This window comes from Phocaeicola paurosaccharolyticus JCM 15092, from assembly GCF_000613805.1.
Classification (GTDB): domain Bacteria; phylum Bacteroidota; class Bacteroidia; order Bacteroidales; family Bacteroidaceae; genus Phocaeicola; species Phocaeicola paurosaccharolyticus.
On the sequence record NZ_BAJR01000002.1, the window covers coordinates 115,343 to 173,013 of the forward strand.

Below are 57,671 nucleotides of genomic sequence, written 5' to 3' on the forward strand. Positions count from 1 at the left end.
TGCTTTATTCCGAAATTGCCGAATACTATAGCTAACACCTCACTCAAAACATATAAGAATAGTGGGTTCACACCAAAAACAACAAAGAATTTGCTCCACTCTTTCTTACCCTTTATATCAATGATGTACATAAGTGTTGCCTGTAGCATAGAACATAGTCCGCATGTAGTAAGTGCAAAAGATGGTGACCATATCTTTTTGTTTATTGGTAAAGAGTATGTCAGAAGCAGACCGATGCTCATTATAATGAAACCGAATATCATGAGCTTAATAACTTTTTCATCAATGCTCTTTGACTTTACAATAATCTTACCACAATAGAATCCTATCATTGTATGAGCTATTGCAGATATTGTGCTTACGAAACCTTCCGGGTCTATCGGATTTTTCTGGTAAAGATGAGCCTGACCAAAGATGCTCCTATCTATTATGGCAAGGATGTTTGTCTCATCATGCACATATCCATTACTTGTAAGCAGTATTATTGAATAAAGAATAAGAAGAGCTGCAGCTATCCAAAGCATAAATCTGTGATTAATGAATAGAGCAATGAGAGAAACTATTCCATAACATAATCCAATTCTTGTAAGTACTCCTAATATTCTTAAGTGATCGAAAGGAAGAAAATCACCTTCACATATATGGTCGAACCAGCCTATGCACCATCCAATAACCAATATAAGGAGAGTACGTTTTACTATCTTATATATAGCACTTTTAGATGGTTTGAAATCAAATTTACTCAAAGAAAGATAAGTTGATATTCCCATTATGAAGAGAAAAAACGGGAATACAAGATCGCAAGGCGTTAATCCATTCCAGTCGGAATGTTTCAACGGAGCAAAGATGTCGTGCCCTCCACCATTGTTTACTAGAATCATACCAGCTACTGTTATGCCTCTAAGTACGTCAAGCGATAATAATCTTTTATTTGTTGTCTCCATTTTGAGTATATAAGTTTTTACTTACCAAATACTTCACTGAAAATCTCTTTTGCAGTATTAATAAGATCTCCCTCAGGTTTAGAGGAGTACTCATTCTTTGCAAGAGTCCATGGCTCCTCCATAGCATAGAAGTCAATTATCACCTCCGGCTTGCCATCAAACTGGTCTTGCAATGTTTTCCAATATGCTTCCCATCTCTTATAATAGAAATCTTTTAATATGCCGTTCCACTCCTTATGTGCATAGTCACGCAACTTTCCTGCATCGGCACACTCTCTGTTTCCCCATGTAGTGATCTGAACTCTGGCATTCCACTCATAAAGATCTTTTTCTTCAGCGGTATTTCCTAATCTACGCGCTTTTTCTATCCAACTGCCAAGTCTGAATTCTCTACGTGTACCAAGAAGTTTGTCTTGTAGTAAGATGAGATTCAAGAACTCTTTAGAATCCTTTTCAAAGCTACTCTTGTCAAAGCTATTGAAGTCGGCTATAGTATGATTGTAAACAACACGTCCTCTGTCAGATATTGCCTGACGTAGAATATCAATAAGATCATACTCATAGTTATTGTTTCCTCTGAATTTATCGGCAACGCTGATAAAAATTCTTGCTGCCTCTTCTGTTGATTTAGGATCGTAATAGTTCTTCATCTTTGACCAACTTGATACCTGGAAGTTGTTCAATGATGGACGTCCACAGAATATTGATTCGTGAGGGCCTTGTTGGTTATTTCCACGTGGACAATTATAGATAGTTTTACCCAATAGCTGCCATGCTTTGTTTATTGTCTCATCGTTTGCCCCATAGCGTGCAGAAGTATAATTATTAATCCACTCCTCCTTTTTCACCTCTTCATCACGCCAAGGAAGTTCACTCATAAGTTCATACATGATAGGATTGTTCTCAATACCTTCCATGGTAAGTCCAATACCTTTTACTTCTGACCCTATAGGATTTGTCTTTGCCTGATAGAAGTTGCTGAGTAGTTGGTCCATTCTGCCATGAAGTCCTACATTTGCTCCGAAGTTCTCGAGCATGCAGAAGAGCCAGTCATGTTTTCCATAACCTTTCTCTCTTTGCCACAGAGACTCGATTCCCCACATAGGGCGGCATTCACTGAATAGGTCTAGGATTAATAAATCACCTTTCTTAAGATTATTAATCATCTCATCACGTGGATTCTCACTCCATCCCTGAAGTACCCATACAGCATTTGGATTAACCTTTTTCATTGCCTTCATTATAGCTTTACCGGCAGCATCGAAATCAACTTTTCCTACTGTCTTGCTCTCATGGAATGGGTCCATAGAGTAATAATTAGCTTTTCCAAAGAGAGCCTCCTGCTCTTTATAATATAAATTGGCAATCTCCTCAAAGCGTGGATCTGTAGGAAGTAGTATTGCAGGGCGTGTAAATCCATTCCAAAGAGGTGTCTCTGCCAACTCCAAACCAAGTTTTTCAGAAGCGTCATGAGGGACCATACCGCTGTAACCAGGGAATACAGCTCAATGCCATATTCTCTCATCCTTTTTAAAATCTTTTTCTGTAAAGCCTCTTGTTGAGTATACCAAGAATCAGGATTAGGGCCTCCCCATCCTTCTAGATTATTCATCTCCCACCATGCAAGGAATGCAGGGCCGGCAATAAATTTATTAATCTCCTCTTTATTATATCCAAGCTTCTTTAGCATGTTGAACCAAACACACTCTTCACCGACCACGGATAGTGGAAGATTGATACCATGCAAAGCCATCCAGTCAATTTCTTGCTCCCAACGTTTCCAGTCCCAGAAAGCCATGGAGTAGGAGTATGTACAGTAGTTGAGGTCATATCTAAGATTCATGTTGGTCTCATGTCTCTCTCTCTTCGTTACTTTTGGTAGTTGTGCAGGTAACTTTGCTTTCATTCCATTCCAAGAGAGATGGACTCCTGCATAGTATTTCAGATACCAGTTAAGGCCGGTAGCTATAGAGACATAGTTATTTCCTTTTATGACCACCTTGTTATTACGCTGGTCAAGTTCAAAAAAATCTTTGTTGCTTTTTACTTGCTCAATAATGAATTTCTGTGATGCTCCTTTGTCTATTCTTTCTAAAAGACCTTTAATAGGATTAGCTACCAAAGCGAGTGGGAGTATGAGCAATGTGATAAGTAGGAATAATTGTTTTTTCATGAAGTTCGTAAACTTAGGTTTATTAAGTCAAATATATAACAATGAATAAACCTTAAGGGAGAAAATCGAACAAAAAAAGAGTAATAGAGTAAAGTGTGGTTATTTTTTACTCAATAAAGCGCTTGGTAACACTCCATACATCTCTTTGAAACATTTACTGAAATATTTTGGGTCATTGAATCCTACTCTGTAGGCTATTTCAGCAATGTTGATATCCTTGCACTGTTGGTGTGCAATAATATATTCGTGTGCATTGTTGAGACGATAATTTTTCATAAACTGGCCGATAGACTGGCCTATTAATGCTTGTAGTTTACTATTAACAAGTGTCTTGCTATATCCCATATCACTGACAAAGTTCTCGATATCATATTCTGCATTGCTATAGTTCTCTTTCATAAGAGAGACAGCCCTGTCGAAGAACTTCTTGTCCTTGGAATCTTCTGCTATTGCTATGTTTTCACTGTTCATGCTGACAGCAAACTTAGCTTTATACTTTTGCTGAATAGCAAAGATATTTCTGATCTTAAGAAGTAGTATCTCTTCGTCGAATGGCTTACACAGATATTCATCAACACCTATTTCAAAACTCTCTTTTTTCTGCTCCTCAGAGACAATAGCAGTAAGCATAATAAATGGGATGTGCGATATGGAGAGATTCTCTTTTACTCTCTTTGAAAGTTCTATACCATTCATTACAGGCATCATTATATCACTTAATATAAGATCTACCTTCTGATTGGATATCAATTCTAGTGCTTCCTCTCCATTTGATGCCTGGAGAATATTATATTTCTGTTGAAGCAGCGTCTTTACATAGATTCTCATATCTTCATTATCATCAACTATAAGAATAGTCTCCGAGTTTGAAGGTACTATATTTATTTCAATAGCTTTTTCTTCATTATTATCCATGCTACTCTCGGAAGTGCTTATATCACCATTGACAAGAGGCAAAATAGTTCGGATGGATGTACCTCCCTTTTTATTGTTTATAGCATAGATCTCACCACCATGCATCTCGATAATCTTCTTGCATAGATAGAGCCCTATTCCTGTACTGCTCTGACCTTGCACAGGATATTTAACGCTTGTCTTCGATTGGTAGAAACGTTCGAATATTTTAGTGAGGTCTTTCTTATCTATACCTGCTCCGTTATCTTCAACACAAATATAGAGTAAAGAGTTGTCCTTATAGTTCAGCGAAGTTATGTAGATGTTTATAGTACCATTGTTTGGAGTGAACTTAATTGCATTAGAAACAAGATTTACAATAACTCGCTTCATATAATCATAATCCAGAACAATATAATTATTGGATAAATGATATAATATATTAAGCGATATATTTCTATCGCCGGCAAAAGCTTGAAAGGTATTACGGCGTTTTCAAGGAATATTTCAAAGTCTTCACATTTTTTATCGAGCTGTACCTTTTGTGCGTCAATTTTTCGGAAGTCCATAAGCTCATTAACAAGAGCAAGCAGGTATTTGGAGCTTCTCTCTGCAAGCTTAAGTTGTTGGTTTACCTCAGGATCTTTATTGCTTTTTATGGCTTGTTCTATAGGCCCGTTTATAAGGGTTACTGGTGTTCTGAACTCATGAGTGATATTTGTGAAGAAAGTAATCTTCTCTTCTGTGGTTTCAGCAAGCTTTTTACTCATCTCAATGAGTTTCTCGTTCTGAATAGCAAGTTGTGATGTTCTCTGTTGCACAGTATCCTCCAGAATCTTCTTCTGGTGTTTGTATGCGTTTGTCTTCCAGACATAGAATCTTTCTGAGCAGACTGCAACAATGATGAAGCAGATGATATAGAACCACCATGATTTATAGAAGTAAGGAGAGACATGCACCTCTATTTCGGTAACTGTTCCGGACCAGTTGCCTTTGTCATCCGTTGCTTTTACTTCGAAGACATAGTCTCCTGGAGGTATAGATGTATATTTGGCAGAGTGTTCACCTCGTTTGGTCTCATTCCACTCGCTTTCGTATCCTTTTAGTCGATATGCATAAGATATCTGATTGTTGTATGCATAGTCTTTTGCAGAGAAATATATTTCAAGCCCGTGATCTCGTTCATGTATGTTTATCTCATTTGCTGATGAGATGTTTTCGGATATGTAGTCGCCTGATGCCGGATATATATTTTCCCCTTGTATTATAAGGTCTGTCAGTGAAACTACTACATTGTCACTCTTTTCCTTCAGATTACTGGGGTGTATGCCGACAAGTCCGTCGATATTACCAAAATATACTATGTTTTCACTCTTTGAATAGTAATACGCATTCCAATAGAATTGGTTGTTCAGTAGTCCGTCGTACTTAGTAAAGTTGCTGAATGTTTTTTTCTTAGTGTCGAATTTAGATATGCCATGGTTTGTAGATAACCAAAGGTTTCTGTTCATATCTTCAACAATTCCTATGATATTGTTATTAGGCAGACCATCTTTCATGGTGAAATTGTGAAACTTAAGGAGACCTTTCTCCTCTTTGAAATATTTATAAAGGCCTGCACCATCAGTTCCTAACCATATGTTGCCATCTTTATCCCCTATAATACTATTTATCTTGTCGGCAATACTTAGTGAAGGGTCTGATAGTTTCTTATAGTATTTATAGTCAAAATTTCTATGGCTTAGTGCAAAGGAGAAGAGGTCAATAATAAATAGACCATTTGTAGTACCAACCCACAACTTACTCTGTTTGTCGATATATAGTGCTCTTATGGCTTCGAAACGATTGTCCGGAATATTAAACTGTACCATCATAAACTCTCCTGTCTGCTTTTTGTAGAAGAGTAGTCCCTCGGGTGAGCCAAACCATATACCTCTGTTCACCAAATCTTCGCATGCACTTGATATGTAGTCTGACTTTATCTGTGGGGTGTTAATGCTGGAATATCTCTTGAAAATTTTATTACCTTTTTCATTAAGGTTAAGTTCATTAATTCCACCTCCCCATGTATATGCCCATAGATGGTTTTCATTATCTATAAGGAGACCACTCACTGAGTTGTGACTTATTGAGCTAGATAGATTCTCGATGTTTACGAAATGTTCGAATCTGTTTTCTCCCTTTCTCTTTATGTTTATACCTCCCTCTACAGTACCTACCCAAAGATTGCCCTCTCTGTCCATGTTTATAGCACTGACAGGGTTAGCCGAGAGTGAGTATGGGTCTTTCTTTCTGTTTTGCCATATTATAGTATTGAGTCTTGATGAGGTTAGAAGGTTTATTCCACCAATTTCAGTCCCAATCCATATTCTATTTCCTTCCGTGAATATGCAGTTTATGATGTTGCAGTTTAAAGAGTGTTCCTTGAACTCATTGTCCTGCTTTATATGTATAAAGTTATCACTGCTCTTTACATAATAGTTGATGCCGTTCATTGTAGCAACCAACATCTTGCCCTCGGGGGTAAACTTTATATCTGTTATATAGGAGTTACTTATTGAACTGTTATCATTGACGTCATAAGAATACCTTTTAATGTTTCTTCCATAATGGTCATATCTGTAAAGGCCCTTGTTGGTTCCAATCCATAATATCTCATTATCAAGCGCCATACAGCTTATAATCCAGTCATTTGTAGTTGCGGCTGTCATCTTCGATACAGGGTTGCATTTTAGCAGATGGTTGGCTGATATCTCAATTGTGCAGAGTGAATTATTTATATCTGCACATATTCCCCATTTCATATCTATAACAGAATTAACAACATGCTGTGAGGATGATTTCTCTAAATAATAATAGTCATTGATATTACCCTGTTTGTCTAATTTGATATGGTATAGGGTATTTAATGCTGATATCCATAAGTTCCCATCTTTGTCCTTATAAATATTTGAAACATGGGTGTTCATTATATTCCAAAGAGCGGAATACTTAGTAATATTAAAATTAACATTCTCGTATTTGTTCAAGTCAATGACGTCTATTCCACCTTCGGATACAACCCATAATCTTCTGAAATTATCCTCACAGACTTTATAAACTACATCACCTTTTAACCTTACTGGATTTGATGATGCATTAAATGTAGTGAAGTTGTATCCGTCATATCTGGCAAGCCCATTATGAGTTGTAGCCCATATATATCCGTCAGAATCTTTTGTAATGAATTTTACGTAGTTATTTGGAAGACCTATATCTTCGGTAAGGAATGTGTAATTGAATTGAGAGAAGTAAGTTGTACCACCCCATATGCTGTTAGAGTATAAAAAGATTATAACATATAGTAATATCGAGATGGCATTTTTCATTGTCATTTTATATATAATGTGACAAATGTATTAAAAACGGAGTAAAGGAGCAATAGTTATAAGATACAAAAAAGAGATCTACTTTTGTAAATCTCTTTTTTGCTCTTCCTCTTGGACTTGAACCAAGGACCCTCTGATTAACAGTCAGATGCTCTAACCGACTGAGCTAAGGAAGAATTTCGCAATCAATTTCAGAGCTCTTCCTCTTGGACTTGAACCAAGGACCCTCTGATTAACAGTCAGATGCTCTAACCGACTGAGCTAAGGAAGAGTGTTTTTTTCTTAATTGCGGTGCAAAGATAATAGGTATTTTGGAATTATGCAATATCTTTGCAAAAAAAATAGCTAAATGGACAAAATAATAGGTATGGGGAACGCCCTTGTTGACGTTCTTGTGACGCTATCTGATGACAGCTTGCTTGATGAAATGAATTTGCCCAAAGGAAGCATGCAGCTTATCGAAAAAGATAAGTTTTTGGATATCAGTAATAAGCTCTCTCAAATGAAAACTTATAGATCTACTGGAGGTTCTGCCGGTAATACAATTTTAGCGTTGGCTAATCTTGGAACAGAACCTGGATTTATAGGAAAGATTGGAGACGATGAATATGGTAATTTCTTTAAAAACTCCGGAATTAATTTCGGAATAGATATGAAGCTCCTTAAAGGTGACCTTCATACAGGTATAGCTTCTACTTTTATTACTCAGGATGGGGAACGTACTTTTGGTACATATTTAGGTGCTGCATCACAGATGGCTCCCGAGGAATTGAAATTGGAGATGTTTAAAGGATATTCTTATTTTTATTTAGAAGGATATCTTGTTCAGGACAAAAACCTGATTCTTCGTGCTGCTCAACTTGCCAAAGAGGCAGGGGCACAAGTGTGCCTTGATATGGCTAGCTATAATATAGTAGAGGAGAATCATGATTTTTTCCACTCTTTTATCGATAAATATGTAGATATAGTATTTGCAAACGAGGAGGAAGCTAAATCCTTTACAGGAAAAGATGCGTGGCAGTCTATAAATGATATCTCTTCATGCTGCAGTATTGTAGTGGTAAAACTTGGTGCACAAGGATCATGCATCAAAAAAGGTACTGAATGTATTAAGTTCGAGATCCCTCCTGTTGAGAAAGTTATTGATACAACAGGTGCAGGTGACTACTATGCAGCAGGTTTTTTATATGGCCTTACTAGCGGACTATCTCTCGAGAAATGTTGCTATATTGGCTCAATACTAGCTTCCCAAGTAATTCAGGTGTATGGCACCATTCTACCTAAAGAGAAATGGAACGAAATTAAGTTAAATATTTCTTCTCTATTATAGAGTTAAAGGAAATATTTCATTATTTTGAAGTTATAAAATAATATGGATTATGAGATTTAATTTTTGGAAGAGATATAAAGCAAAGCATACTATAGCTTTAGCTGTGGTTCTTTTATTTGGTTTTATCTTCGTCGCTTTCACTAACAGTGATGACAGAAATTTTAAGATTGCCAAGAATCTGGATATATTTAATGCCCTATATAAAGAGCTTGACATGCTTTATGTAGATACTATTGATCCGGAGAAAGTTATCAAATATGGTATTGATGCTATGCTTGCACAGACTGATCCATATACTGAATATTATGCTGAAGGTGATAATACCCTGAAAGAGCTTACTACTGGTAAGTTTGGAGGTATTGGAGCTGCAATCAGATATTATGATAAGAAAGACAGAATAGCAATCGTTGAGCCTACACAGGGAATGCCTGCTACTGAAGTAGGGCTGAAAGCCGGTGATATTATATTGTCTATTGATGGTAAGGATATGTCCAGAGGTAAGATGGAGATAATGGACTTCTCTGATAAGGTAAGAAATGCCTTGAGAGGAGAACCGGGAACAGTACTTATCCTGAAGATTGAACGTCCTACCTTGAATGGCAATAAAGAGATCAAAGAGTTTAAGATTACTCGTCGCACCATACAGACTCCTTCTGTACCATTCTATGGAATGTTGAAGAATAAAGTTGGTTACATTGTATTAAGCGATTTTACAGAGAAGTGCTCTAAAGATGTTAAGAAGGCACTAATTGACCTTAAGAATGATGGAGCAACTTCTATCATGCTTGATTTAAGAGGTAATGGAGGAGGACTTTTAAGCGAAGCTGTTGAAATAGTAAACCTATTTGTTCCTAAAGGTAAGGAGATTGTTACCACTAAGGGAAAAATTAAGCAGGTAGGAAGTGTTTATAAGACAACCCATGAACCTATAGATACAGAAATTCCTATAGTTGTACTTGTTGACGGTGGAACTGCGTCTGCATCAGAGATTGTATCAGGTTCTTTACAAGATTTGGATAGAGCGGTAATAGTAGGAAACAGAACCTTTGGAAAGGGACTTGTGCAGACTTTACGTGAATTACCATACAACAGTAGCATGAAGATTACAACTGCTAAGTATTATATTCCTAGCGGGAGATGTATCCAGGCTATTGACTACTCAAAACGTAATGAAGATGGTTCTATTGCTCGTACACCTGATAGTTTGACTAATGTGTTCAAGACATCAGTAGGACGTGAGGTTAGAGATGGTGGTGGGATCCGCCCGGATATAGAGGTGAAAGAGGAGAAGGTTCCAAATATTTTATTCTATCTTGTTAACAGCAATGTGATATTCGACTATGCAACTCAGTATGTATTAAAACATCCACGTATAGGAAAAGTTGCTGATTTCCACTATACTGATGCTGATTATACTGAATTCAAGAAGTTTGTAAAGACACAGGACTTCAAATATGATCAACAGACAGAGAAGGTTCTTAAAAACCTTAAGGAGGTTGCTAAGTTCGAAGGGTATCTTGAGGATGCATCATCAGAGTTTGATGCTCTTGAGAAAAAGCTCAATCATAATACAGAGCGTGATTTGAACACATTCTCAAAAATTGTACGTACTACCATACGTCAGGAGATTATTAAGAGATATTATTTTGTTTCCGGAGCTATTGAGGAGAGGTTGAAAGATGATCCTGATGTAGAAAAAGGAATAGATGTTTTAGGAAATATTGATGAGTATAAAAAACTTTTGATGCCTAAATCAAAAAGTGTTGTCTCTGTTATAAAGAATAAGGGCAGAAAAGGGAAAATGATAGATGATAAAGATGAGTTAGCTGCTCTTTACAGTCCAATAACTATTGCATAGCTATATAATTACAATAAAAAGGGATACCTAAGAGTATCCCTTTTTGTTATCTATTTCTCTGTATAGTCTCCATTCTTTTTTATAAGATCTATTAGCCTGTTAACAGCCTCTTCTTCAGGTATATTTTTCTCAATACACTCTTTCTTTTTGTATAGGCTGACTTTTCCGCGAGCAGCTCCTACATATCCATAGTCAGCATCAGCCATTTCACCTGGTCCATTTACTATACATCCCATTATACCAATCTTCAATCCTTTCAGATGTGATGTTGCATTTTTTATCTTCGCTATAGTGTCTTGAAGATCATATAATGTACGTCCGCATCCAGGGCATGATATGTATTCAGTCTTACTTGTACGTACTCTTCCTGCCTGAAGTATTCCAAAAGCAGTAGCATCTACCTCCTCAATTCCAATTTTCCCTTGATTGAGTAAGAATATACCATCACAAAGTCCGTCAAATATTAGGGCTCCCATATCGGCTGCAGCTTTCAATTGCATATCCTCTTTGTCATTTTCGTTCTGGAACATGAAAATAACAACGGGATTTGTTAATCCTTCAGTCATGATCTCTTGTATCATTCCTCGATATTCACCTACACGGTTGTCATGATTGCTTTGGGCAATGATTACCACTTCCGGGTGCATCCTCAGTGCTGCAATAACCTCTTCACCCATCGCCATATAAGGCAGGAAGAGGAATTTTATAGCTGCATTGTTATGATGAAGTTCAATCATCTGCTGATAGTTGAATGCCGGATAGACATTATTCATAGACTCATCCCATGTAGTATATCTACGACATATGTAGCAGATTCCACTCTGCAATCAGGGAGTTTGCTTCCTGAATAGATATAGTCTGGCTTGAACTGAGGATTAAATTCTGCACTGCCACCAAGTCTCTCTGATATAACTACAGGTACGTTGTCGCCACCTATATTATTAACAGCTATTGTCTTGCGGCGAGTAGGAGAAAGGTAGTTAAATCCTTCTGCCTCTTTTCCTGGGATAAATGGATGGTTAGCTCTGTTTGCTATATAGTCAACGAGCTTTTTTGCCACTGGAATCTCTGCTTCAGGAGCTTCGCTTAGAGATACTCTTATTGTGTCGCCTATACCATCCGCAAGCAGTGCTCCTATGCCCAGTGCGGATTTTATTCTTCCATCCTCACCATCGCCTGCTTCTGTTACACCAAGGTGTATAGGAAAGTCCATGCCCTCTTTCTCCATAGTGTCGACAAGCAGCCTTACTGTCTTTATCATTACAATGGTGTTTGAGGCTTTTATTGAGATGACAACATCTTCGAAATTTTCTTCAAGACATATACGTAGAAATTCCATACACGATTCTACCATACCTTCCGGAGTATCTCCATAGCGTGACATTATCCTATCGGATAGTGAACCATGGTTTACGCCTATTCTTATAGCAGTGTGATTCTCCTTGCATATGTTCAGGAATGGGACAAGTCGATTCTTGATCTTCTGAATCTCATTCTTGTATTCCTCGTCGCTATATTCTAGCTTCTTGAATGTTCTTGCAGCATCAACATAGTTGCCTGGGTTTATTCTCACCTTTTCGGCATATTGTGCTGCAACATCAGCCACTTTCGGGTTGAAGTGCACATCGGCTACAAGTGGGGCATTATACTCTTGTGAGCGTAATCCTATATTTATCTCTTTAAGATTTTCTGCCTCGCGTATTCCTTGGGTTGTAAGTCGAACATATTCTCCGCCTGCATCTATTATACGTTTTGCCTGTTCTACACAAGCTTCAGTATCCATAGTCGAGGTGTTGGTCATACTCTGTATACGTATAGGATTAGCGCCACCCATAGGAGTGGCGCCAACATTTATCTCTTTTGAATCGCGACGGCTATAGTTGAAAATATCCATCAGTTTGTCTTATATTCAAATTTCACCTCTTTCAATTCCTCATTAGCCTTAACGATTTTATTCTTAAGGCCCTCTTTGTAAGCAGCAAATTTATTAGCCAGTTCTTCATCACCAAGTGCAAGAATCTGAACAGCCAAAATAGCAGCATTCATCGCACCGTTTATTGCTACTGTAGCCACAGGAATTCCCGGAGGCATCTGTATAATACAGTAGAGTGCGTCAACTCCATCCAGGACAGAACCTTTTATAGGTACACCTATTACGGGTAATGTTGTATTTGCAGCAATAACACCCGGTAATGCTGCAGCCATACCTGCTGCTGCAATGATAACTTTTATACCTCTTCCTGCTGCGTTCTTAGAAAAATCTTCAACAGCTTCAGGAGTACGGTGCGCAGAGAGCGCATTCATCTCAAAAGGTACCTGCATCTCATCAAGTAACTTAGCAGCTTTCTCCATAACCGGTAGGTCGGATGTGCTGCCCATAATAATACTTACAATTGGTTTCATCATTAAAAATATCTCATAATAGTACAAACAGACAGATTTCTCTATACTGTTACTCGTTAATTAGTGCCTTGTATGCTTGGGCATCTAGCAAATCATTGACATCGGCTATTTCATTAGGTTTAATCTTGATAAGCCATCCCTTTCCATATGGATCTTTATTTACTAGTTCAGGGTTCTCAGCCAACTCCTCATTCTGCTCCAAAACTTCACCTGCAACAGGCATGAAAATGTCTGAGATAGTTTTAACCACCTCTATAGTTCCAAATACTTCACCTTTGTCTAGTGTCTCATCAACTGTAGGGATGTCTACAAAGACTATATCGCCTAACTGTGACTGAGCAAAGTCTGTTATACCTACATAAGCGTACTCACCATCGACTCGAATCCATTCATGTTCACTAGTATACATGAGTTCTTGTGGAAAATCCATATTCTTCAATTTTAAGGTTATTGTTTTTAATTTATTATTTCAAATAAACAAAATTCCTATGATACCACAAAAAAATCCAACGATAAAACCTACCATAACTTCTATTAAAGTATGTTGTCCGAGAATCATCCTACTTGTTCCCAAAAGTCCGGTAAGAATTATAAAGAAGCTTAGCCATGATATAGGATTGAAAGTAAAGATGAAACTATATGAAAGTAATCCTCCTACCATCATTCCGCTACTTGCTACATGTGTACTGATTTTCCATTTGAAATTGATAATAGTACAGATTATCATACAGATAAGTGTTGCAACAATTATACCTGAGAGATATCTTGGCAAGTGCATCTTGTTCATCGTTATCAGACAAGCCACATAACTCATTATAGTTAATGCATAGGGCACAAATCTGTTTTCACGAATAGATAGTCCTTTTATTCCCAAACCATTTATCTTCTGAAAAATAAATATTGAAAACATAGGCATAAGTACTGTGAAACAGTATACCATCCCCAACAATATAAGCTTATATTGCAAAGGCATTATTTTGAGGTAAGTAAAAAAGAACAGTAAGAAGAATGATACCACTGGCACCATGAAAGGTGTGAATATGGCTGATATTGTTCGTGACACTAATAGCAGTGTCTTTCTTCTTTTTCTGTGATAAGCTATTTGCTCCAGATTCTCCATTTTTATGATCTCCTTAATCGGGCTACAGGAATATTTAGTTGTTGACGATACTTGGCAACTGTTCTTCTGGCAATAGGATATCCTTTTTGTTTGAGCATCTCTGCCAGTTCGTCGTCAGTGTATGGTTTTTTGTTATCTTCACTATCTAAGCATTCCTTTAAAATCATTTTTATCTCTCTCACTGACAACTCTTCTCCATCCTGTGTGACATAGCCATCACTGAAAAAGTATTTTAAAGGATAAATGCCATAATTTGTCTGTACATATTTACTATTGCTCACACGAGATATAGTAGATATATCTAGTTTAGTCTTTTCGGCTACATCTTTCAGTATCATAGGCTTAAGCAGGGATTCATCTCCTTCAAGGAAAAATGGCTTCTGAAGATTTATAATTGTCTGCATAGTTATTAGCAATGTGTTTTGCCTCTGTTTTACTGCATTAATAAATCCTTGAGCAGAGTCTATCTTCTGTTTTAGGAATAGAAATGCATCTTTTGCCTCTTTACTCTGATTGCTTTTGTTCTTTGTGTACTCATCCAACATCTCTGTGAAGTTTCTGCTCAATCTCAGAGATTGTATGTTATGATTGTTAAGCGAAAGATTTATTACCCCATCTTCAAGGGTCTCAACGATGAAATCAGGTACAATCTGTTGATAATTCTTCCTATAGCTTCACCTAGCGAACTACCAGGACGGGGATTTAATTTTACAAGTTCTGAAAGAGCTTGATCGTACTCATCTTCACTTATCTCAAGCCTCTGAATAATCTTATCCCTGTTCTTTTTCTTGAAATCATCGAAACAATTTTCGATGATTTCTAGTTGTAACTCTTTCTCACGAGAATTACTCTTTCGTTTTATCTGCAATAATAAGCACTCTTGAAGAGAGCGTGCGCCAATACCTGCAGGATCGAAATCCTGAATTATATGTAGTATCTCTTCAAGTTCCTGTTCATCGGTGTTAATACCTCTGTAAATTGCAAGTTCATCACTGATGGTAGTAAAATCCTTTCTAAGTATGCCATCATCATCAAGTGAACCAATAATATATTCAGCTATCTCTCTCTCACTATCCGAAATGTCCTGCATAGCAAGTTGTTCTTTTAGAATCTCGTAGAAGGATACAATGTCCGAGAAAGGAATATCCTCCATTTTTTCATCTTTTGAACGGTTGCTCTCCTGAAGTTTATAGTCTGGAATATCATCTTCGGTCAGATAGTCTCCTAAAGAGATGTCTTCATCGCTATGGCTAATGTCTTCATTGTCTTCGTCTAATTGAGACGATTCGTTGTTATCAGATGACTCTTCTTTATCATTGTCGCCAATCTCTAAAGCAGGATTGTCAAGAATTTCGGCATGAACTCTCTCCTCCAACTCAACTGTTGGCAGTTCGAGCAGTTTCACTACCATTATCTGTTGTGGGGATAGTGTCTGTACTTGCTGCTGATTTTGTGTCTGTACTTGACTGAATCCTTCTGCCATATTTACTAAATCATCTTTATTAACAGTGCAAAATTAATGAATATTTTGATATCTGTTCATAATAAGAGTACACTTATATTTTATATAAAATTATTAATTTGCTTTCCCATTTTATATTGATATTATTGAGCAAAGATTATTTAAGTTTTTGGTGAATATCTATAAGGCTTATACGCTAAAAATCTTTCTATTGCATTTCGCCCTACATGGTTGATATAATAAAAAAAACCTTGTTGCTAATTAAAGCAACAAGGAATATGTATGATATAGAAATATATTAATATCTGAAACTACTTCCACCTAAGAACTCTCTTAACAGTGAGGTAGGAGGTAGCTCATTATCACGCACAGGAACGAAATATTCTAGAAATTTACGTAAGCGGTATGCTTCCGAATATTCCGGTCGGTTATTAGGAACCTGTCTAAGTATAGGTTCAACATAATCTCTTAATACAGCCAATTCGTAGATTAGTGCTGAATTGAACATTGCATCAGCATTCTCTTGATATGGGAATATCCATTTATCTTCTCCTTTTCTGACGCTTGGCCAACGAGCGATAGTCTCTTCGGCTGAATACCCTCTATACTTATAATCACGTAAAATCCTTCTTAACAGACGGTTGTCTGTTGTTGGTATATAGTTATGATTGTCTAGCAGTATAGTAGTAAGTGCAGACACATATATTTTAAAAGTATTTTCTTTAGGAATATTTGGAATTAGCTCTGGATTAAGTGCATGTATTCCTTCTAATATAAGTATCATGTTTTCACTAACCATCAACTTCTCACCTTTATATTCGCGCTTACCTAGCGAAAAGTTGAATGTAGGTAGCTCAACTTCTTCGCCATTAAGCAAAGCTTGGAGCTGTTCATTGAAGAACTTTAGGTCCAAGGAATAGAGCGATTCATAATCATAATCTCCATTCTCATCTCTAGGAGTCAGATCTCTATCTACGAAATAGTTGTCAAGGGATATTGGATATGGTTTCAGTCCACTAGCCATTAACTGTACACTAAGTCGTTTGCTGAATGTTGTCTTTCCTGATGAAGAGGGGCCTGATATAAGAATAAGTTTAACACGCTTATCACCGTCACCACGGTTTACAATCTGGTCGGCTATATGTGCAATCTTCTTCTCTTGTAGTGCTTCCGATACATTTATCAGATCTGTACCAAATCCTTTATTGCATGCAAAATTGAAATCACCAACAGTACCTACACCGATAATCTGGTTCCACTTTCTGTGTTCTTTGAATGCCTCAAACATCTTTTCCTGCTTTATTACCTCTTCTAGAATCTCAGGTTTATTTCTATTTGGAACCATAAGTAATAAACCATCATAGTATTTTACTATATCAAAGAGTTTTATATAACCGGTGCTTGGTAAAAGACTACCATAATAGTAATCTACGCTATCTTGAAGTGTGTAGTAGAAAGAGTATAGGTTTCCTGAAGTCTCAAGAAGCTTAACCTTATCCATCATCCCTTTTTCTTTGAACAGCTCAATCACCTCCGGGGTATGTCTTTCGAATCTGTGGAAAGATATGTTGTCTTTAATGATTTCATGCATTCTTTTCTTTATCCTTATAACATCGTCGAGCCCAACCTCTCTGCCAATCTTAAGATTACAATAATATCCCTTAGATACAGGATGTTCAAGGATAATCTCACCAGAAGGATATAGGTCCTCAACTGCTTTATAGAGTATAAAACATAAAGATCTTACGTAAGTACGCATTCCGGAAGAACTTGTTATATCCAGGAATTCCACGTCCTTATTGTTGTAGACTCTGAAATTCAACCCTTCGACTTTGTTATTTACTTTAGCACTGACAGGGCCGAAAGGAAGATTAAGGTTTAAGCCATTATAAATATCCAAGAGGGAGCTACCTATTGGGAAGCCTTTAAGGATATTATTATTCTTGCAACAAATTTGTAACATAATTAAAACGTGTTTACTAATATAGAAAAGTGCAGTTAATATACTAAATAAAGATATTAGTCGTAACAATCTATTGAAATTAATGAATATTGAATATTCATTTTATGATTTATTAAAGTTGATTGGTACGTTTGATTATATTGCTTTGTGGAATGGATGTAATTTCAATATATTATCATTAAATAATATAAAAGTCTGTTTGTAAGATCATACCTGCAATAGTCTTGATATAGAATTACTTTGAGGTATTGACTTTGCATAAAAAAGGAGCATCACAATAGTGACGCTCCTTTATAATATCTGTCGTTACCTATTATTTCTCAATGCTAATAAGTTCAACCTGGAATACAAGAGCTGAGAATGGCTTAATCTGACCAGCTTCGCGAGCTCCATAAGCAAGATCGTAAGGAATGTAAAGTTCGTAAATTGAACCAACAGGCATCAACTTAAGAGCTTCTGTCCAACCTTTGATAACTTGGTTAGCACGGAATGTAGTAGGCTCGTTACGTTTGTAAGAGCTATCGAATTCCGTACCATCAATCAAAGAACCTTTGTAGTTAACCTTTACTTTAGTAGTATCTGTTGGGATAGCACCTGTACCTTTTTTGATAACTTTGTACTGAAGACCGCTAGCAGTTGTTACAACACCAGCTTTCTTTGCGTTTTCAGCAAGGAATTTCTGACCAGCAGCTTTGTTTGCACCGAACTGCTTCGCTGTAGATTTCTCTTTGATAGCGTCAGCGTGCTGCTGAACATAAGCTTGAGCAGCTTCTATAGTAACAGGCAATTTTTCCGCTTTAACTGCAGCGATAAAACCTGCAAGGAAATTCTCTTTGCTAAGTTGTACAGTAGAGTCGTTTCCGAACAATTGCTGATTGATACCGTCAAACATACGTCCACTGATCTGTTGACCTATCTGAACACCTGCCATGTAAGCTTCATCTTTCTTAGTAGTCTTTTTAGCTCCAGCTTCAATACCCTTGATGAAGTCAGCCATATAAGTAGAATCTACTCCCATCTGGCCAACAACATAGTCTTTCAGACCCTGAGTATTTGTGACACCCATCATGTATGATAAAGAATCAACCTCATTTTTCATGTTTGCTTTTGGAGACTGAGCAGTACATGAAGCAAGGCTTGCAGCTGCAGCTACTGCTACGAAAAAACTAATTTTTTTCATTTGCTTTAATTTTTTGTTATTATTTTTATAAAACTTCTATTAATTCTACATCAAATATTAATGTGCTGTGAGGTGGAATCATCTCACCAGCCTGCTGAGCACCATATGCAAGTTCTGAAGGAATAAAGAGTCTCCATTTAGAACCTTCTGACATAAGTTGAAGTGCCTCAACCCATCCTTTGATAACTTGATTTACTCCAAACACAGCTGGCTCGCCACGTTTGACAGAGCTATCAAAAAGAGTACCATCGATTAGTGTGCCCTCATAATGGCATTTTACACTATCTGTAGATAATGGTTTCTTACCATTTCCCTCTGCTATTACCTCATATTGCAATCCGCTAGCTAATGTAACAACACCTGCACGTTTTGCATTCTCTATTAAGAAGTTCTTACCCTTCTCGATGTTCTGTGCATTAAGCTTAGCTTCTAATTCTTCAAAATATTTGTTTACGATCTCGCGTGCTTCATTGTGTGTGATTGCAGTCTCTTTATTCTCAAGAACAGCCTTTACTGCATTAGCGAAGTCTTCAACGTTGATGTTTTGAGCTCCCATGCTCAATAGATTTTGACCGATTCCTAAACCGATTGCATAACTGAATTTATCCATAATTATTTTGCTGTAAATATTTCATTTTAAAACATACAAAGGTAAATTTTTTATTTTAATGGCATTGTTTTTAACAATCTAAAAACCATTTTTTTTGTATGTTTACTAAAAAAAATGATATATTATGAAAAACTTGATTATTTTGACAGGTGCAGGTATGAGTGTTGAGAGTGGTCTAAGTACATTCAGAGGTTCAGGAGGCATGTGGGGGAAATATCCGGTTGAGCAGGTGGCAACTATTGAAGGCTATTATGATAACCCTGAACTGGTAATCAATTTTTATAATGATCTTCGTAAGCAGTTACTTACCGTGAATCCTAATCATGGGCATAAGGTAATTGCTGAACTAGAGAAATATTTTAATGTAACTGTCATAACTCAGAACGTTGATAATCTTCACGAAAGAGGTGGAAGTTCCAACGTTATTCATCTTCATGGTGAACTTACTAAGGTTACATCTAGCAAAGATCCAAATAACCCTAGGTATATTGAAACATTGGCAACTGATGATTACGATGTTAAAATGGGTGATAATTCTGCCGATGGAAGTCAGAAGAGACCTTTTATTGTGTGGTTTGGTGAGGCTGTACCAATGATTGACGAAGCAATAGAGTGGGTTAGGAAAGCTGATATTTTTGTTGTTATAGGAACATCACTGAATGTTTATCCCGCAGCTGGACTCTTGAACTATCTTCCGCCGAGGGTACCGATATATGTAATTGATCCTAATGAATTGCCTATAAAAGGCTCCGATTATCATTTCATACAGAATGGTGCTTCTAAAGGCATGGATGAATTAATGAAAATTTTATTAGATAAAAATTAAGGAGAAATCAAAAACTTTATTATGTTTGTTTTCGTAATATAACGTAATATAAATTAGAGATTATGAAAAAATATGTTTGTACAGTTTGCGGCTGGGTTTACGATCCAGAAGTAGGAGATCCAGAAGGTGGTATTTTACCAGGAACAGCATTTGAAGATATTCCTGATGATTGGGTATGCCCTCTATGCGGTGTAGGTAAAGAAGACTTTGAAGAACAAGAGTAATAGTAGTTCTAAGACAATAGAAAAGGCGGTTCATATGAGCCGCCTTTCTTATTTATTATATTCAGATATTATTCTGCTGTTTCACTTTTTTCTTCCTTATTTTCACTCTTTGGAGCTTTTTCGCTCTTAGGAGCTCTTTCTGGTTTTGGAAGAAGAACCTTGCGAGATAATTTGAATTTACCAGTCTTAGGATCGATATCAAGTAACTTAACCTGAATCTCATCACCCTCTTTAAGACCAGCCTCTTCTATTGTCTCAAGACGTTTCCAATCTATTTCAGAAATGTGGAGAAGACCATCTTTACCTGGAAGGAATTCTACGAATGCACCATAAGGCATAACTGAACGAATCTTACCAGTGTAGACTTCACCAACTTCTGGAACAGCAACGATACCTTTGATTATGCGGATAGCATCATCGATAGATTTCTTATTAGTTCCGGCAATCTGTATTTTTCCAACACCGTCAGCCTCTTCGATAGTGATAGTAGCACCAGTCTCTTCTTGCATACCTTGGATAATTTTACCACCAGGGCCGATTACAGCACCGATGAACTCTTTTGGTATAGTCAATGCTTCAATACGTGGAGCGTGTGGCTTAAGATCATCATGAGGAGCAGGAATACATTCTGTAATCTTACCAAGGATATGCATACGTCCCTCTTTTGCTTGGTTAAGAGCTTTTTCGAGGATGTCGAATGAAAGTCCGTCTACTTTTATATCCATTTGAGTAGCAGTGATACCATCTTTAGTACCTGTTACCTTGAAGTCCATATCACCTAAGTGGTCTTCGTCGCCAAGGATATCAGAAAGAACAGCAAATTTATCCTCTCCGGCATTCTTGATAAGTCCCATAGCTATACCTGAAACAGGTTTGTTGATAGGTACACCGGCGTCCATAAGAGCAAGTGTTCCAGCGCATACAGTAGCCATTGATGATGAACCGTTAGATTCAAGGATATCAGAAACTATACGTACGCAATATGGATATTCTGCTGGAATTTGTCCCTTAAGAGCTCTCCAAGCAAGATGTCCGTGACCGATTTCGCGGCGACCTACACCTCTTTGGGCTCTAGCCTCACCTGTTGAGAATGGAGGGAAATTATAGTGCAATAAGAATCTTTCTCTACGTTGATCAAGTACATCGTCAACGATCTTCTCGTCAAGTTTTGTACCAAGAGTTACAGTACTTAAAGATTGAGTTTCACCACGTGTGAAGATAGCCGATCCGTGAGGTCCAGGCAAGTAGCCAATCTCACACCAGATAGGACGGATCTCAGTTGTCTTACGACCGTCAAGACGTTTTCCTTCATCAAGTATGCATCTACGCATAGCTGCTTTTTCAACGTCGTGGTAGTATTTATCGATAAGGTCTCCCTTTTCTTCTAATTCTTCTTCTGTAAACTGTGCTTTGAATTCATCGCGGATAGCGTTGAATGCATCTTCACGTGCATGCTTGTCTCTGTTTCCAGCTTCTGCAATAGCATAAGCCTTACTGTAGCAAGCTTCATTAACAGCTTTACGTAAATCTTCATCATTTACCTCATGGCAGTATTCGCGTTTAACAGCTTTACCAACCTCTTCGGTAAGTTCCATTTGCGCTTTACATTGAACCTTGATAGCTTCGTGAGCAGCCTTCATAGCTTCAAGAAGATCAATTTCTGAAACTTCTTTCATCTCACCTTCAACCATCATGATGTTGTCGTATGTAGCAGCAACCATAAGGTCCATGTCTGCTTTTTCTAGTTCCTCGAAAGTAGGATTGATAGCAAATTTACCATCAATACGTGCTACTCTCACTTCAGAGATAGGACCTCCGAAAGGAATATCTGAAACTGCAAGAGCAGCAGAAGCTGCAAGTCCAGCCAATGCATCAGGCATGTCAACACCATCTGCTGAGAATAGGGTAATATTTACATATACCTCTGCGTGATAATTATCTGGGAAAAGAGGACGCAATGCGCGGTCAACCAAACGGCAAGTCAGAATTTCGTAATCTGATGCTTTACCTTCTCTTTTAGTAAAACCACCTGGATAACGTCCGAATGCTGAATATTTTTCTTTGTACTCCACTTGAAGTGGCATGAAATCTGTTCCGGGAACTGCGTCTTTTGCGGCACAAACAGTTGCAAGCAACATAGTATTACCCATGCGAAGCATTACAGCACCATCTGCCTGTTTTGCCAGCTTTCCCGTCTCGAGTGTGATGGTTCTTCCATCAGGAAGCTCGATCGTCTTAACAATTGGATTAATCATAAAATGTTTTTTATTATACTTTTCGTCTAAAAAATTGTGCGAATATAGTCAATTAATTTCTAAATAGGTGAAAATGAGATTAAAAACTTTGTTTCATTTTCCTTTTTTTTGATTAAGATATAAGAAGATTCTTAAAAAGTTTGTCAAACCATTAAAAGGAGTATCTTTGTAGCCATATTTATTACTAAAAAACATTCAATTTTACTTAAATGAAAATCAAATTATATTTCTTAGTTTCTCTTTTACTTATAGGATTCTCGTCTTGTAAAAAGAGTAATGGCTTCGAGATTAAAGGAGAAATTTCGGATGCAGCAGATAAGATGTTGTATCTTGATGAGATGGGCATAAATGGAACTATCGGACTAGATTCAGTTAAACTAGGTAGCTCAGGTACTTACGAATTTAATGGCAATAGACCTGAATCTCCGGAATTTTATAGATTAAGACTTGGTGATGAGATAATTAATTTTGCTATCGATTCAACAGAGACTATAACAATTAACTCTAACGTAAAGAACTTCTCTACAGATTATACAGTGGAGGGTTCAGAAAATAATACGAAGATAAAAGAGTTGGTAATGCTTCAGATAGCATTGCAGAACTCTGTTAATAAATTGGCTCAGAATAGTTCTATCCCTGCTGGAATTGTACAGGATAGTATTCTTAAAATGGTTGATAGCTATAAGACTAATGTAACACGCAATTACATTTTCGCTCAGCCAAATATGACATATGCTTATTTTGCACTGTTTCAGAAGTTAAACAACTATATGATATTCGATCCTTTGGCGAACAAAGACGATCTGAAATGCTTCGCAGCTGTTGCGACCAGCCTTAACAACGTTTATCCACATGCCGACAGATCTAGAAACCTCTATAATATGGTTATTAAAGGTATGAAAAATACTAGAGCTGTAAAAGAGGAACAATTGGAGGTGTCGCCAGACAAGATTAAGCAGGCTAATATCATCGATATAGATCTCATGGATGTCAAGGGACGCTCAAGAAAGTTGACAGATCTTAAGGGTAAAGTCGTTATACTTGATTTTACAATATATAACCACTCTATGTCTGCAGCACATAACCTTGCATTAAGAGAATTGTACAGTAAATACTCTGCTCAAGGACTTGAGATATATCAGGTATCACTTGATGAAGATGAACACTTCTGGAAGACTGCATCCGACAACCTTCCTTGGATCTGCGTAAGAGATGCTAACGGAACTTATTCAAACTATCTTGCTTTATATAATGTTACCAATATCCCTACTTTCTTCATTATTAACAAAGCTAATGAACTACGCGGTAGGAGTGAGAATATAGCAGAACTTGAAGGAGAAGTTAAGAAGTTGCTTTAAAGCATTTTACTGTTATAATATGTTATAAAGCATTTAGGTAAAATTTGTTTTATATAAATATAAATATAACTTTGTAAATTATATAATACACAAAGGGTTCCGACATATGACGTTTAAATGTCGGAATTCTTTTTGTTTTATATATAATTGTATTAATAATATAGAAAACTCAGGAGGAATAACTATGGCTTACATGTCAGAAGAAGGTTACCAGCAACTGGTAGCTGAGCTAAAACATTTAGAAGCGGTGGAACGACCAAAAATTGTTTCTGCTATAGCAGAGGCAAGAGACAAGGGTGATTTGTCTGAAAATGCTGAATATGACGCGGCAAAAGAAGCTCAAGGATTACTTGAAATGAAAATAGCCCAATTAAAAGCTACAATAAGTGATGCTAAAATCATTGATGTATCTAAGCTTAATGCAGATACTGTTCAGATCTTGACAAAGGTTGAACTTAAGAATGTGAAAACAGGAATGAAGATGGCATATACTATCGTCGCAGAGAGCGAGGCTAACCTTAAACTTGGTAAAATCTCGGTTAACACACCTATTGCTCAAGGTCTTCTTGGCAAAAAGATTGGTGATGTTGCAGAGATAACAATACCTCAGGGTAAGATAAGTTTAGAAATTACAAACATTTCGTTCTAAAAACATATAGGCAAACTTGTTATGTGCAGGTTTGCCTATTTAATTATAATAAGATGGCAACAATTTTTAGTAAGATCATATCTGGTGATATTCCAAGCTATAAGGTGGCTGAGGATAATGAATTCTATGCCTTTCTTGATATTAATCCATTGGTAAAGGCGCATACCCTTGTTGTTCCAAAAAGGGAAGTTGACTATATTTTTGATTTGGAAGATGAAGAGCTTGCAAAGATGCAGTTGTTTGCTAAGAGAGTCGCTTCTGCCATTAAAGAGGCTTTCCCATGTAAAAAGGTTGGTCAGGCAGTAATCGGACTTGAAGTTCCTCATGCACATATTCATCTTATTCCTATTCAGAAAGAGTCGGATATGATATTCTCAAATCCTAAACTGAAATTAAGTAGCGAAGAGTTTGTTGAAATTGCTACATCTATAAATAAAATCTGGGAAGATAAATACAAGTAATTCCTCTAATAAATACAGTAGTAAAACTACATCAATAATATAATTTATCCTCTGTCATTCATTATGGCAGGGGATAATTTTTTTATGAAGTTATCTATGCTAGGATGTTGATATTTGAATCCCATGGATAGTAGCTTCCTTGGAATAACTCTCTGTCCTCCTGTTATGACAGAACCCATCTCTCCGAATATTGTTCGCTTAATGTACGAAGGAATTGTTATAGATATTATAGCATGAAATGAGTGCTTCAGATAGCATATTATCTTGTTGTATGATATTATCTCCGGACTGACACAATTCACTATGCCATTTACGTTCTCATTATTTATAATAAAATAGATAGCATTAATTAAATCATTTAGGCTTATCCATGGGAAAGGGGAATTCCCGGATGAGAACTTAACAGCTATCTTGAACTTAAGCGAGAGAAGTATCTGCTTCAAGGCTCCGCCACTAGGTGACAGTACTACCCCAAATCTACAAATAACGTTTCTGCAAGCTTTTGATTTTCCTGCTTCAAGTTCCCACTCCCGGCATACAGAAGCTAAGAAGTTGCTACTCTCGGTAGGACTATCCTCGTCAGATTCTATATCTATGGGATAACATCCTACTGCAGATGTAGATATAAATAGTCTAGGTTTATCCGGAATTCTTGCAATAGCATTTACTATTTTCCTTGTAGCATTAATTCTACTGCTAAGAATCTTTTTCTTATAATCTTCTGTCCATCTTTTATTGATGGTAGCACCGGCAAGATTGATGATAACATCGCAATTTGATAGCTCATTATATAGAAAATCTGAGCCATCAATAAAGTATTTCCTACCCAAAGGAATAACCTTATGTCCTTTTATCTCCAAAAAAGAAGATAATGCAGAGCCAATAAAGCCACTTGCACCACTAATTGCAATATTCATATATCCATACTTTTATACAGAATAAACAAATAAGGTATATATGTTGTTTAAAGCATTCAGTATTAAATATATTTGTCTCCTAATTTGATCTTTACATCATTTACGAAACGTCTTATAGACTGCTCGTCATCTTTTTTACAAACTAGAATTACATCGTCTGAGCTAGCTACCAAATAGCCCTCAAGGTCTTGAACGATGGTTAGCTTATTGTCGGATACAGCGATAAGGTTGTCTTTGCAATTGTAGAGAAGTGAGTTGCCATTTACGCATACATTTTTCTCCTTATCTTTTGGGGAAATCTCATATAGAGAGTTCCAACTTCCAAGGTCGGCCCATCCGAATTTACATAGCTCAACATATACATTGTTGGCCTTCTCCATTATTCCGTAATCAATAGAGATATTAGGGCAAGATGCAAAATCTTCGTTCTTATCTTTTAACTTCATGCAGATTTCAGGCATTAGTTCTTCAAAAGACTTTATTATAGTCTTATTGTTCCAAATAAAGATACCTGAATTCCAATAGAACTCCTGTGACTCAACAAAAACCTTTGCAAATTCTATCTGTGGCTTCTCAACGAATGTTTTAACCTTGATGAATTTATCATCAGTGATATCGTTTATCTGAATATATCCGTAGCCTGTTTCAGGTCTGGTAGGTTTTATACCAAGTGTCAGTATAACATCTTTGTCAGAAACGAAGTCAATACCATCCTTAATACATTTGAAGAACTCATTCTCGTTCATGATAAGATGGTCAATAGGAGCTACTATTACATTTGCATCCGGATTAATTTTCTGAATATGATATGAGGCTTGTGCAATAGCTGGCGCAGTATCTCTTCTGGCAGTTTCTGTTATTATCTGTGATTCTTTTATATCTTTGAGCTGTTCCTGAACTATTTCTTTGTATTTTATATTTGTTGTAACTATTATATTTTCTGCTGGAATAATATTCTTATATCTTTCAAAAGTTAGTTGAAGAAGAGATTGTCCTGTTCCAAAGAAATCTAAGAACTGTTTTGGTAGTGATGATTTACTGAAAGGCCAAAACCTACTACCTATGCCACCAGCCATAATAACGCAATAATTATTATTATTGGACATGTTGATATCATTTTTAAATTACATGCTAATATAAATTTTATTTCTCAAAGCATATCCAATAAAGTATATAAATGAACTAATTATTTAGCAAATTCGAAAAAATGCAGTTCTCAATTTGGTAAATAAAAAAATTGTAATACCTTTGCACCGCAATCAAATAACGATGCCCAGATGGCGGAATCGGTAGACGCGCTGGTCTCAAACACCAGTGGATTCACTTCCATCCCGGTTCGACCCCGGGTCTGGGTACGAGTAAATCGGCTAAGTAATTGAATATCAATGCTTAGCCGATTTTATTTTGCGCCTATTGTTCCTGTTTTGTTCCCACACGGACTTATTCGCCAGTTCTTTAAATGGGATTGAATACGCTTAAACATTATTCTCCTTGTAATATATTGAATAGATGAAAAGCAATAAGTGTTGTCGAGAATTGTTGAATATCTACAAAAATCAGCGTTATAAGTAGTTTATGACCAATAGAGGTGCAAATAGATAAAATAATCATCAAATCATTGATTTTATCCAAATTAAGATTGTGTATCATATAAATTCGCTATCTTTGTATTTGGTTAGAGACTACTCTTGCCAAGACATATTGAAAATAAGAGGCGTTATGTCTTCTTCTTGTATGTACGAAGCCTGAGAACCTTCAAACAATGGAAACAAGAGATGATATAATGGTCTCCACGCATATGCGTGGGGCTGTTATTCCCACATCTGTTTCCAATGGTTTTCTCAGGGCTTGTACATTAAGAAGTGTGGCATACGGCACCACGCTTCTGCGTTTAATAACAGACTCGTTTGGGTGCTATCGGGCATAGAACGAAACTACACGTATGACAATTCTAATTATTATTCTCATTGTTGTAGCAGTAATCTTCATCATCAACCATAATGGTAATAAACATAATGAAGAAATGAGAAAACTTGCTGAGCAAAAGAAAGCGGCACAAAGTTCACTTAGCCAACATAATATCAACAACAAAATCATGGATGCAGTCCATGCTATGGGTGATGGTCAAAATGCTCAATACTGGGAAGGTTTTAAGCGCAGAAAACCAAACGAAGCAAAAGCCATCGTTGCTGCTTCTAGATTGAACATGGACTTATTGAGTGATAAGGATGCCTTTGAGGTCGTGAGCACATTCCTTCGCTGGTCTGAGAATGCTGGCAAACCAATTTCTAAACTTAAAGACGACACTATTGCACAACTCTCTGAGTTTCTCAATGAAGTTTCTTTTGAAATGTTGGAATCCAAGCTTAAAAACGAGATACCCAAGGAAGCTAAGACATTCAACATTTCTCCAAACCATACAGTCGGCTACTTTATGCTAATATACTTGAAGGAAGCACAAAACCGCCAATCTAAGACAAATCTTCCAACTGGTGACATCCGCTCTTTGGTAGAGCAGTTGTTAGACACCGTCTTTACACATGAGATGAAAGCAAAGATGAACGAGGATATGGCATATGTATTCGGTGGTTTGGTCGTTGATATGGTTAAGAGTGGCGACGTTGATCCACAACTTCAAATGATGTTGTCATCAATGACCATTCAAAACATCAAGATGATGAATAAATTGTATGAGTCGGGTAAGGTGGATAAAAATGAGTTCGACCAAATACTTGAAGAAACTCTTGATAAGTTTGCACATCAATTCTAAAGCTGTATAATAATGTGGTGGATAATAATTGCTATTATTGCTTTTGTGGCATTTAAGTTCATTTTGGACTCTAAAGCTCAATCAAATGCTGTTGCCAAACAAGGTGGCATGAGAAAGAAATATTCGATATTGGTTGATTATTTTCTCACAGGAAATGAGAATTGTCGAATTATTCAGGAAAATAGTACATTCATTCGTGTCGGTGCTGCCAATCCTGCTGCGAGTACATATTTTGACATCGCCCAAACCTACGGAACAGTTACAATACAATGGATTTCTAAAAGCATACCTCTTGGAAACCATAAGTTAGAATGGCAGTTCAATGAGTTTGCAGACCAACACGAAATGATACGTCAAATTGGGCATGACGTAGAAACCTATATGGGTAATGTACTATCTAAATTTCAGTAATATGGGACTGTTCTCTAAAATATTTGGTGGGGCGAAAGAACTCACAAAAATCTCCAATGGCGTTGCAAATGTCACCAACATGCTTGATGAATACGAAAGCGACCCCGATTTAACATATCTGTATGTGTCGGCATGGATTACACGTGTTGCAGTTATTGATGTAGTGGAAGCAAACGAATTTCCTTCACACTACACTCTTTATGCCCCGATTCATGGTAATCAGACAAAAATGACCATCATGGAAGCATACGGATTAACTATTACAAGAGTTGTGTCCAAAGCACTTGAGCGTTCCTCACGCATTCATGATTATGTGCAAAACATCTTAGACAAAAAGGAAGCTTTCTACGAGATAGACAGGCAACTGCCCGAAGAACAAAAAAGAATATTCAGATAGCATAAACATACCTACAGTTTAAGCAGGTTGGACGATTAGGATTTAATGTTGCAATAACTCCCGATGCTGTAGACAAAAAGATGAAATTAGTTTCAGCCTATGAAACTCAAATAAAAAAGAAGAGGATGCACATATCGGTGGTAAGAGCAGAAAAGGTATAATTCTCCCCAATTTAGATATATTATACGAAAACGTTAATTAATATTCACATGAAAGATTTGGTTAAGCATAAAATAGCAAAAGAAATATATGCGGATGGCAAAGCATTTTTATGGGGATGCTTGGTTTCTCTTCTTACTTTGTGTATTGTCATGCTTTGTGATTGGTTAGAATGTTTGAATGATGACTATAAAGTACTTTGGTGCGTATTCTTTTATGGCTCACCCTTTTTTGCAATTATGATACGATATATGATTATTGCTTATAAGTGGGTGATTAAATGGAAATAAGTAAATTCTATTATTAGTTTATGCAGACATTATAGAAAGTGGAATTATATGTTATCATTATTAGTCATATCGTACTTCTACCATCTCGATGCCAATGCACATACACATCCCTTATTGAAATCTCATGGTTAAGATAAGCCCGACTAATTTCTGTCGGAAGTGTATAAGCCGGATAATAGGCAACCTTGAAATGCCAGTAGATGCCCCGGTTGTCGGGATAAATCCGGCAGTTGTGCCGTTCGCAGAAAAGGCGTTCACCTTCGGCGGTATAAAGGTAATAGTTGGTCGCTGCTTTCTGTAATTCCGTGTTCTTCTCTTGAAGCTCACGTACTTTTGCGGCAAGTTGCTCTCGCTGTTTCTGCTCGAATTCATAGGCAGATAAATCCATTTCATGCCATGAACCAGTCTTGAAATATTTGTTGGTACGGCAGATGTATTCGCGGATAGCGTCTGTTACAAAAGGTAAGCCGTGGATGTTGGCCAGCCGTGCAATCTGATTGAGGTTGACTTGCATCTTGTAGCTAATATTGGCCGTGCGTTTCATCCGCTCGCTTTCTTCTATGGTAAGTGCGGCTGAGAGTTCTTTGCCTAATGCTGCTTCACGGATGAAAGCTGCCACAGACAGCCGTGCGGCATTGGCTTTCTTCTCAATTATGGCATATTCTGATTCACTGAACTGTATTTCCTTGCGCTTGGTGCGTTTGTTCCCATTTTCTATTTTCATCTTCTGCGTCCTCCTTTTCGTTGTTTGTTTTTGTTCTTATCATGGTCAAGCGTGTTGTCACTGCTGCCGCTGCCTGTACCTATCCGAGCAACTGTTGGTTGAATGATAAGTTCGGCTATTCCTTCCATCAGATTGCCACTGATAGACGACATTGCAGTTTCTCTATCATTGTTTGCTGTAAAACCAGAATTGGTGTCTTCATTGGATGCAGGGTTGCTGTTCCATTCTGCATAATTCTGGTGTCTGTGGTTATGTATTCCTGCTGTCCGATTTTCATTTTTATTGATGTCCTTATTCTTGTCCGCTTGCATCCGCTTCCGATGATTGGCTGGTGTCAGTCCCCATTGTTCTGTTATGGAAATGGATGCTTCTTTTGCCGCCTTTCCGATATTAGCAAGATTGGCGCGTGTTCCGTCATCCAACACCACGTTTGCCAGAAAGTGGAAGTGCGGATTCTTGTTATCCTTGTCGTGATGGCGACCGACAAGGAATTGGTCAAAGCGATAGCCATGCCGCTCCATATGCCTTATCCAATCTCCAATTATTTCTTCCGCATGAGCTTCAAGCATGGCCGTATCGTTCATGTGGAAGGACATAGGAATGTGCATGGCCTTTACTTTGAGTGACGGGCGCAGTGCGCACTGGCGATTGAAATCTTCGGTGAGTATGCCAATATCGGTAAGGCTGCTCACTCCACGGGCAATGACTACGTGCGCCCCTTTCTTGGGATTGAGTATGTAGTCGATGGTCTTGCCCGGATTCTTGCTGTATCTTACTTTGGTTATCATTTTGCGTTTCTGTTTTGATGGGGAGGGTGGCAGCGGACTTCGCACCACAGATGCGTATGATACGTATCTTGGTACCGCTTGCCACCCCTCCATACATTATTGCTACTTCTGTCACACCGTCCGGTATTATGGTCGTGATGTCTGAAACAGATTCCACCGTTGATTTTGTTGAATCCGTTGAGCGGAATACAAAAAGAGGGAAGAAAAAAGAGAATGCTTTACATCCGACAGCGTGTCAGCAACCGATTTTCTCTTTTGGCAGGCAAGGTTTTCCGTTGAAATCTGTTGAGGGTGTTGTTGAACTATATAGGCCATATACATACGTTCTTTCTTATGTTTCATCAGACTCAACAAATTCAACGGTAGTCTTTCAACTTTTCACGGGTAACGGTATAAAAGCGTCCCACTTTCTTAGATGATGCGGAATACTTCTGCCCCGGCAACACGGATATTTGGTAAGTGGAATAAGACAGCGCATTGGGAGCAGGCTCCAGTTTCCAACACTGTTGCAAGACATTCCTCACCTGATGGCGTTCCACTCTTACCATCGAATAGTTGAACAATGCCAAAAGGTCGTTGATGCAGAAGTCCACCACATCCACCTGCATTGTGTCCATGATGTCAAGCAACAGTTCTGCCAAATCAAGCTCAATGCGGCTCCGGTTGCAGCGGATGATTTTCTCCAATGCTTCCGTGCGTATGAGTGACGGCGCAAACCACATGCGGCTTTCTTTTTTGGTGGTCAAATTCCGATGTTGCAGGTGGTACAGAAAGGCTGGAATCTCATCTTTTAGTTTCTGCAAAAATGATGTGTCATCTTTTTCCAATCGGCTGACCTTCCTCACCCAATAACGTGTTTCCTCCGGCTCGATGTAAACGGGGTAATTCTCGTTATTGGAACACAGCACAAACTTGGCGAAGAACTGCACTTCATAACGGTCTTTGCCTTTGGCTTCCATCTTGTAGGAATGTGCCGTACTTAGGTTCTTCAACCGTTCACTATCCTCACGGCGGTTGAGCAACACTTCGTCCACAACAATCATCAGTTTGCCCGCCCAATCGGCATTGAACTGACTACGGAAGTCCTCATTCGTATTGAACGTAACATTTTCCTGAAACATTGCTTTCAGAAAGTTCAGAAATGTACTCTTTCCTGTATTACGTTCTTCTGATACCAACAGAAGTATCGGCAATTTCTGTGTCGGTTTCAGATATAACAGTTGAAGGTAATCCATCCCCAGCTCATACTGCTCACCAAAGATATGTTCCACCAAAGAACAGATATGTTGGAAATCCCCTTCTGCCGGTATATGGGTTATCGGATCATAGAGATTATAAAAATTGTTTACGTTGTGGCGGTAGTCCGTATGGCTGGGCATGGTGCAGAATCCATCGTACTTGGGTATCTGAGCCGCTTCATCCTTGCTATGGTCTTGCCGGAACACACTCATCTTCCACTCCACACGCATTTTGCGAAACGAACCATTCATCATCGGTTGGTTCAATATCCGAAATAACGTAGTACCGATGCGCACATATCCGTCTTCTACTTTCCCGTTTTGTAGAACAGTATTCTCATTTACTTCCATCACTAACCGTTTTATTCGTTCCACCTAATATTCGTTTTACATCCGACAATCGGTATCTTACCTTACTGCCGACTTTGACGGCTTTCAGATAGTTTCGTTTGTTCCAATGCCATAAGGTCGCATCGCATACTCCGCACATATCCTTTACTTCTTCCCGGCTTAGTAGCCGTTCTTCATCCGCTGCACGGAAAGCCAATGCCACTTCGTTTATCGCGCGATTGATGAGCTCGTCCGAGAATACGCGCAAGTCCTCGCCTGTAATCTCCAGTTTGATATTGGCTGCGCCGTTGGAGATAATTTGCATCAAGTCTGTCATAATCAAAATCAATACTGCCGGATTATCCGGTGCAACCGCTTCGGCAGCATAATAAACGATTGCACCACCGCTCCCGTATCGGAACGATGGTGCAAAAGTATAATTGGATTTCGCTAAAATTCAATGGTTTGCGTTTCGCTTATTTCGACGAAACCGTAAACGAAAGAAACGAAATGGATATTGAATTAATCTCGTTTATCGCTATGCTTGAAATCTCATTTTGGCAAGACATTACCGCAACACTAATACCGGATTATTCAGAAGTTGGTCTATCACGGGGTGATAAATGCATCCATCGGTAACGGCTGTAATGGTCGTAACTTTATTCCCTCCGTCTTTGGATGAAGCACCGCAATGATAAATCTGCTCATCGGCTGTTTGGTAATCAATGACAATATATCTGTCATGGAATATACCGCCGGATATTCGCAGCGAAACAGAAACATCGGGATATTCCCGACAGAAGTCATTAAACTCTGCCTGATGTAGTCGATTGCCGATATTGTCTGAGAATACAGTAATCTTCACATTGGCAGAAACCTCTTTCAAGAGTACCAATGTCTTTAATCCGATATAATTATCCACTACGAATATTGTTTTCTTGGCTGTGGCATAAATCTGTTGGTAAGCCAAATCGGATTCTACAGGTTGGCCGTTGAGTATCAGCCAGCCCCTTCTGACGGTAGGATTACTAAAGTCAAGCATGACATTTGCCAGTTCCGACTTCGTTACAACATTGCCCAATGTGTCTATTATACTGGCAACCTTGTCATCAACAGCTGATAAGGATTTACGCAAATCAAGCAAGTCTTGTGTGTTCTGGGTTGTTTGCAAAGACAGTTGGAGATATTCCCTCTGCCCCAATAACGGCTGGTTGTCAACAATGTAGTCCTTCATCTGCTTGAAGATGCGAATCAAGGCTTTACTTTGCTTGGTTGCCAACTCACCTTTCAAGACAGTCATAAGCATATATATTCCTTGCTCCGTAAAGGCGTATGGATTATATCTGCGACCTCCCCAACTTGAGGTGGAATTTTTGCACCTCAAGATTTCGCACTCCTCATCGGTCAACTGAAACATGAAGTCTTGCTCAAACTTCTCAATGTTGTTCTTTACCTGGCGGTTAAAATCCTTGGTACTATATCCGTAGATTTTGGCCAAATCCATATCAAGCATTACTCGAACACCCCGGACATAGTATATAAATCCTTTCAGATATTCGGCATTGACTTCTTCTGCGATAATGTCTTTATCCATATTCGTAAGCTATTATGTTCGTATTTTCTTTAGTCTGCTTTGGTAAGATAACTCCGCCATTCATTGATGTACGTCCGTTCAATACCGCAATCTTTTATTTTCCCTTTATTCGTGCTGTCGTTCAATTTCTTAATGGCTATCTGCAAGTTACGCACGCTTTTCAGGTCGCAGTTCGGCATTTCATTGGCAAGCAATCGATGGAATGTCGTCACATCGCAATGGCTTAAAAGCTGTTCTTCCTGCAATGCAAAATACAGCCTTGCCAAATCGGTGCCAGTGTGCTGTGTAGAGACTCTTAGCTTGATTTTTTTCAAAAGCGTTTCTTTATCGCCGAGCAGATAATCCTGTAAGCAAAGTGGCTGTTCCGTATTTGTTGGCATTTCCGTTATCACTTCATTCACAGGTTCTAATTCCTCAATACATGATTCCATTACATTCCCTTCTTCAATGGCTTTCTTCTCACGCCTGAAATTTTCCCAATCCTCTTTCGTTCGCATCTTATTGCGGATACTACTCTTAATGACAACCCGAATCATGATTGCAGCGATTTTCTGTTCTATGAAATTGTTTCTCGGATTGTTCGCTTCCGCTTCCAGCTGGTTGACCATCGTTTCATAGCATTTGCCATAATACAGCCATGCCAGCATAGCCGGAACGATTGACCCTTTATCTATGCTGTGAAATTCATCTACCAATAATTTAGCGGTATCTGCGTCTGCTGCATAATCTTGAATCTTCCGTTCATTGGCAAGGTCACCGTGACATTCCGCCCGATACCTGCGCATCAGTTTGGGCGCAAGTCTCATGCCCACATTAAAAACCTTGTATAGTCCGATAGCCGATTTGTCATTGACTTCCGCAACAAAGCGATCGTATTCTTCCGGGTGACCGTCAAGCCATTCCTTGATTTCCTGCTTGAATCTTTCAAAATCCTGTCGAGCCATAGTCCGCTGTCGTTTAGTCCAACAAATTTACGAGTTCTTGCTTCATTTCATCGTCTATCTCTCTATAACGGCGAAAAGCCTTGCTGCCTTCCTTATGTCCAGATACCGATGAAACCAAATCAGGGTCTTTCACCTTTTTATACATATTGCCGATAAAAGTCTTTCGAGCCGTATGTGTGGTGGCAACCTCATACAGATATTTCTGCTCAGGCTTACGGGTCAAAGGATTAAGCACCGTAACGATTCTGTTCAGTTCGGCAAGTTTGAAAGCTTCCTTAATGGCCTGATTGTATTTCTGCTCCGATATGAATGGAAGCAAAGTTTCTCCATCATAGTCTTTGTAGCGTTCAAGAATGGTTTTGGCGATGTCGTTCAATGGCACTCTCACCGTTCTTGGATTATGATTGCGTGTCTTTCCTTGAATGTACTCTAATGCACCATTCACGAGGTTTTTCTTCGTGAGCTTATAAAAATCGCCTACACGACAACCCACCACACTTTGGAATACAAAAATGTCACGTTGCACGGCCAGTTGCGGACGCATGGATAAGTCCGCTTCGAAAAGCTGGTTACGTTCCTGCAAAGTCATATAAACAGGAGTTCCGTAAAGACATTCTTCAATCGGGAATTTGTCAAATGGGCGGTTTATGGTCTTACCTTGATTATAGCACCATATAAAAAAGGTACGTATACGCGAGAAGCAATCAATGAGCGTATTCTTTCCTCTGGGTTGTGGAGTACGCTTTTCGGGAATAGTAGCGTAAATCTCAGGATATTCTTCGGCGTAAGCGTGTTCATTCTCCATAAAATCCCAAATGTCTGCAAGCGTATCTTTGGTAACTGTATTTATGTCCAGTGAAAAGTCTTTCATGCCCCTTCTTGTTTCTCTGATGAACAGCTCATAGCGCATGAGTGCTCTTTTTACCACACGGAAATTCTTTTTCCTCACTTCCGACAGACTATGCTTTTCCAAAAACTCGTCAAACAGTTCGGCAAAAGTTGGTGGATTTTCAGCGGCCAGTTCTTCTTCCGTCTTGTATTTGTCCGGGTGATGGAATTTGTCTATCACTTCTCCTAACCATCCGCTGTCGGCATCATCCTATATTCCCTTTCAATCATTCGGGTCAATGCCTGTACCTTATGGTTCAAGTCTATCTTTTCATCTTCCGGCACCAAAGCCACACGGTCTTTATATCCCTGCTTTTCTGGGCTCCAATGGTTGGGGCTAATGGAAAGCTCACTTGCCGCCTTGATGTCTTTCTTTCCGTCACGCAGGCGGAAATAGATGGTGGCTTTGGTCTCCAAATCATTCTTCTTTGCCGTTTTTCGTATGAATGCAGTCACTTTCATAAGCTTCGATTCTATTTCTGGATTGAACACTGCAAAGATAGTGAATTGTTCCCAAATTGTTCCCGTTTATCCCAAATTTGTTTCAATCCAATTAAATTGAATCATTTTTATATCCCGATATAAGTATTTAATAATCAGTTTGGTTTAGTTTAAACTTCATCGTTTTACTATTTAAACTGATTGTTCCAGTTTTAATATTTCAAATGCGGGTCTGGGTACTTTTCACAAAGAAACAAGCCTGTAAATCAAGTATTTACAGGCTTTTCTTCTTAAATTTGCACCACAATTGCACCACTTGATAAAAACGTTATTTCACCTCACATTTTAATGTTCAGCCATAATTCTATTATTGTCTCTTCCTCTTAAATCTCATGAATATCGGCATAACGAATATTATTGCAACGAGGGAGAGTGTCAGTCCACCAGTCACACCAGTTGCAAATGAGAACCAGAAAGGTTCTTCCTTGCCACCGAAGAAGAACGGAATGAGGCCCATTATCGTGGAAGCCACAGTAAGAAAAACTGGAATAATCTTGTGGTTGTAGGCTTTCACATACAGTCGTATAAAGTCGGTATTTGCAGTGGAACGACGGATGATATTGTATTGATTGAGAATATAGATTCCCGAATTCACCGTGATACCGCAAAGAAGTACAAGCGAAGCGAATCCTCCAGCTCCGAATTCTGCTCCCGTGAAATAGAAGGTGAGGAACGTTCCGATCAGTGTCACAGGAATAATAGAAATAATCACGACTGTAGCCCTTAATGACTCAAACAGAATGGCGCAGAGAAAGAAGATGATGACAACAATCAGCGCAATAAGCCCGTATTTTGTTGCTTCTTCTTCGCTCATGGAGAAAGAAGGAGTTGAACATTTATATCCCACCGGTAGTGTCTTTCTGAAATGTTCCATCACCTCGTCGATGTATTTGAACGAGTAGTTGTAACTACCCAACACGTTACACGCGATGTTTAGTACGTATTCCTGATTCTCACGATGAATACTGTTTTTGGCAGTCCTACGTTCAATCTTCATAAGGTCAGGCAACATCAAGCTTGCGTCTCTGACCTGTATTGCCGCATTATTCAGATTCCATAGATCGAAGGAGTCGTAGGTCAATGGCTTCAGTACTATTTCTGATGACACATATCTATCATGATATACACCTGCCCTGTTTCCATTCAGCATACCTGACAGAGTTCCATGCACGCTACCTGCAGAAGTTCCATACAGACTGAAGCGATCCTGTGAATATCTCATGTGGAACTCGTCTTCTAATCTTTGCTGTCCAGGCGTTTCAATCAACAAGTCCTGAACGCGATTGTTGGCTCTCATATAGTCAGCGATGTCCTCTGCCAGTCGGTTTAAACGAGCATAATTGAATCCTGATATAGTAATGTTGTTATTTCTGTATTGTAGGTTAAGGGAATTGCTGAATCCACGCTGACTCACGCCATATGTGCTCCAGTCCGCTCCACCTATGCTGATAACCTTACCAATCACTTTATTTTCCAGCTGATAAGGAAATCCCGTCTGTGCATATTCCTTCTTAAAAACAACCTCCACAGACCCCCTTCCGCCATTGATACGTGTGGTGAAGGTCTTTATTTCCTTGAAGGTCTTAAGAAATTCTTCCAGGATTTTCATTTTCTCATTAAGTTGGGTGGATGTTCCTCCCAATGGCATCTGTGCTCGGATGTTAAGAACCATGTCTTTCTCTTCCTCGCGGGAATTACCCTCATTCAGCGACTGGGCAAACAATCGCATTGTTCCACCAAACACCTTCGACAAAGGTTCCTTCAGCGTACTTTGGAAGAAATCACTACCCAATGTCTTATTGTAGAGAGTTTCATACCATTTCTGTTCGCTTCTGCTTCCTTTATCATAGTAGAAATCATTCTCTCCCAACCCTTTCGGCAATGCATGAAACGGTATACCAAAAGCTACTATCACCAAGATTATATAAATCCACCTATGGCGACTGGTGAAATTAAGATAACCACTATAAAAACGGTTCCATTTCACCACTCCTCTGATATGTCTGAGAGATTCATTATGACTGTTATAATGCATGGTCTCTACAAGCGAAGGAACAAAGAAATAGGCCACAAGCAGGGATATGGTCAGGTTTATGATGACAATCCATGAAAAGTCATAGAGATTGTCCTGCAGATTTTTCGGAAGGAAGAAAATTACAATCAGCGCACCGATGGTTGTAAGCAGGGCTGCCAAAATAGCTAAAAATGCCTTACGATTTCGGTAATAGCTGTAGTGGTCGGCCATTACTATGGTCGAATCGATAATTAGTCCCAACGAAACAGTGATACCAGCCAAGGAATAAATGTGCAGTTGAATGCCAAACATCCAATAAGCAATGGCTGAAATAAGCAAATTGGCAGCTAATGCTACAGAAATGATAAACAGATATTTCAAGTTACGGTTGCTGAGCCATACGAACAACAGCAACAAAATCAGCGACAGCAGTGTTCTGCTCACCAGTTTAAACAGCTCTTCTCGTTGTGTCTTCGCTTCGTCATGATAAAGTTCCACATACACACCTTTTCCCATATTCGCTTTGATAGACTCCATCTCTTCCTGCACTTTGTCCGATAGAGATATCATGTCAGCATCCGCCGGAACATGAATACTTAGGTATATGGTGTTCATTCCGTTCACGCGATAGTAAGACCATGGTTCGTAGTCCTTGTAATGATATGTTGCCAAGTCATTCAGATAGAAAATCTTACCTTCGGCGTTGGCTATTGGCATATTTTCCAATGATTTAGAGAATTCAGCCGTTGCCAGACGCAGTGCCATACTTTCCATCGTTCCGGATGGCTTTTGCTGCCAGATTTTTCCGATAATCTCGTCACGGCCAATGAAGTTTTGAATAGCTTCCGCGATGTTATAGCCTGTCAAACCGCATGCAGCTAGTTTGGTAGGATCATAACACATCTCGATGTAACGGCCGGTGGTGCCGTTGACTTCCACCTTCGATACGCCGGAAACCCGTTCCAAAGGTCGGGCTATCTGTTGATCAACATAATTTTTTATCTGGTCTGGCTGTAAATCCGCATGGATCATATACAAGAGCAGCTGTTTGTTCTCATTATGCGAAGAAGATCCCGTTATCACCTCACCTCCCGACAGTGAAGGATAACCGACACCTTGTGGCAAACGACTGTATGTCTGCCTGAGCAGGATGATATTTCAAATCTAATCGATGAGACATCAGATTCAGGCTTCAATTGTACACGAATCTCGCTCCTTCCGAAATATGAGTCTGACGAGACACTTTCAATACCCTTCACTGATGTAACGATTCCTTCGATTGGTGATGTCACGTTCTGCTCCACCACTTTGGCTGACACCCCGGGCCAGTCAAAATTAATGGATAGAGTTTTTCCTTGCCGTTCCATAGGTTCCGTACCCACTTTCAGCATAGGCATCACAGCGGCTCCGATAACCATCAGAACCACCATCGTCATTATGATTGTAAAATTGGAGTACTTCATTTTCTGTTACGGTAAATAATATAGTAAACCATAGGCACAAAGAACATACTCACAGCAGTTCCTATGGTCATACCGATGATGATGGTCAGTGACAAAGGGTACTGCATGTCATCACCTATACTGCCTTTCGAAAGGAATGGCAGCGAGGCAAAAATAGTGGTCAGTGATGTCATAACTATAGGCAACAATCGTTCATGTCCTGCAGTCAAGATTGCTTTGATTAGTGGCATACCTGCTTTTCTACGACTATTAATCGTATCAATCTTCAGAATGGAGTCATTGATTACAATACCTCCCATAACAATCAAGCCTATCATCGACATTATGTTGAGCGTCTCCCCCATCGCCCATAGACAGAGAATTACAAAGAGCACGTCAATTATCATTTCGGACAAAATGATAGTTGGCTGCACCAGACTTTCAAACTGAGCTGCCAGAATAAAGAAGAGCAACAGGAGTGAAATGACCAAGATGCCTACAAGTTGACCTACAAGTTTTTGTCCTGAGAAATACGCACCATCCATGCTTACATTAACCTTTTCGTGTTTGCGGTCATAATCCGTCACAAAGTCTAAAATCCGCTCCACATCACTTGATGAAGCATAGATATTCACAGGATAGAATTGACCGGCGTCATTGCCATACAGATGCTTGTAGTCATCAACCATTCTCTCTGTGATGATATAGCTCAATGGTATCTCGTTTCCTTCGTCCGATATCACACTACTCTGCATGAGCACACTGCGATTGTCATTGTTGGCACCCAACAAAACGGGAACATTGCTCACGCCTCGGTTTATACTCAGCACATCATTTCTGCCCACCAGTTCCTTCAATCGTCTGGAAAGTGCACCATAGCTGACATGATAAAAACTCATTTTCTCAACATCTGCCACCATCTGTAGGTTTTCCTCCGTCACAACGGCAGGTATTATCACCTGTGGAAAGTGTCGTTTCAAAGTGTCTGTAAAAGCTTGGCCACTTCCACCTTTGGTCTGCGTCCGTCGCCATCCCTAAGCATAATCATCAAATCCGGTTCATCCGATGAGAACACCATATTAAGCAAATTGCTCGATGGTTCCGATTTCACTGTTGCCTCAGGATAGCGTCGTCCTATTTCACCGGAAATGTTATCAATAGCTTTTCTAAGTTCAGATGGTGATTCACACTTCATATATATCAATGCCTCCGATGGTGTAATATCCGGAGTATGCGACAACAGATAATCCTGTGTTCCCACCAATGATGTGTAGGTTTCCACGTTCTTTTGTTGAGTCAGGATATCATTGATTCTGCTGTCATTCTCCTGTGCTGATATTCCACTGTTCCAATCTACCTTCATCATACCGTCTGAATAATCAATATCAGGTAGCGTCTGTTTATCTATCAAAAAAAATATTAGAACTGTTACAGGTATAATGAGAATGAAGATGACTATACACGTTTTTGAATGCTTCATCACCCAATGGAACACTCGTTCATAGCCTCTTAAAAGTCTAGTATTCTCATTCTTTGCCTTGTCTTCAGGAGCTACGGTCGCATGTCTATAGTTCAGTTTGAAATAAACGGGCAATACCAGCATAGCTACTGCCAGTGATGAGAACAAAGAGATAGTGATACCCATCGACTGGTCATAAAACAACGAGCCGGCTATACCGCTCATGAATATCAGCGGAATGAATACAATACAGGTGGTGAGTACCGAACTTAGCATTGCCGTAAACACCTCGCCCGTTCCCTTGTCAATAGCATCAGTCAAAGGCATGCCTCCTCTCCATTTCTGCAGGATGTTGTCTATCACGATGATTGAGTTGTCCACAATCATACCCACACCTAGTATCAGTCCCGACAATGAGATTATGTTGAGTGAGATACCTATGACATAGAAGCAAATGAAAGTGGTAATTAGCGACAGCGGAATGGACAGAGCCACAAGAATTGCCAGTTTCCATCTGCGCATGAACAGCAGTAGTATAAGAAATGTAAAGAAAGCTGCAGCCAAGAGGTTCCATTCAAGGTTGTTGATTGAATACGAAAGCAACTCAGTTTGATCACGGGTGATACTGAATTCCATCTCCGGATAAGCCTGTTCAAAATCATTGATTACACCGCTCACCGCATCTTTCAGGTCATCCATTCTGGCGTCACTCTGTTTGATGACAGCCATAGACACACAGTTGCGTCCGTCATGGCGTACTATTCCATTTCTGACAGCAGGGCGTTCTTCAATCTTACATAAGTCCTTTAACTGAAACAGTCGTCCCTCATGACGAATATATATGTTCCTTATGTCGTCAATGGTGAGAATCTGACTGTCAAAGTGGATATTATATCGATAAATACCGTCAGCAATAGTCAATGCAGACAATTGAATGTTGTTGTCACTGATGGCGCGTTGAATATCATCCTCCGAGATGCCCATTGCAGCCATAACACCAACATTGGGAATACAAGTTATCTCCGATGTGGTTGTACCGCTGATATCGACCATAGCCGTAGGAGGTAACTGTTCAATGCGTTTTATCACCACGTTGCGGGCAAATTCACTCAGACCTGCAAATCGGTTATCAGCATCACCTCCCTTTTTCTCATCCTTGAAGGCTATGTCCAGATAAAAGGCCGGGATGTCCGTCGCACTGGCTTTCACCACTTTCGGACGGTTCATCTCCTTTGGCATTCTCGGCATGGACATATCTATCTTTTCGTTGACATCAATAAAAAGAAGATCGACATCACTACCAGGTGAAAACCTAAGAAGAATACTTCCACCGTCGGCTCTGGCATCACTAGTCAGACTCTTCAGTCCTGTCACCTGCGACAGTTGGTTGCGAAGCGGTTCGATGGCCTGCTGCTCAACCTCCTGCACGGAAGAACCGGGCATCTCCACCTTAACCGTGATTTGAGGGATGTCCACGTCTGGCATCAACGACACAGGCAGTCCAGTGATGGAAACAACACCTATGACGACAACGGCCACAATGATCATCGTCACCGCTATCGGTCTATGTATGATATATTTTATCATTCTTCACTATTTGCTATGATTTTCACTTTAGTTCCGTCTGCCAGATTCTGGTTACCCGATGTAATGATGACATCTCCCTTATGTAATTCAGTTTCCTTTACGGCACATCCCCTGATGGAATGACTGTTCAGATTACTGTGGGCAATATCCACGTAAGTCCATACAGCTTCACCGTTTTTATAGATAAATGCCACATGATAACCATCTCGTTCCACTACAGCATCCTTCGGAACCACAAACGAGTCATACACTTCATTTTCTATGATGACCTTCACGTTCATACCGTCTATCAGTTTGTCTGAGTCATTCTTGATTCTGGCCTTCACGAGAATCAGTCCCTTTTCGCTGACTGTAGGATTGATGTTCACCACCTCACCGCTCGCTGGGATGGCATCATTAGCAAACGGACTCACCATCACGTGCTGTCCCTTCTGTATATTCTTCAGTTCAGCTTCCATCACACTGAATTCAACATCAAAATAGCTGTCGTTAATCAGTGTACAGACCTTGTCCATACGCTGAAAACGGTTACCTGTCAAGTCAGCTATTCGTCCACTGAACGGAGCTTTGAGACTACACTCCTGCAGACGCTTCTGAGCCAACTCCAACGCATATTGTGAAGAGAAATATCCTGATGTCACCTTTGCTCGGTGCATCACATCGGCAGGTACATTATCATCCATACCATCATATCCCAGTCCGATGAGTTTGTCAGAGAGTTCCACTCTTGCACGTTCCAAGTCACGTTGAGCACGTTCCTCTTCAAGCACCAAGCTCTGACGGTCTGTCTCGCTATCACCTCTCCTTTCTGCACCATGTCACCATTGTGTACATGTACAGCCACTACCGTTCCGCCATTTGAAAATGATAGTTCGCTCTTTGCTATTGCCTTTAACCGTCCGTTGCAAATCAACTGCTGGTGAAACGTCTGCGGGTTCAGGATAATAGTATCCACATAGATTTCTGTCGGAGCCGCTTCAGCTTTTCCCATGTCCGTCTTCTCTTCCGCGTTCTTATTGTTCTTGCACGATGTCAGCATGCTGAGAATTATCAGCGATGTATATAGGATTGATGTTTTCATATTTTAGAATTTTCTTTTTACAATTTTATCAAAGTCTGCCGTGAGGTTTCTTCTATCCACCCAGTCATATAGAGTTGCTTTGCGAAGTGTATAATAGTAAGACCAGTACAATTGCAACTGACCAATATACTGTAGTTTGGCCGTCTCCTGTTCCTGCATGGCTGTATTCAGTTCCGTTACGCTCACGGTTCCGGTTTCAAATCGTTTCTTAGTTATTTCATAGCGTTCCTTAGAAATATCCTGAGCTCGCATTGAGGTGCGGCACTGTTCAGCCTGGAAACTGAACTGCAATGCCTGCTGACGTATGTTTTGCACATATTCTTCCTCGGCACGTTCTATCTGCGTCTTGGCCAGTTCTAGTTTGGACTGCGCCACCTTTACACGGCCTTTCTTAACACCCCAATCAAAGATCGGCATGGCCAGTGTAAGCCCCACTATCTCATTGTCACGAAGATGACTGTAGGCTGACGAGAAATTGTCGGCTGTTTGGTTAAAACCAATTTCACCGTTCAACTGCAACTGTATGCCTTTAGCCGATTTAGCCGAGGCCAAATTCTGCTTAGCAGCCAGAAGGGTCAGATCCTGACTGATTTGATGAGATGAGTTCTCCAATGCCTTCGAGAGAATGTCATTCTCAGTCACCGTAATGTCCGTCACATTAGATGGAGGAATCAGTCTCACTTGCTGATAATCCCTGACTCCCATGTAGGAAAATAGGCTGAACAGAGAATTATCCATCTGTATACGTGAATTCGTCACGGCGACCTTTGCGTTGAGTTTTGACAACTCAAGCTGTAGGATATCAGATTTTGTGATTGTACCCAGTTCGAATCTCTTCAACGAAATATCATAAAGTCGCGTCAGGTCTTCCAGTTTAGCCACATCCTGATTGTAGTTTGATTGAGCTGTAATCGCACTAAAGAAAAGATTGGTGGTCTGGATGGCCACTGATTCCATACCTTCAAGATATACCTTCTTTGCACGTTCATATTCCTTTGGTGCAATCTTCTTTTGCCATTTCAGTGCATTATATGACCGAAGTGGTTGGGTGTAAGACAACCGAAGTGGCTGTGAGTTATAAGTTTTCAAATCATAGTTGAACTGATCCAACCTATTGAGATATGACTGGAGAGACAACGTACCTCCCAATGATGGCAACTGCTGATCGACCGAGAGCATCAGGTTGTTGGTCATAGAGTTGTTGTCCACATAGTTTATCTTACCTGTCTCAGCATCTCGTGCCTCCACTCTTGAATGGTTGAAGTTCATCAGTCCTCCACTCAGATTGACAGCCGGCAACAATTCCGCTCGGAAGGAGCGATAAGTCCAGTAGTCGGCAGTGAACTGAAACTGTGCCAGTTTGGCGTCAAAGGAGTTTTCCTGTGATATTCTTATGGCATTCGTAAGAGTAAGCTGCTGAGCATGGACCTTTCCATAGGTCATTACCATAAGACAATAAATATACAAGAGTTTTCTCATGTTTCTTATCTAAAAATTTTGTTATTTATATACTTGTCAGGACATTGAATAATGTCGCCATTATAATATATGCTATCAGCTATCTGTCTCATCTGCTGAGTAGCCTTCGATTCTATCTTTACATAAGACTTTCGGATAACTTTTGCCATGTCATAAGCTTTTGCCTGTTCTCCGATATCTGCATACATCATCATAATCTGATACAGAGGATAGAGGCGGTTCGGCATAATGGCATATGCCTTGTTGTAAGACTCTTCCGCCAACTCATAGAATTGTTCATCGCGATAGTTGTTTCCCATAATGATGTAGAATATCGGATCTGCACTCACAAGGGTAGCCTTACGCAATATAGCATTACTGTCCCTGTAGCGTTTTTCACTACTAAGTGTTTTTGCAAAGTCAAACAAATACTGAGGGTTATCTGTCTCATATGGGAGTAATTTATAATAGTCGGTCAGGAAAGCAGCATTCTGCATACTTGCAAAAAGATTTGCATTTTTATCTTGTTCTATTCGGTCAGATACTTCCTCCTTCAGGCAACAGCTAAAGGCTATCGTAATCAGACATAAAAAGAGACACATTATTTTACTAATATTCAAACTTAATGACGCATTATTTACAGATTCACTCCATGCAATAACTATTATGGCAATGATTGTGTACGGAAGAAGCTCAAATGGATATGAAAACATGGAAAAGATTATCAATGAGACCATGCCTAAGAACAGAACTTTGGACTGCTTGTAAAGTCTTACCAAAGCAAACACAACCGTAGTTATACATAGTATGACACCAATTAGGCCTTGTTCCACAAGCACTTTCAACAAGTCATTGTAAGAATAATCAGTAACACCGGCAGAACCATATATTCCTGATTGAGGATTTGCATTCCACATCTCAGCAATTCCTTCAGTACATGCATTTCGGAATCCTCCTACGCCGACTCCGAGCCATATATCATGCATCCATGATGTCAATGAGGCAATCCATATCAATGTCCTTCCATCTGCAGAACCACGTTTGATGAAATAGAAGGCAACAGCAAGTGCAGCAAGACCTCCCCATACAAAGTATCTGTACTTCCAATACCAGTTCCTGTATATCCACAGAGCACACAAGCCAAATCCCACAAATGCAGCTCGACTCCATGTTGCAGGAAGAACAAGTAATGGCAGTAACACAAGGGAAGAGAAAAAATAAAACGTACTTAGAACAATCCTACTCAAAATCTTATGGAGATTTGCCACGGAGTAAATAGCCGAATAGGCTTTATCCTTGCTTTTCGTGTTCTTTAATTTGCTAATTAACTTATATAAATAGCAAAACACATATTTCGACTTTATCTTAATCTCATATAGAATATCCAGTTTGTAAAAAATGATGGCGTACAATCCCATTATTGCAGCTATCATAAGGTAAGCAGAATAAGGTCCGGGATTCTGGAATGTACCTGTGAGAATAAACAGATGGTGACGACTTGTACCTGTAAGCATCTGATAGATTCCTATTGCAGCCTCATAGGTTCCACAACCAATAATACCAACAACCAACCACCATACAGATAAGCAGGTGTTATTCAGCACACATCTTAAGGTGAAGTACAACAGAATTATCCCCATTACCTTCAGGCAGTCTGTACCACAAGGATATTCTGCTCCAATCCATACTCTACCTACATAATACAAAGTCCAAATCATGACAAGACCATCCACAATTGTAACTTTCATCTTTACATTGTTGAGGAGAATGCATATAATACCCATAATTCCTATGACAGGAGTGCCCATGCAAAGCATTTCATTGGCATCTGCCCATCGCACCTCCACAGGTAGTAATGTTAACCAAAGCAGAAAACCTATAGCCAACATTTGTAAAAACAAAAATATACAAGGTTTGGCCTTGCTTATGTCTATTCTTAATTTTTCATTCATCATTTATCTTTCTTAATCACTTTCTGAACCACACCTACAATGTATTCCTCTGGCACGACGCCCCAGTGTCGGGAGTCTAATGAGTTCATCACGTTGTCACCAGCCATGAAATAATAGTTGTGTTCCCACTTATGATGTGTTATTCGCTTGCCATCAGCATAAGCTTCGTTCTTTTGCCAGTCCCATGTAATCTTTTTTCTTAGTTCCCATTCAAGCATAACATTATAAACGGCTGCTTCAAGAGCAAAAATCTTTATAATGTCATCCTTCCTTGGAATATACATCGGGCCAAAGTTCTTTATGTTCCATCCATTACAGTATGGTGGTATCCAGAAGCCCTCGATTATCAACGAGTCAGGTGTATTCTCCAAATTTGTTTGTTCCTCTTCAAGGCAAAGTACATCAGTATAGTTGTTGTTCTCATAATGACCGTTTTTTGCACTTACACTATCGCCAGGAAGACCTATGCAACGTTTGCAAAACACATTGTTTATGATGAAGTTTAGCTTTCCCCAATGATTAGCAAAGTTAAACACAACAATGTCATTATGTTTGACACCGCAATAACCTTTCAGACGGAACGCTTTCAGTTCCTGCCCACTAGGATTAAAGTTTAAATCTGTATATATTCTTGCTCCATGCTTTAACTTATTCACAATTATCTTATCGCCTGGTTTTAATGTAGGGTACATAGACACAGTAGGGATTGTGAAATAATCGAAGATTAACATCCTTGCCAGAAGCCATGCTCCGTAGAGCAATGGCACTGACAGGAATGCAGCAAATAGGTATTTTACCAATTTAAACAGCATTTTCTGTTTCATGTGTATTTTTTTGTTTTTAGGCTATATCTTAATGTCATTATTACATAAAACGAGATAATAATACACAATACCGTAAAGCCAGAAATGTAGGTCGTGTGATCCAATTCCTCAAAGAACCAAAGTGAGTACAATGGTAACACCATAATAACAGCAATACCGACATACAAATATTTATCTCTTATCAGTTTGGTAATATTCCAAGTCTCATGTTCCCTATAGCTGTTAATCACAAGCACAAGAGACATTATCCATAACACTACACTTTTGATAAAGCTTGCAGTAGGTGTGAGATGTATCAACTCCCCAAAGCATCCACAGGATTCTATACTTCCCATGATAGTAGGGAAGAATAAATTTAACCCTGTGAGATACACAAAGAATGAGAGCATAATACAGAAACCCAATACTGCAACTCTTCCATACTCTTTCTTCATAGCCAAGAGAGCTATCAGCATCTCGATTGCACATACAGTTATAGCTCCAATCATTGCCAAAGGATGTAACCCATCTGCCATATATGCATCAATATACAACTGTGTTTCAAGCACAAATGAGTGAATGTTTACAGACTTGAGGATGGAAGACATTAGGAATACTAATGACAATACATTTTTCCCAAGATTAATTATGAATCTTTTTGTAGTATAATAAACAACCATATGGCAATGTATTTTACAATAATTTATCTTAACTATTTATTCTTCAGTTTATCATTTAGTGTTTCCAAAAGAGAGTCCTCAATTTTTGTATTGTAAAGAGGGCTTCCTACAAGTGCTACTCTATTTTTTTCATCAAGTAAAAATATTTGGTACATTGGATCCTGAAAAGGTATATGGGGATTGTTCTTTGATAATAAACTCAATGAATCTATATAAATTGGATGGTTTAACTCAGTTAAATGAAAATCAGAAGCCATTTTCTTGGAGTTTATTGTTGGAGTTGTTTGAAATACGAAAATAATATAGAAATCATTTTTGTATTTATGCTCAAGTTCTACAAAATCGTTCCAAATGTACATCCGTTCTAATGTACATTTTGAACAAGATGATGAATCTGTATAAACTAGAAGTTTCATTTTAGCTTTTTCCCAAGGGCGATTGTTTTGGATTGTATCATTAATCCAACATGACATACTCGAAAAAGGTATAGAAACAGGATTTGATTTCATCTGATTTATTGTCTCTTCAACTTTTCCTTCTCGAGATTTACATCCTATACAGAAAAATGTAAAATATAATGCGGAAATATATACTAAAAAATTTCTCATGGTTACCTTATACTAATATAAATAATTGCAGGTGTTAGTATTTTCCCTTCGAATACATCTTTGATTTGTGGACTAGTTTCACTTAATTGTTTCTTAGTTATTTCACTTCCTGCATTTGCCCTAATTGCTTTGACAAATTCCTCATCGATAAATGCAACTATTTGATTGCCCCTTAAATAATAATATGTAAAAGGACAAATACCATCTATGATACTCCTGGCATTTATTATTTCCCCGTTTTTTTTGTTCTTGAGCCAAAACATAAAACTTCTATCATAAGTGTATTCTAACATTGAAAGAGAGTCTGTTTCTTGATATTTTATTAATCCCCACACTAATCCTTTGACATCCCATTTTTGACCAGACGTTACATTAGCAGTAGCTAACTCTGGCTTTACTTTTGTCAAAAACTTTCCTTTGAAATCAAAATGAATAACTTTCTCTATTGAATCATTTTTGAAAACTAATACGGAATCTGACATTATAGGTATGTGTGAAAGTCTGTCTCCATTCTTAAAAAACATCCTTTCTGAAGGGATATAAGTATATGTATTTCTCAAATACAATATATTCTTTGTGTTTTCTCCGGTAATATCTGAAATGAGTAACGCAGGAGTATTATTTTTTTTATCAGGATTTGGACACTGAACACAGTATGCATAATTATTATGATCAATTAATCCAAAAGTATATGGAAAAGACGAACTTGTACCAATAACTCTAGTTGGATTCCCATCTTTTTTGAATACTATAATTTTTTGTCCACCTCTATCAAATACATGTACATCATTATGCTTATCGACAAAAAAGTCCACTGGTCTACCAATATATTCACTTAATGCCCTTCCTCTTTCCCCAAGTTTATATAAATAACGTCCAGTAGTGTCAAACACAAAAATTGTTCGTGCTATTTCTGAATCTAGAATATATATTCTGTTATCTTTGACAATTAACTTGGATATTTGAAATATTTTATTAGCTGGCATAGAAAGAGAGCGAACAGAATCAATGGAATACTGACTATTATTTAATGGATTCGTCTGACGTTCTGGATCTATTTTTATAAAAACATCCTCATGACTATCTAACGCATCTTCTTCTACAGCACTTGAACATGCTTCACAAAAAATAATCAATAAAAATACACTACATATTGTAAAATGCCTTGCTAACTTGTTCAGCAAAATCTGATTTAATTTCATACTTAATTTTATTTAAAAACGAGCACAAAGTTTACATATGTAATTACTCATAGTAAACAATGTTGCTCGTTGTAATTAAAAAGATTCAATAAATTATATCGCTTTGCATATACCTCTATAATCTGACCTACACTCATTTTCACCACTGCCCTGCTGTTGAACAGCAACATCTCTTTTACCTGGGATAGGTTTATTATCTTTATCATAACCCGCTATACAATCCTCTTTTTCTACATGATAGTGTACGTATATTGCATTATCAATAACATTACCAAGAGCATCAACGCAAACAAAAAGAGCTCCAGCCCATTTACAAACCCTGCCCCAAGGAATTCCAGGTGCATCTGAATAACTCATAACATTTTCTGCAAGTAACATGTTATCTTCTCCCATTTGATTTGAGACAGAATACGACTGATAGGTCTTTACAGAACCTATGCAAACAGCAACAATAGCAGCTACAGCAAGAGTAGCCTTAAATTTTTTTTTCATGTTGTTTATTTGTTAATCTTCCTCACAACAAAAAAAAGTAAGTTGCGAGAAAGGGTTAAAATTAAAATAATTATTCTCTCAGGCTTCATCTGCAGATTCTTGATCGGAGAGTATTGCAGAATCAACCTTTTCGCAAGGATGATCGGTCCTCACTATATATCATATTCCAAAACGAAGTTGTGTGCATTAAGTCAACTTCACACTAAAGCACAGATTTGAAACAGTCAATAATTCTCAATTAATTTTTTACTACCACCAGACTTGTTTTCCATCTTCATACGTAAAGATTCGTTCCTCATGCCCTTTGGCCAGGTTCTTGAGCACATATAGTCCGTTACGTGGCATATTCTTTAGTTTAAGAATGTTTTCTTTGGCAGTAATCGTCGTCAAGACTTTCCATTCTCCATTATTCCAGTATACAAGTTCGTATTTGTTACCCACCTCGATACTGTTTCCATCATTACGAGGAATGAAACGAAATTTCGTCACTTGTTTTTGAGTTTTGAGTTTGAGTCCTACCCAGTGCCCATCGGGACTAGTACCCTGGAAGCCAGTGAGGATATTGTTGTCAAAAACTCGTTCCTTGGGTCCCCAATCGACACCTTCTGTTCCGATAATATCGCCCTTTATGGTATCTCCATTCTCGTCAAAGAACCAAAGTTCATTGATGTTACCATAGGAACCATTTGGACTCTTGTATCTTAGATAACGGTACTTACCAGTATCTGTTACTGGAAATTCGTACCAACCTCCATTTGTCACTTCGTTAAAGTAATACAGGTCTGTTGCGTCTGAGAAGTCTGCTTTATTAGCTCCCTGAAATCTGCCCTGCATCATACGGAAGTTAAAGAAATCCTGTGCACCAAAGAATGGATATTTACGAGTGAGATTTAATGTACATCTCTTTTTGGTATCGATATGTACATTCTTTATTGTTCCATCAGGCAAAATATGGAAAGAATCACCAAAGGTGACAATTTTTCCTTTCTCGTAGAACGCGCTAACATACATTACATTACGGCCCATCTTCGGAAATGTAACTTTGCCATCATTTATCACACCATAGTGTACAGGAACCCATTCTCGATTATCAAAAACGCAGATATATGCAATTTTCTTTTCTTTATACTTTTCTGGTACATTGCGTGTAACATCTGTTGTTTCATAATATTCCTCTGTCACGTCAATCCAGTCTGCTAACCTGAAAAGCTGTGGAATGCTTTTCTCATCCTTCATATCCATGGCAATCTGTCTGTTCAACCGGAAACGATGACGGAAAATCTTTGGTTTAAGATAGCTGTGATAGTAGTGAGCAGTATCTCCCGGTACACATCCCATATAAAAAGGAGTTGACTTTCCATCAGGTAAGATAAGTACACTCCACTGGTGAGAAAGACTACGATTTCCCCAATGAGGAGTAAAATCTATTGCAGCAGGAATACTTAAACTCCTACATGTGAAGACCGTAAAACTAGCTTCATCGCGGCAGTTTCCGGTACGAGCTTTGAGCAATGATGAAGCCTTTGGAGCAAAACTTGTACTTGCACCTACCCATTCCCACTGCCCCATGATATCAAATACACGGAGTGCTTCTGACATCTGAGAACCAAATGTAAAATTAGAGTTTACAATTGGATTAGTGCCTTTCTGCTCAATTTTCCATTGCTGAGTCTTTGCCCCAGTATATGGATTCTGGACTAAAATAACCTTGTTTGTTTTTTTGTCCTTCTCAATATCAAGGAATAGACCTGTATCTTTACTCATAATACGTGATAAACCATTACCTATAGGAATCACTATCCACTTTTGATTATTACCGTTGATGTATTTATACTGGCTCATCGGAGCGCCTATATCAATTTGTGCATACATTACTTCCATACAAAGATCTATGGTGTCAGTTTTGAATGCTGATATGCTCCAACAAGCACGACCAAGGTAATCCATCCTTACCATCTGCGTGCTGTCATTCTTTTGCAAGGGCTTCACCTCTAATAAATTCAGGAGTGAAGATTGGAGAGTATCAAATGTTAAATAGTAACCGTTCTGCATGTTCTTAATCATGCAAAATGTCTTAGAGTAGTCTTCGATTTTACCCTCATCACATTTCTCAATTGCACATATCTGAACATAGTCTAGACCAATGGTATCACCAGCAAAACCTATACTTACCTTATTGATTCCTTTTTTCAGATTAAGGAGCTGTCCAACTCTACTTGTACGGAAACTATTTGCATCATTGGTAGGATCTAGTCTTAAGGTATCTACAAACTGATCATTTATCATCACGACTGCTCTTGAATGTCTTTTGGTTGCAGAATATCTAAAAGACATATTCTTTTGGCACTCGGCAATGACATCTATATTAAAGGATACGACAGACCCACTATTTGTGAGCAGGACATATTTATCCTGCGATGCCCCAACTTTATCAGAAGAAACACAACCTTCAAGGTCAAGTGTTTCTATTTCCATCTGAGCACCTCGTTTGCTGTACACATTGTTCAGTCTTAACGACGGGAATATCTGCTTAACAGACTGTCTCCAGTCACTCAATGGTTCATCAAGCAGGCGGTATGGGAGTACATAATCAAAGAACAAAGAAGTACTATAGTCTCTGTTCCATGCAACCTCATGCCAAAGTTCACAGGCTTCATCAATAACCTTAATAAGATAGTCTGACTTTACATTCCTGATGTCAATAGCAATTTTGTTAGTAGTAAAACTGATGTCTTTTGTCTTTTCCGTTAAAAACTTTTCACGCTGCTCCAAAGGATAATCTGCCATAGCGAGATATGCAGAATCTGCAGACTCAACGCTCTTTCCCTCTTGAGTATAGTGATATGGCATATTCTCTATAAGAAACTTGGCTGCACTATACTTCAGCGTATCAGGATCATTCTTGAAATGTTCAAGAACTTTCTCTAATTCTGCACGGTTCTCTCCGGCCTGTTCAAGAGCAAAATCCAGATTTGGATTACAAGCAACTAAACAAAATAGAGAAAGTGTACTTAGTGCAATTTTTTTTAATATAATATTCATTTTATCATTTTTTTTGTAATGTTTATATCACTAATAATTACAAGAAGACTTACATCAGTTCTATATCCTGTCGTGAAACCATCATACTGGCACAGTAGATTGTTGAGTTTGACGAACACATGGGCCTGATCCGATTTATAGGAATGGACAAAACCTTCGAGTTCGCAGAGATGGCCACTTGTGATTCTCACAGCATCACCATTCTTCAAACGTATGGATTCGATGTTTATATCCACATCGCTATTGCCTACCATGAATTTAAGTGTTTCTATTTGATCGTTAGGGATAATAGCAAGTGGATGACGATTAAATTCATCCACTCGACCACAGCAGTCAACCATGAACTTGTTAATAAAGGAAAGTTGACTACTTCCCTGCGCTGTCTTTCTGTCACTCGGGTCATGTTATTATAGGTTATAAGTAGCATAACCGATTGCAGCTGATGCAGCCACTACTGTCACAGCAAGTGTGGTCTTAATAATGTTTTTCATTTTTCTTTAATCTTTTGGTTAATTATTTAATACGTCATCCTCTCTTGTGCACTAGATCAGATTCCGTTTTTTAATCGGATAACTATATGTAACAAAATGCTAAAATAATCTATCAAAGGTTATAGAGTAATAGCGATTTTCATAAGGTGATACTCACAGAAACTGCAAGTCGAAAAACGAAAAGATGATGAAACAAATCTAATTTAATTTTTTCTTAGTAGGATAGGTAATAGTACGAATCATAGTATTCAGTTGCAATAGTAATTAAATACTACAATATTTCCAAATTTTTTTACAAAAAACTATAATTCCATTAATATATAAGTTCTAACATCACGAATCTTCAGTTTAAATTCTTACAAAGCACTGATGATACTAGTTCTGAATATATTCATCAGGAGTAGTATGACAGCAAGAATCCACAATATCACGGACTAAATGAACGATGCCATGGGTGAGAAATGGATCAGCTCTCCAAAACACCCACAAGACTCAACACTTCCGAAATACTCTGATGGAAAGAAAGCATTTAATCCTGTGAGATACAAGAAGAATTAGATCATCACTAAGAATGTCATGCTTATCACATTCTGAACAATCCAGTCAATGTTAGAATTCCAATCAACAGTTCCAATGCACATACAGCATAGCGATACCACGGCTTCATCCATAAATATAATCCAACATATACAAATCAATATATTGCTGTACTTCTTGAGTGAAGGAATCAATATTGACTGACTTAAGAATACCGGAGGCCACAAACACTATTCCTATTATGTAAGATATGTATTTCATAAAGATTGGTACTTTATTAATTTAATTATCTTTTAATTATTCATATCAAAACAATTCTGCAAACTCGTAATACAATGTACACTAAAAGAATCATTTTATAATTCTTTTATGAATACGTTTCAGTATTATGTTTTGCATTGTCGGGTTATTAATTGGAGTTCCAACTGTAACAACATTCCCCTCGAAATCGATTAGAAATGTATTACAAAGTTGCACCGAAGGAAGAAACTCATTTCGTTTCAGAAATACACCTGCAGTATCTATTACATAGATATTCTTCTGACTATGAACTTATTATTCCGATGCTTTTACTAATTCTTTCTTCATTTTTTCATCAATATCTCGATATAGAGCGAATACTTTGCTTCCTTCTTTGTGTACACTAAGTGAGCCAACTAAATTTGGATCCTTTACCTGCTTATATTAATTTCCTACAAAAGTACGACGAGCCAAGTGGATGATGCTTTCCCATCAGTTTTTATTCTATTTACACCAATTAAAAAATGAGAGGATTATAGAAAAAATCAATTAGAGTATTCATGAATAGGTATATTATCTGTGTCGCAAAACTTGTCGTGATTGGATGATGAACCGATCATGATCGGTTGGTCAACGAATCATGATCGGTTGAGCAACGAATCATGATTCGTTTAACGGTTTATCATGATCCATTTTCTGAACAGAGATAATGTTATTAATAAAGAATAGACAGAATTATCGCATACTTATATTACAACTATTTGTCATTTCCATCCATAATTATACTGTTTTCTACGTATAAAAAATAGAGTAGAAGCGGTCTTGAACTTATCGTAATTATTTTATTTTTAAGTTAATATTAAAATAAATAAGCAATTGAATTTTGTTAAGTTTGTTGAAATTCGAACACATAATGAGAAAATCCGCTGTTTCGTCGATTTTTTTTAGTTATAGGCATAAGAAGAATAAATTAAGTACCTAACATTAACTATTATTTTGATTTGATATGACTATAACTTGTGCAATTTTAGAGAATGACCAGTCGATGATTAATACATTGCAAAAATATATTGAACAAACACCTTTTCTTACACTTTGTGGGGTCTATACCAATCCGATGGAAGCTTTATCTAAATATTACGAGCAGCAAATTCAACTCTTCTTTATTGGCATCGAGAACGATGAGATGAACGGATGTCAGTTTTGTCAGCTTTTGAATAACTCAACAAGAGTGATCTTTATATCATCAGATAAAGAATATGCAGCCGACTGTTTCCGCCTTGACGCTCTTGACTACCTGCTTTCTAATTTCACCTATCCAATATTCCTTGATGCAACGAACAAAGCTCTTAGGTGGTTCAATAATAAAAAAAGCACCATATTAAATCTCCCTGAAAAAGAGAAAGAAAAGAAACCATTCGTTTATATAAAGTCAGAATACAAAGTGGTTCGTCTTGACTTGTTCCGAATAAACTATATAGAAAGTTTAGGAGATTACATTAAAATATATTGCACTGATGAAGTAAAACCTATATTAAGTCTTTGCAGTATGAA

47 protein-coding genes, 3 tRNA genes and 3 pseudogenes (2 of these 53 running past the window's edge) are annotated in these 57,671 nt (G+C 38.3%); 13 read left to right on the plus strand and 40 right to left on the minus strand.

Features of this window, described 5'->3' with window-relative positions; genetic code table 11:
* The 6 genes and pseudogenes from JCM15092_RS01850 to JCM15092_RS01870 form a co-directional block, all read right to left on the minus strand.
* A protein-coding gene (locus JCM15092_RS01850; protein ID WP_024993170.1) for an acyltransferase family protein crosses the window boundary here: on the minus strand, positions 1-944 show its 5' portion. It extends 136 nt beyond the left edge of the window; only the first 944 of its 1,080 coding nucleotides appear in the window; its start codon is at positions 942-944; its stop codon lies off the left edge, out of view.
* Positions 945-961: 17 nt separating this feature from the next.
* A pseudogene (locus JCM15092_RS14620) lies at positions 962-3,117 on the minus strand (alpha-N-acetylglucosaminidase).
* A gap of 99 nt (positions 3,118-3,216) precedes the next feature.
* The gene (locus tag JCM15092_RS17000; RefSeq protein ID WP_148296582.1) at positions 3,217-4,404 is read right to left on the minus strand and encodes a response regulator; all 1,188 of its coding nucleotides are present in this window, start codon (positions 4,402-4,404) and stop codon (positions 3,217-3,219) included.
* Positions 4,401-7,379 carry a ligand-binding sensor domain-containing protein gene (locus JCM15092_RS14625; RefSeq protein ID WP_159101358.1) on the minus strand — a complete coding sequence of 993 codons (2,979 nt, stop codon included), beginning with the start codon at positions 7,377-7,379 and terminating at the stop codon, positions 4,401-4,403. Before JCM15092_RS14625 ends, JCM15092_RS17000 begins: the two co-directional genes overlap by 4 nt.
* A 102-nt stretch (positions 7,380-7,481) precedes the next feature.
* Positions 7,482-7,555, minus strand: a tRNA-Asn gene (locus tag JCM15092_RS01865).
* A gap of 21 nt (positions 7,556-7,576) precedes the next feature.
* Positions 7,577-7,650: transfer RNA gene (locus tag JCM15092_RS01870), tRNA-Asn, on the minus strand.
* A 78-nt stretch (positions 7,651-7,728) separates the two neighbouring features.
* Here JCM15092_RS01870 and JCM15092_RS14630 point away from each other — a divergent pair.
* Together JCM15092_RS14630 and JCM15092_RS01880 are read left to right on the plus strand one after the other, a co-directional pair.
* Positions 7,729-8,709 (plus strand): adenosine kinase, encoded by a 981-nt coding sequence (locus JCM15092_RS14630; protein ID WP_034541424.1) that lies wholly within the window; start codon positions 7,729-7,731, stop codon positions 8,707-8,709.
* Positions 8,710-8,758: 49 nt separating this feature from the next.
* Complete coding sequence (locus tag JCM15092_RS01880; protein ID WP_024993171.1) at positions 8,759-10,567, plus strand: S41 family peptidase; 1,809 nt, start codon at positions 8,759-8,761, stop codon at positions 10,565-10,567.
* A gap of 50 nt (positions 10,568-10,617) precedes the next feature.
* Here JCM15092_RS01880 and JCM15092_RS14635 read toward each other — a convergent pair.
* From JCM15092_RS14635 to bamJ (JCM15092_RS01920), 9 genes and pseudogenes are all read right to left on the minus strand, one after another.
* Positions 10,618-12,461, minus strand: a pseudogene (locus JCM15092_RS14635) (4-hydroxy-3-methylbut-2-en-1-yl diphosphate synthase).
* A complete protein-coding gene (purE, locus tag JCM15092_RS01890; protein WP_024993172.1) occupies positions 12,461-12,970 on the minus strand; it encodes a 5-(carboxyamino)imidazole ribonucleotide mutase in 510 nt (169 codons plus the stop codon). Before purE ends, JCM15092_RS14635 begins: the two are co-directional and overlap by 1 nt.
* Before the next feature lie 49 nt (positions 12,971-13,019).
* Entirely contained in the window at positions 13,020-13,400 is a 381-nt protein-coding gene (gcvH, locus tag JCM15092_RS01895; RefSeq protein ID WP_024993173.1) for a glycine cleavage system protein GcvH, read from the minus strand.
* A gap of 39 nt (positions 13,401-13,439) precedes the next feature.
* Positions 13,440-14,090: a phosphatase PAP2 family protein gene (locus tag JCM15092_RS01900; protein WP_051532453.1), complete on the minus strand. Its 651-nt coding sequence runs from the start codon at positions 14,088-14,090 to the stop codon at positions 13,440-13,442.
* A 2-nt stretch (positions 14,091-14,092) separates the two neighbouring features.
* On the minus strand, positions 14,093-14,656 hold the full coding sequence (locus JCM15092_RS17970; protein WP_439645890.1) for an RNA polymerase factor sigma-54: 564 nt from the start codon (positions 14,654-14,656) through the stop codon (positions 14,093-14,095).
* Between the two features lie 41 nt (positions 14,657-14,697).
* Entirely contained in the window at positions 14,698-15,573 is an 876-nt protein-coding gene (locus tag JCM15092_RS17975) for an RNA polymerase factor sigma-54 (RefSeq protein WP_439645891.1), read from the minus strand.
* Positions 15,574-15,850: 277 nt separating this feature from the next.
* Positions 15,851-17,515: a nucleoside kinase gene (locus tag JCM15092_RS01910; protein WP_024993175.1), complete on the minus strand. Its 1,665-nt coding sequence runs from the start codon at positions 17,513-17,515 to the stop codon at positions 15,851-15,853.
* Positions 17,516-17,828: 313 nt separating this feature from the next.
* Positions 17,829-18,695, minus strand: a complete 867-nt coding sequence (gene bamJ / locus JCM15092_RS01915) for a BamJ family beta-barrel-assembly machinery protein (protein WP_024993176.1) — start codon at positions 18,693-18,695, stop codon at positions 17,829-17,831.
* Positions 18,696-18,720: 25 nt separating this feature from the next.
* Complete coding sequence (bamJ, locus tag JCM15092_RS01920) at positions 18,721-19,305, minus strand: BamJ family beta-barrel-assembly machinery protein (RefSeq protein ID WP_024993177.1); 585 nt, start codon at positions 19,303-19,305, stop codon at positions 18,721-18,723.
* 124 nt (positions 19,306-19,429) lie between these two features.
* Here bamJ (JCM15092_RS01920) and JCM15092_RS01925 point away from each other — a divergent pair, with 124 nt between their 5' ends.
* Complete coding sequence (locus JCM15092_RS01925) at positions 19,430-20,131, plus strand: Sir2 family NAD-dependent protein deacetylase (protein WP_024993178.1); 702 nt, start codon at positions 19,430-19,432, stop codon at positions 20,129-20,131.
* 62 nt (positions 20,132-20,193) lie between these two features.
* Positions 20,194-20,355 carry a rubredoxin gene (rd, locus tag JCM15092_RS16765; protein ID WP_084488405.1) on the plus strand — a complete coding sequence of 54 codons (162 nt, stop codon included), beginning with the start codon at positions 20,194-20,196 and terminating at the stop codon, positions 20,353-20,355.
* A 68-nt stretch (positions 20,356-20,423) separates the two neighbouring features.
* Here rd and pnp read toward each other — a convergent pair whose 3' ends face one another.
* Entirely contained in the window at positions 20,424-22,610 is a 2,187-nt protein-coding gene (gene pnp, locus JCM15092_RS01935; RefSeq protein ID WP_024993179.1) for a polyribonucleotide nucleotidyltransferase, read from the minus strand.
* Positions 22,611-22,819: 209 nt separating this feature from the next.
* Between pnp and JCM15092_RS01940 the strand changes: the two genes are divergently transcribed.
* The 3 genes from JCM15092_RS01940 (at position 22,820) to JCM15092_RS01950 (ending at position 25,078) form a co-directional block, all read left to right on the plus strand.
* The gene (locus JCM15092_RS01940; RefSeq protein WP_034541425.1) at positions 22,820-23,968 is read left to right on the plus strand and encodes a thioredoxin-like domain-containing protein; all 1,149 of its coding nucleotides are present in this window, start codon (positions 22,820-22,822) and stop codon (positions 23,966-23,968) included.
* Positions 23,969-24,152: 184 nt separating this feature from the next.
* Positions 24,153-24,617 (plus strand): transcription elongation factor GreA, encoded by a 465-nt coding sequence (gene greA / locus JCM15092_RS01945; RefSeq protein WP_024993181.1) that lies wholly within the window; start codon positions 24,153-24,155, stop codon positions 24,615-24,617.
* Positions 24,618-24,670: 53 nt separating this feature from the next.
* On the plus strand, positions 24,671-25,078 hold the full coding sequence (locus tag JCM15092_RS01950; RefSeq protein ID WP_024993182.1) for an HIT family protein: 408 nt from the start codon (positions 24,671-24,673) through the stop codon (positions 25,076-25,078).
* A 44-nt stretch (positions 25,079-25,122) separates the two neighbouring features.
* Here the strand turns inward: JCM15092_RS01950 and JCM15092_RS14645 are convergent, their stop codons facing one another.
* Both JCM15092_RS14645 and JCM15092_RS01960 read right to left on the minus strand, forming a co-directional pair.
* The gene (locus JCM15092_RS14645; RefSeq protein ID WP_051532454.1) at positions 25,123-25,995 is read right to left on the minus strand and encodes a TIGR01777 family oxidoreductase; all 873 of its coding nucleotides are present in this window, start codon (positions 25,993-25,995) and stop codon (positions 25,123-25,125) included.
* A 62-nt stretch (positions 25,996-26,057) separates the two neighbouring features.
* Positions 26,058-27,101, minus strand: coding sequence for a mannose-1-phosphate guanylyltransferase (locus tag JCM15092_RS01960; RefSeq protein ID WP_024993183.1), 1,044 nt, complete (start codon positions 27,099-27,101; stop codon positions 26,058-26,060).
* A 165-nt stretch (positions 27,102-27,266) separates the two neighbouring features.
* Between JCM15092_RS01960 and JCM15092_RS01965 the strand changes: the two genes are divergently transcribed.
* The 5 genes from JCM15092_RS01965 to JCM15092_RS01985 all read left to right on the plus strand — a co-directional run bounded on the left by JCM15092_RS01965 (position 27,267) and on the right by JCM15092_RS01985 (position 30,022).
* Positions 27,267-27,350: transfer RNA gene (locus JCM15092_RS01965), tRNA-Leu, on the plus strand.
* A gap of 587 nt (positions 27,351-27,937) precedes the next feature.
* On the plus strand, positions 27,938-28,765 hold the full coding sequence (locus JCM15092_RS01970; RefSeq protein ID WP_024993184.1) for a hypothetical protein: 828 nt from the start codon (positions 27,938-27,940) through the stop codon (positions 28,763-28,765).
* Positions 28,766-28,777: 12 nt separating this feature from the next.
* The gene (locus JCM15092_RS01975; protein WP_024993185.1) at positions 28,778-29,176 is read left to right on the plus strand and encodes a hypothetical protein; all 399 of its coding nucleotides are present in this window, start codon (positions 28,778-28,780) and stop codon (positions 29,174-29,176) included.
* Positions 29,154-29,573: a hypothetical protein gene (locus JCM15092_RS01980; protein WP_024993186.1), complete on the plus strand. Its 420-nt coding sequence runs from the start codon at positions 29,154-29,156 to the stop codon at positions 29,571-29,573. Before JCM15092_RS01975 ends, JCM15092_RS01980 begins: the two co-directional genes overlap by 23 nt.
* Before the next feature lie 209 nt (positions 29,574-29,782).
* The gene (locus JCM15092_RS01985; protein WP_024993187.1) at positions 29,783-30,022 is read left to right on the plus strand and encodes a hypothetical protein; all 240 of its coding nucleotides are present in this window, start codon (positions 29,783-29,785) and stop codon (positions 30,020-30,022) included.
* A gap of 64 nt (positions 30,023-30,086) precedes the next feature.
* Here the strand turns inward: JCM15092_RS01985 and JCM15092_RS01990 are convergent, their stop codons facing one another.
* The 22 genes and pseudogenes from JCM15092_RS01990 to JCM15092_RS02085 all read right to left on the minus strand — a co-directional run bounded on the left by JCM15092_RS01990 (position 30,087) and on the right by JCM15092_RS02085 (position 55,190).
* The gene (locus JCM15092_RS01990) at positions 30,087-30,746 is read right to left on the minus strand and encodes a plasmid mobilization protein (RefSeq protein ID WP_024993188.1); all 660 of its coding nucleotides are present in this window, start codon (positions 30,744-30,746) and stop codon (positions 30,087-30,089) included.
* On the minus strand, positions 30,743-31,534 hold the full coding sequence (locus JCM15092_RS01995) for a relaxase/mobilization nuclease domain-containing protein (protein WP_024993189.1): 792 nt from the start codon (positions 31,532-31,534) through the stop codon (positions 30,743-30,745). The genes JCM15092_RS01990 and JCM15092_RS01995 overlap by 4 nt, the downstream gene beginning before the upstream one ends.
* A gap of 356 nt (positions 31,535-31,890) precedes the next feature.
* Positions 31,891-33,123 (minus strand): primase-helicase family protein, encoded by a 1,233-nt coding sequence (locus tag JCM15092_RS02005; RefSeq protein WP_024993191.1) that lies wholly within the window; start codon positions 33,121-33,123, stop codon positions 31,891-31,893.
* Positions 33,110-33,439, minus strand: coding sequence for a helix-turn-helix transcriptional regulator (locus JCM15092_RS02010; RefSeq protein WP_024993192.1), 330 nt, complete (start codon positions 33,437-33,439; stop codon positions 33,110-33,112). Before JCM15092_RS02010 ends, JCM15092_RS02005 begins: the two co-directional genes overlap by 14 nt.
* A 231-nt stretch (positions 33,440-33,670) precedes the next feature.
* Positions 33,671-34,696: an ORF6N domain-containing protein gene (locus JCM15092_RS02015; protein WP_024993193.1), complete on the minus strand. Its 1,026-nt coding sequence runs from the start codon at positions 34,694-34,696 to the stop codon at positions 33,671-33,673.
* Positions 34,697-34,725: 29 nt separating this feature from the next.
* Positions 34,726-35,640: a DUF6043 family protein gene (locus tag JCM15092_RS02020; RefSeq protein ID WP_024993194.1), complete on the minus strand. Its 915-nt coding sequence runs from the start codon at positions 35,638-35,640 to the stop codon at positions 34,726-34,728.
* 13 nt (positions 35,641-35,653) lie between these two features.
* Positions 35,654-36,990 (minus strand): annotated as a pseudogene (locus tag JCM15092_RS14650) (tyrosine-type recombinase/integrase).
* 346 nt (positions 36,991-37,336) lie between these two features.
* Positions 37,337-40,075 (minus strand): efflux RND transporter permease subunit, encoded by a 2,739-nt coding sequence (locus JCM15092_RS17790; protein ID WP_262501360.1) that lies wholly within the window; start codon positions 40,073-40,075, stop codon positions 37,337-37,339.
* A gap of 47 nt (positions 40,076-40,122) precedes the next feature.
* Complete coding sequence (locus JCM15092_RS17795; RefSeq protein ID WP_369384637.1) at positions 40,123-40,506, minus strand: efflux RND transporter permease subunit; 384 nt, start codon at positions 40,504-40,506, stop codon at positions 40,123-40,125.
* Entirely contained in the window at positions 40,503-41,465 is a 963-nt protein-coding gene (locus tag JCM15092_RS17385) for an efflux RND transporter permease subunit (RefSeq protein WP_235782246.1), read from the minus strand. The genes JCM15092_RS17795 and JCM15092_RS17385 overlap by 4 nt, the downstream gene beginning before the upstream one ends.
* Positions 41,462-43,531 carry an efflux RND transporter permease subunit gene (locus JCM15092_RS14660; RefSeq protein WP_235782247.1) on the minus strand — a complete coding sequence of 690 codons (2,070 nt, stop codon included), beginning with the start codon at positions 43,529-43,531 and terminating at the stop codon, positions 41,462-41,464. Before JCM15092_RS14660 ends, JCM15092_RS17385 begins: the two co-directional genes overlap by 4 nt.
* Positions 43,528-44,301 (minus strand): efflux RND transporter periplasmic adaptor subunit, encoded by a 774-nt coding sequence (locus JCM15092_RS16430; protein ID WP_159101359.1) that lies wholly within the window; start codon positions 44,299-44,301, stop codon positions 43,528-43,530. Before JCM15092_RS16430 ends, JCM15092_RS14660 begins: the two co-directional genes overlap by 4 nt.
* Positions 44,187-44,612 (minus strand): biotin/lipoyl-binding protein, encoded by a 426-nt coding sequence (locus tag JCM15092_RS16435; RefSeq protein ID WP_051532456.1) that lies wholly within the window; start codon positions 44,610-44,612, stop codon positions 44,187-44,189. Before JCM15092_RS16435 ends, JCM15092_RS16430 begins: the two co-directional genes overlap by 115 nt.
* A 3-nt stretch (positions 44,613-44,615) precedes the next feature.
* Positions 44,616-46,091: a TolC family protein gene (locus JCM15092_RS02045; RefSeq protein WP_034541427.1), complete on the minus strand. Its 1,476-nt coding sequence runs from the start codon at positions 46,089-46,091 to the stop codon at positions 44,616-44,618.
* 5 nt (positions 46,092-46,096) lie between these two features.
* On the minus strand, positions 46,097-48,025 hold the full coding sequence (locus JCM15092_RS02050) for an O-antigen ligase family protein (protein ID WP_024993196.1): 1,929 nt from the start codon (positions 48,023-48,025) through the stop codon (positions 46,097-46,099).
* Positions 48,022-48,846 carry a signal peptidase I gene (lepB, locus tag JCM15092_RS02055; protein WP_024993197.1) on the minus strand — a complete coding sequence of 275 codons (825 nt, stop codon included), beginning with the start codon at positions 48,844-48,846 and terminating at the stop codon, positions 48,022-48,024. The genes JCM15092_RS02050 and lepB overlap by 4 nt, the downstream gene beginning before the upstream one ends.
* A complete protein-coding gene (locus JCM15092_RS02060; RefSeq protein ID WP_024993198.1) occupies positions 48,843-49,505 on the minus strand; it encodes a MauE/DoxX family redox-associated membrane protein in 663 nt (220 codons plus the stop codon). Before JCM15092_RS02060 ends, lepB begins: the two co-directional genes overlap by 4 nt.
* Before the next feature lie 32 nt (positions 49,506-49,537).
* Entirely contained in the window at positions 49,538-50,113 is a 576-nt protein-coding gene (locus JCM15092_RS02065) for a hypothetical protein (protein ID WP_024993199.1), read from the minus strand.
* A gap of 2 nt (positions 50,114-50,115) precedes the next feature.
* Positions 50,116-51,315: a DUF4934 domain-containing protein gene (locus tag JCM15092_RS02070; RefSeq protein ID WP_024993200.1), complete on the minus strand. Its 1,200-nt coding sequence runs from the start codon at positions 51,313-51,315 to the stop codon at positions 50,116-50,118.
* Positions 51,316-51,408: 93 nt separating this feature from the next.
* Entirely contained in the window at positions 51,409-51,807 is a 399-nt protein-coding gene (locus JCM15092_RS02075) for a hypothetical protein (RefSeq protein WP_024993201.1), read from the minus strand.
* A 249-nt stretch (positions 51,808-52,056) separates the two neighbouring features.
* Positions 52,057-54,849: an RICIN domain-containing protein gene (locus JCM15092_RS02080; protein WP_024993202.1), complete on the minus strand. Its 2,793-nt coding sequence runs from the start codon at positions 54,847-54,849 to the stop codon at positions 52,057-52,059.
* On the minus strand, positions 54,846-55,190 hold the full coding sequence (locus JCM15092_RS02085) for a hypothetical protein (RefSeq protein ID WP_024993203.1): 345 nt from the start codon (positions 55,188-55,190) through the stop codon (positions 54,846-54,848). Before JCM15092_RS02085 ends, JCM15092_RS02080 begins: the two co-directional genes overlap by 4 nt.
* A gap of 1,933 nt (positions 55,191-57,123) precedes the next feature.
* Here JCM15092_RS02085 and JCM15092_RS02100 point away from each other — a divergent pair.
* Positions 57,124-57,671 carry the 5' portion of a LytR/AlgR family response regulator transcription factor gene (locus tag JCM15092_RS02100; protein WP_024993204.1) on the plus strand. It continues 184 nt past the right edge of the window, so only the first 548 of its 732 coding nucleotides appear in the window; it begins with the start codon at positions 57,124-57,126; the stop codon falls past the right edge of the window.

Excerpts from the sequence above, each read along its gene's own strand:
- JCM15092_RS02075 (WP_024993201.1), bottom strand. The coding sequence starts at position 51,807 with ATGAAAAAAAAATTTAAGGCTACTCTTGCTGTAGCTGCTATTGTTGCT.
- JCM15092_RS01910 (WP_024993175.1), bottom strand. The coding sequence starts at position 17,515 with ATGTTACAAATTTGTTGCAAGAATAATAATATCCTTAAAGGCTTCCCA.
- JCM15092_RS14660 (WP_235782247.1), bottom strand. The coding sequence starts at position 43,531 with ATGATAAAATATATCATACATAGACCGATAGCGGTGACGATGATCATT.
- JCM15092_RS02045 (WP_034541427.1), bottom strand. The coding sequence starts at position 46,091 with ATGAGAAAACTCTTGTATATTTATTGTCTTATGGTAATGACCTATGGA.
- JCM15092_RS14625 (WP_159101358.1), bottom strand. The coding sequence starts at position 7,379 with ATGAAAAATGCCATCTCGATATTACTATATGTTATAATCTTTTTATAC.
- JCM15092_RS02070 (WP_024993200.1), bottom strand. The coding sequence starts at position 51,315 with ATGAAATTAAATCAGATTTTGCTGAACAAGTTAGCAAGGCATTTTACA.
- JCM15092_RS14645 (WP_051532454.1), bottom strand. The coding sequence starts at position 25,995 with ATGAATATTGCAATTAGTGGTGCAAGTGGCTTTATTGGCTCTGCATTA.
- pnp (WP_024993179.1), bottom strand. The coding sequence starts at position 22,610 with ATGATTAATCCAATTGTTAAGACGATCGAGCTTCCTGATGGAAGAACC.
- lepB (WP_024993197.1), bottom strand. The coding sequence starts at position 48,846 with ATGAAACAGAAAATGCTGTTTAAATTGGTAAAATACCTATTTGCTGCA.
- JCM15092_RS01925 (WP_024993178.1), top strand. The coding sequence starts at position 19,430 with ATGAAAAACTTGATTATTTTGACAGGTGCAGGTATGAGTGTTGAGAGT.
- JCM15092_RS01995 (WP_024993189.1), bottom strand. The coding sequence starts at position 31,534 with ATGATAACCAAAGTAAGATACAGCAAGAATCCGGGCAAGACCATCGAC.
- bamJ (WP_024993176.1), bottom strand. The coding sequence starts at position 18,695 with ATGAAAAAAATTAGTTTTTTCGTAGCAGTAGCTGCAGCTGCAAGCCTT.
- purE (WP_024993172.1), bottom strand. The coding sequence starts at position 12,970 with ATGAAACCAATTGTAAGTATTATTATGGGCAGCACATCCGACCTACCG.
- JCM15092_RS01985 (WP_024993187.1), top strand. The coding sequence starts at position 29,783 with ATGAAAGATTTGGTTAAGCATAAAATAGCAAAAGAAATATATGCGGAT.
- JCM15092_RS02085 (WP_024993203.1), bottom strand. The coding sequence starts at position 55,190 with ATGGTTGACTGCTGTGGTCGAGTGGATGAATTTAATCGTCATCCACTT.
- JCM15092_RS01950 (WP_024993182.1), top strand. The coding sequence starts at position 24,671 with ATGGCAACAATTTTTAGTAAGATCATATCTGGTGATATTCCAAGCTAT.
- JCM15092_RS01980 (WP_024993186.1), top strand. The coding sequence starts at position 29,154 with ATGTACTATCTAAATTTCAGTAATATGGGACTGTTCTCTAAAATATTT.
- gcvH (WP_024993173.1), bottom strand. The coding sequence starts at position 13,400 with ATGGATTTTCCACAAGAACTCATGTATACTAGTGAACATGAATGGATT.
- bamJ (WP_024993177.1), bottom strand. The coding sequence starts at position 19,305 with ATGGATAAATTCAGTTATGCAATCGGTTTAGGAATCGGTCAAAATCTA.
- JCM15092_RS02060 (WP_024993198.1), bottom strand. The coding sequence starts at position 49,505 with ATGGTTGTTTATTATACTACAAAAAGATTCATAATTAATCTTGGGAAA.
- rd (WP_084488405.1), top strand. The coding sequence starts at position 20,194 with ATGAAAAAATATGTTTGTACAGTTTGCGGCTGGGTTTACGATCCAGAA.
- JCM15092_RS14630 (WP_034541424.1), top strand. The coding sequence starts at position 7,729 with ATGGACAAAATAATAGGTATGGGGAACGCCCTTGTTGACGTTCTTGTG.
- JCM15092_RS01990 (WP_024993188.1), bottom strand. The coding sequence starts at position 30,746 with ATGAAAATAGAAAATGGGAACAAACGCACCAAGCGCAAGGAAATACAG.
- JCM15092_RS02020 (WP_024993194.1), bottom strand. The coding sequence starts at position 35,640 with ATGGCTCGACAGGATTTTGAAAGATTCAAGCAGGAAATCAAGGAATGG.
- JCM15092_RS01970 (WP_024993184.1), top strand. The coding sequence starts at position 27,938 with ATGACAATTCTAATTATTATTCTCATTGTTGTAGCAGTAATCTTCATC.
- JCM15092_RS01880 (WP_024993171.1), top strand. The coding sequence starts at position 8,759 with ATGAGATTTAATTTTTGGAAGAGATATAAAGCAAAGCATACTATAGCT.
- JCM15092_RS01960 (WP_024993183.1), bottom strand. The coding sequence starts at position 27,101 with ATGTCCAATAATAATAATTATTGCGTTATTATGGCTGGTGGCATAGGT.
- JCM15092_RS02010 (WP_024993192.1), bottom strand. The coding sequence starts at position 33,439 with ATGACAGACTTGATGCAAATTATCTCCAACGGCGCAGCCAATATCAAA.
- JCM15092_RS01940 (WP_034541425.1), top strand. The coding sequence starts at position 22,820 with ATGAAAATCAAATTATATTTCTTAGTTTCTCTTTTACTTATAGGATTC.
- JCM15092_RS16435 (WP_051532456.1), bottom strand. The coding sequence starts at position 44,612 with ATGAAAACATCAATCCTATATACATCGCTGATAATTCTCAGCATGCTG.
- JCM15092_RS02015 (WP_024993193.1), bottom strand. The coding sequence starts at position 34,696 with ATGGATAAAGACATTATCGCAGAAGAAGTCAATGCCGAATATCTGAAA.
- JCM15092_RS17795 (WP_369384637.1), bottom strand. The coding sequence starts at position 40,506 with ATGAAGTACTCCAATTTTACAATCATAATGACGATGGTGGTTCTGATG.
- JCM15092_RS17790 (WP_262501360.1), bottom strand. The coding sequence starts at position 40,075 with ATGATCCATGCGGATTTACAGCCAGACCAGATAAAAAATTATGTTGAT.
- JCM15092_RS01975 (WP_024993185.1), top strand. The coding sequence starts at position 28,778 with ATGTGGTGGATAATAATTGCTATTATTGCTTTTGTGGCATTTAAGTTC.
- JCM15092_RS17975 (WP_439645891.1), bottom strand. The coding sequence starts at position 15,573 with ATGGCAGAAGGATTCAGTCAAGTACAGACACAAAATCAGCAGCAAGTA.
- JCM15092_RS02065 (WP_024993199.1), bottom strand. The coding sequence starts at position 50,113 with ATGAGAAATTTTTTAGTATATATTTCCGCATTATATTTTACATTTTTC.
- JCM15092_RS01900 (WP_051532453.1), bottom strand. The coding sequence starts at position 14,090 with ATGGAGAATCTGGAGCAAATAGCTTATCACAGAAAAAGAAGAAAGACA.
- JCM15092_RS02080 (WP_024993202.1), bottom strand. The coding sequence starts at position 54,849 with ATGAATATTATATTAAAAAAAATTGCACTAAGTACACTTTCTCTATTT.
- JCM15092_RS17000 (WP_148296582.1), bottom strand. The coding sequence starts at position 4,404 with ATGAAGCGAGTTATTGTAAATCTTGTTTCTAATGCAATTAAGTTCACT.
- greA (WP_024993181.1), top strand. The coding sequence starts at position 24,153 with ATGGCTTACATGTCAGAAGAAGGTTACCAGCAACTGGTAGCTGAGCTA.
- JCM15092_RS02050 (WP_024993196.1), bottom strand. The coding sequence starts at position 48,025 with ATGATGAATGAAAAATTAAGAATAGACATAAGCAAGGCCAAACCTTGT.
- JCM15092_RS02005 (WP_024993191.1), bottom strand. The coding sequence starts at position 33,123 with ATGGAAGTAAATGAGAATACTGTTCTACAAAACGGGAAAGTAGAAGAC.